This window comes from Xanthomonas citri pv. citri (assembly GCF_000961215.1).
In the GTDB taxonomy this organism is placed as follows: Bacteria; Pseudomonadota; Gammaproteobacteria; order Xanthomonadales; family Xanthomonadaceae; genus Xanthomonas; species Xanthomonas cissicola.
In genome coordinates, this window is record NZ_CP008998.1 from 1 (window position 1) to 57671 (window position 57671).

A 57671-nucleotide genomic window follows, 5' to 3' on the forward strand; every position below is an offset into this window, starting at 1 on the left:
TTTTCTGCGCGCCGCAGCCAGCAACAGATGATCATACTTTGATGGATGCTTGGCCCCGCTGTCTGGAACGTCTCGAAGCCGAATTCCCGCCCGAAGATGTCCACACCTGGTTGAAACCCCTGCAAGCCGAAGATCGCGGCGACAGCATCGTGCTGTACGCTCCGAACGCCTTCATCGTCGACCAGGTGCGCGAACGTTACCTGCCGCGCATTCGCGAATTGCTGGCGTATTTCGTCGGCAATGGCGACGTCGCGCTGGCGGTCGGTTCGCGTCCACGCGCGCCCGAGCCGGCCCCTGCACCCGTGGCCGTGCCGAGCGCGCCGCAGGCTGCACCGATCGTGCCGTTCGCCGGCAACCTGGATTCGCATTACACCTTCGCCAACTTCGTGGAAGGCCGCAGCAACCAGTTGGGCCTGGCGGCCGCGATCCAGGCTGCACAGAAGCCCGGCGACCGTGCACACAACCCGTTGCTGCTGTACGGCAGCACCGGTCTGGGCAAGACCCACCTGATGTTCGCGGCCGGCAATGCGCTGCGTCAGGCCAATCCGGCCGCCAAGGTGATGTATCTGCGTTCGGAGCAGTTCTTCAGCGCGATGATCCGGGCGCTGCAGGACAAGGCGATGGACCAGTTCAAGCGCCAGTTCCAGCAGATCGATGCGCTGCTGATCGACGACATCCAGTTCTTCGCCGGCAAGGACCGCACCCAGGAAGAGTTCTTCCACACCTTCAACGCGCTGTTCGATGGCCGCCAACAGATCATCCTGACCTGCGACCGCTACCCGCGCGAGGTCGAAGGCCTGGAGCCGCGGCTGAAGTCGCGCCTGGCCTGGGGCCTGTCGGTGGCGATCGACCCGCCGGACTTCGAGACCCGCGCGGCCATCGTGCTGGCCAAGGCGCGCGAGCGCGGCGCCGAAATTCCCGACGACGTGGCATTCCTGATCGCCAAGAAGATGCGCTCCAACGTGCGCGACCTTGAAGGCGCGCTCAACACGCTGGTGGCGCGTGCCAACTTCACCGGGCGCTCGATCACGGTGGAATTTGCCCAGGAGACGCTGCGCGACCTGCTGCGCGCCCAGCAACAGGCGATCGGCATTCCCAATATCCAGAAGACTGTGGCCGATTACTACGGCTTGCAAATGAAGGATCTGCTGTCCAAGCGGCGCACCCGCTCGCTGGCGCGCCCGCGCCAGGTGGCGATGGCGCTGGCCAAGGAACTCACCGAGCACAGCCTGCCGGAGATCGGCGATGCCTTCGCTGGCCGCGACCACACCACCGTGCTGCATGCGTGCCGTCAGATCCGCACGTTGATGGAGGCCGACGGCAAGCTCCGCGAGGACTGGGAAAAGCTGATTCGCAAGCTCAGCGAGTAAGCCATCGGCTGCCATCGGGTCCAGGCTGGAAAAAAGCGTGGAAACGTTGGGGTCAAATGCGGGAGAATCTGTGGATAACGTTGCGCCGCAGTCGGGCTCGAAAACTATCCACAGGTTCTCCGACCAGCTCAGGCGCACTAGTCCAACGCGTTTCAGGTGCTGAAATGTCTTTGGAAACAAACAGTTATGGTGGTTATCCGCTGAAAACGGCCCTACCATCACCACCAAGCTTTTGATTTATTCCATATCTTTTAAAGCATAGGGGCACGGAACCACATGCGTTTTACACTGCAGCGCGAAGCCTTCCTCAAACCATTGGCACAAGTGGTCAATGTGGTCGAACGCCGTCAAACCCTGCCCGTCCTGGCCAACTTGCTGGTACAGGTCAAGGATGGACAGGTCTCGTTGACCGGCACCGACCTGGAAGTGGAAATGATCTCGCGCACGCTGGTGGAGGACGCGCAGGACGGCGAAACCACGATTCCGGCGCGCAAGCTGTTCGACATCCTGCGCGCCCTGCCCGACGGCAGCCGCGTCACCATTTCGCAGACCGGCGACAAGGTCACTGTGCAAGCCGGGCGGAGCCGCTTCACCCTGGCGACGTTGCCTTCCAACGATTTTCCGTCTGTGGACGAAGTCGAAGCGACCGAACGCGTCGTGGTGCCCGAAGCCGGGCTCAAGGAGCTGATCGAGCGCACCGCGTTCGCCATGGCCCAGCAGGACGTGCGCTATTACCTCAATGGCCTGTTGTTCGACCTGCGCGACGGCTTGCTGCGCTGCGTGGCTACCGACGGCCATCGTCTGGCGCTATGTGAGATGGAGCTGGAGAAAGCCGGTGGCGCCAAGCGCCAGATCATCGTGCCGCGCAAGGGCGTGACCGAGCTGCAGCGTTTGCTGGAAGGCGCCGATCGCGAGGTCGAGCTGGAAGTGGGCCGCAGCCATATCCGCGTCAAGCGCGGTGATGTGACCTTTACCTCGAAGCTGATCGACGGGCGGTTCCCGGACTACGAGGCAGTGATTCCGATCGGCGCCGATCGCGAGGTCAAGGTGGATCGTGAAGCGCTGCGCGCGTCGCTACAGCGTGCGGCCATCCTGTCCAACGAGAAGTACCGCGGTGTCCGTGTGGAAGTGTCGCCGGGTCAGCTGAAGATCAGCGCGCATAACCCCGAGCAGGAGGAGGCGCAGGAAGAGATCGAGGCCGATACCAAGGTCGACGATCTGGCCATTGGCTTCAACGTCAACTATTTGCTCGACGCGCTGTCGGCATTGCGCGATGAGCACGTGGTGATCCAGCTGCGTGATGCCAATTCGTCTGCATTGGTGCGTGAGGCCAGCAGCGAGAAGTCGCGTCATGTGGTGATGCCGTTGCGTCTCTGATATCTCGTTCCACGTGGAACACGGAAGCCCGGCAGATGCCGGGCTTTTTGTTTGCGCTGTTTCGTAGCTTGCTATGTGCAGGGAGCTGTTGCGGCCAGGTCGCCTGTGGAGACCACACGCGGGTAGGCTGAGCGACTGCAATCGCGCACGACTTGCAGCGATAAAGCCCTTGGCGCAGTCATCGCGGCTGTGCGTCCGTTTGATCGACCAAACGCGCCCCGGCTCCTTGCCACTCGGGTTTTGTGTGTTCGCTAGACACCGGCATCAGCGGCGAGACCGGTCCACGTCGAGCGCCAAGTTCTCCGGTGACGGCCGGCGACCGAGCTTCACGCGAGCCAACGTCAGGACATGATTCACCGCGGCTCCCGCGCGCGTGGGGCCATCGTGGAACTTGTGCCATAGGCGCGCATCGCTGCGTCACGCGGCTGCAGTGTTCCAAAAGCTCGGACGGGGTTGGCAACTTGCGAATCAATTAGGCCCGGCAGTCTCGACCTGGCCGGAGCCGATCGGGTTCATTGGCCCGGTCTTCGATCCTAGATCTTGCTCGATTCCAGACGCAGCAAAAGCGAGCGGAGAAAAATACATCGACTCCAACTAGCAAGTTGAGTTCGTAAAGCGTTACCCAGGTTGAAACTGAATTGGTTCAGGATTCAAACTCGGTCAACCGGGTTGCTGTCCTGCATGTCGGCTAGCCACGGTCCACGTGTTCGGTTCCCTGGTGTTTTTGAGTTATACACATCGCAATTGGCTTTTAAATCTATAAATAACTTAAGAGCTTTGTGGTGATGGTAGGGCCAGATTTTGCGCAAAAACACGTTAAGTGATTGTTTTTAAAGGAAATTTAGGGGCCGAAACCCTGTGTTTACCGCCCTGTTTTCTCACAAACAAGCTGTGGATAAGCGAAAGCACCTCCACAGGCCCTATTTTTATCCACATGTTATCCCCTGCCTGTCCGGTCATTCCTGGCGGCCATGTCTGCACGGTTTCATGCCGATCCCGTATCCTTCGAACCGACCGGCATGCCGGATTACAGCCCAGAGCACACCGATCGATGCATGTAGTGCGGTTGTCCATTCATCGGCTTCGTCGGTTTCAAACCGTCGAGCTTCATCCCTCCAGTGCCTTGAATCTGCTGACCGGCGACAACGGCGCGGGCAAGACCAGCGTGCTCGAAGCGCTACACCTGATGGCTTACGGCCGCAGCTTCCGCGGGCGCGTCCGCGACGGCCTGATCCAACAAGGCGCCAACGACCTCGAAGTGTTCGTGGAGTGGAAAGAAGGCGGCGGCGCTGCGGTCGAGCGGACGCGTCGGGCTGGCTTGCGTCATAGCGGGCAGGAATGGACAGGGCGCCTGGACGGGGAAGACGTGGCGCAGCTTGGCTCTCTTTGCGCTGCGCTGGCAGTGGTGACGTTCGAGCCCGGCAGCCACGTATTGATCAGTGGCGGTGGTGAACCCCGCCGCCGTTTTCTGGATTGGGGCCTGTTCCACGTGGAACCCGATTTTCTAACCTTGTGGCGCCGCTATGCGCGAGCCCTCAAACAACGCAATGCGTTGCTGAAACAGGGCGCGCAGCCACGCATGCTGGACGCATGGGACAACGAACTCGCCGAATCCGGCGAAACCCTGACGTCCCGGCGCATGCGCTACCTGGAACGCCTGCAGGACCGGCTGGTTCCCGTGGCAGATGCCATCGCGCCGGCGCTGGGACTGTCTGCGCTGACGTTCGCCCCAGGCTGGAAGCGCCACGAGGTCTCGCTGGCAGACGCCCTCCTGCTTGCGCGTGAGCGTGATCGCCAGAACGGCTATACCTCGCAAGGCCCGCACCGCGCAGATTGGATGCCCAGCTTCCACGCACTCCCGGGCAAGGACGCGCTTTCCCGGGGACAGGCCAAGCTCACGGCCCTTGCCTGTCTGCTCGCACAGGCCGAGGACTTCGCCTTCGAACGCGGCGAATGGCCGGTCATCGCGCTGGACGATCTGGGCTCGGAGCTGGACCGGCATCATCAGGGGCGCGTGCTGCAGCGGCTCGCTTCCGCGCCGGCGCAGGTGCTCATCACCGCAACCGAGACCCCACCGGGCCTTGCAGACGCAGCTGCACTATTGCAGCAGTTCCACGTGGAACACGGCCAGATTGCGCGACAGGCAACGGTCAACTGAGCCGCGACGGCCGGCACGGGCCGACTGGTATAATTCGTCCGCTATCCCCCTTTTCCCACGGCGCGGAGCGGTCATCGCTGCCTTCGCCCGTGTTGTGGAGCCAACGGCACGCGCATGACCGACGAACAAAACACCCCGCCAACACCCAACGGCACCTACGACTCCAGCAAGATCACCGTGCTGCGTGGCCTGGAAGCCGTCCGCAAGCGTCCCGGCATGTATATCGGCGACGTCCATGACGGCACCGGCCTGCATCACATGGTGTTCGAGGTGGTCGACAACTCGGTCGACGAAGCCCTTGCCGGGCATGCCGACGACATCGTGGTAAAAATCCTGGCCGATGGCTCGGTGGCGGTCTCCGACAACGGGCGCGGCGTGCCGGTCGACATCCACAAGGAAGAAGGCGTGTCGGCGGCCGAGGTGATCCTCACCGTGCTCCACGCCGGCGGCAAGTTCGACGACAACAGCTACAAGGTCTCCGGCGGCCTGCACGGCGTTGGCGTCTCGGTGGTCAACGCGTTGTCAGAGCACCTGTGGCTGGATATCTGGCGCGACGGCTTCCACTACCAGCAGGAATACGCGCTGGGCGAGCCGCAGTACCCGCTCAAGCAGCTGGAAGCCTCGACCAAGCGCGGTACCACGCTGCGCTTCAAGCCGTCCGTGGCCATCTTCAGCGACGTCGAGTTCCATTACGACATCCTGGCGCGGCGCCTGCGCGAGCTGTCCTTCCTCAATTCTGGCGTCAAGATCACCTTGATCGACGAGCGCGGCGAAGGCCGTCGCGACGATTTCCATTACGAAGGCGGCATCCGCAGCTTCGTGGAGCATCTGGCGCAGCTGAAGTCGCCGCTGCACCCGAATGTGATCTCGGTGACCGGCGAGCACAACGGCATCATGGTGGACGTGGCCCTGCAATGGACCGACGCCTACCAGGAAACCATGTACTGCTTCACCAACAACATCCCGCAGAAGGACGGCGGCACCCACCTGGCCGGCTTCCGTGCGGCGCTGACGCGCGTGCTCAGCACCTACATCGAACAGAACGGCATCGCCAAGCAGGCCAAGGTCGCGCTGACCGGCGACGACATGCGCGAAGGCATGATCGCGGTGCTTTCGGTCAAGGTGCCCGACCCCAGCTTCTCTTCGCAGACCAAGGAAAAGCTGGTCAGTTCGGATGTGCGCCCGGCGGTGGAAAACGCCTTCGGTGCGCGCCTGCAGGAGTTCCTGCAGGAGAACCCGAACGAAGCCAAGGCCATCACCGGCAAGATCGTCGATGCCGCGCGTGCGCGCGAAGCGGCGCGCAAGGCGCGCGACCTCACCCGCCGCAAGGGTGCGCTGGACATCGCAGGCCTGCCCGGCAAGCTGGCCGACTGCCAGGAAAAGGATCCGGCACTGTCGGAACTGTTCATCGTCGAGGGTGACTCGGCAGGTGGCTCGGCCAAGCAGGGCCGCAACCGCAAGAACCAGGCGGTGCTGCCGCTGCGCGGCAAGATCCTCAACGTGGAACGCGCCCGCTTCGACCGCATGCTGGCCTCCGACCAGGTCGGCACGCTGATCACCGCGCTCGGTACCGGCATCGGCCGCGACGAGTACAACCCGGACAAGCTGCGCTACCACCGCATCATCCTGATGACCGACGCCGACGTCGACGGCTCGCACATCCGCACCCTGCTGCTGACCTTCTTCTACCGGCAGATGCCGGAGTTGATCGAGCGCGGCTACATCTACATCGGCCTGCCGCCGCTGTACAAGCTCAAGCAGGGCAAGAGCGAGCTGTATCTGAAGGACGACGCGGCGCTCAACGCCTACCTGGCCAGCAATGCGGTCGAAGGTGCGGCGCTGATTCCGGCCACCGACGAGCCACCGATCACCGGCGAAGCGCTGGAGAAATTGTTGATGCTGTTCACCAGCGCCAACGAAGCGATCGCGCGCAACGCCCACCGCTACGACCCGGCCCTGCTCACCGCGCTGATCGACCTGCCGCCACTGGATGTGGAAAAACTGCAGGCCGAAGGCGACCAGCATCCGACTTTGGATGCGCTGCAGGCCGTGCTCAATCGCGGCACCCTGGGCACCGCGCGCTATCAGTTGCGCTTCGACCCGGGCAGCGACAACGCGCCTGCCACGTTGGTGGCCATCCGCCGCCACATGGGCGAAGAGTTCACCCAGGTGCTGCCGATGGGGGCCTTCGAAAGCGGCGAGCTGCGCCCGCTGCGTGAGGTGTCGCTGGCCCTGCACGACCTGGTGCGCGAAGGCGCCCAGATCGTCCGCGGCAACAAGAGCCACCCGATCACCAGCTTCGCGCAGGCCCATGCCTGGTTGCTGGACGAGGCCAAGAAGGGCCGCCAGGTGCAGCGCTTCAAGGGCCTGGGCGAAATGAATGCCGAGCAGCTATGGGAAACCACGGTCAACCCCGACACGCGTCGCCTGTTGCAGGTGCGCATCGAGGACGCGGTGGCCGCCGACCAGATCTTCAGCACCTTGATGGGCGATGTGGTCGAACCACGCCGCGACTTCATCGAGGACAACGCGCTGAAGGTGTCCAACCTGGATATCTGAGTCACCAGCACCGGCCGGTACGTCGCAACCGCGGCGTGCCGGCCGGTGCGGTGCTCGCAGGACGACGATGCGCACCGATCTTCCACCGCCCCTGGCACCACGCACGGTTGCCGGCAAGCCGCCGCTGCTGCCCGTGCTCGTGGGTTTCTGGGTCGACGTGCTTATCGCTGGCGGCCTGCTGTTGACCCTCAGCGTGGCCGGCTTTGCATTGTGGGGCGCGGTGCGTGGCTTCGGCCAGGTACAGGCGGCCAAGGCGCAGGGGCTGACCCCCTCGCCCACCGAGGTCATGGCCGCCATTGGCCAACCCGGTGTCATGGTGCAGCTGCTCACCGCGCTGGTCAGCACGGCCACGCCGGCGCTGCTGTTGTACTACTGGCGTCGCCGCGCCACCCCTGCCGAACAAACCGCTTCACGGGCTGCCGCGCGCCGCGCCTCCACCTGGGGCTGGACCGCGCTGATCGCCGCCGCCGTGTTCCTGCTGAGCAATCTGGTCAGCGTGGCGGCTTCGGCGTTGGGCATCAAGCCGGTGCCCACCAACCTGCCGTTGATGAAAGAAGCGCTCCAGCAATGGCCGCTGGCACTGACGCTGTTTGCGGTGATCATCGCGCCGGCTTACGAGGAACTGCTGTTCCGTCGCGTGCTGTTCGGGCGTCTGCTCGCTGCCGCCCGCCCGTGGCTGGGCATCGTGCTGAGCGGAGCGATTTTCGCGCTGGTGCACGAAGTACCCGGCATCAGTGGTAACGGCCCGGCCGCGATCGCGCAGCTGTGGCTGGTGTACGGCAGCATGGGCGCGGCGTTCGCATGGCTGTACTGGCGTACCGGCACGTTGTGGGCCCCGATTGCCGCGCACGGCATCAACAATGCCACAGCCCTGGCAGCGCTGTACTTTTTCGGGCTTGGCTGAGCCCCAAAAGCGGTCTCTTGCGAGAACCCAGCCGCAGCGGCGCGGCGCTTGGGCATCAAATGGATCCGCACACGTGGACAGCCGATCGCTCCGGCCCGGCACGCGTTATCGGCCGCGCGGAACCGTTTGACGAAAAGTTAAGACGAGCCTGCCAAAATGCCTCCATGGTTCTAGGGGGATCGAATGAAAGCTAGGCTGTTGATCGTTGTTGCCGTGCTTGCACTGACGGCGTGTGCCACCACAACTTCGCCAACCGGCCGCCGACAGGTGGTGGGCGGCGTATCGCAACAGCAGTTGGACCAGTTGGGCGCGCAATCCTTCGCGCAGACCAAGGCCAAGGAAAAAGTCAGTACCGACGGCAAGCAGAACGCCTACGTGCAGTGCGTGGTCAACGCACTGGTGGCGCAACTGCCGCCGCAATGGCGCGAAACCAAGTGGGAAACCGCGCTGTTCGTGGACAACGAAGCCAATGCCTTCGCCCTTCCTGGCGGCAAGGTCGGCGTCAACACCGGCATCTTTACCGTCGCCAAGACGCAGGATCAGCTCGCCGCCGTGCTCGGGCATGAAATCGGCCATGTCATTTCGCGCCATCACGAAGAGCGCATTACCCGTCAGCTCGGCGCGCAGACGGGCCTGGGCATCATCGGCGCGCTCGCCGGTGCCGCCTATGGCGACGGGGCGGCCAGCGCAGTCAATCAGGTCGGCGGTATGACCGCCCAGACAGTATTCCTGCTGCCGGGCTCGCGTACCCAGGAAAGCGAAGCCGATGTGGTCGGCCAACGTCTGATGGCCCAGGCCGGATTCGATCCGGCGCAGGCGGTGACGCTATGGCAGAACATGATGGCCGCCAGCGGCAATCGCCAACCGCAGTGGCTGTCGACCCACCCCGATCCTGCCAACCGCATCCGCGAACTGCAGGCCGATGTTGCCCAGCTCGAGCCGGTGTACCAGCAGGCCAAGCAGAGCGGACGCGCACCGCGTTGTGGCTAGAGCCACTGACGACAACCGCGCGGCTGCCGTCAACCCGTACGAACACCGATTCCCTACAACGCATGCCTGCCTACTCTGGGATCGCAGGCGCAACCACGCCGGTCACGGCCTGTTAGCGACGCTAAGACAGCTGTTCCCCGCTTCTGATTGCCGCAACACAACATGGAAACCGTTTTCGGGAACTGAGACTTTCTGCTAAGTTTGCCGGCTCAGATTTTTCGTACAGCGCCCATTCCGCTTTTCGTACCGCCCGACGGCGGATCGTCCGAGGTGAAACATGAAACTGCTCAACCGCAAGCAAGCCCTGTTGTCCCTGTTCATCGCCGCGTCGCTGGGTGGGGCTGTCGTCACCGATGCGGTCGCGCAGTCGGACCGTTCCTCCGAACGGGCCAGCCGTAAATCCAAGAGCGGCAAGGCCGAGGAGCTGTACCCGCAGTCGACCCGCCAGGCACCGACGATCAAGCCGTCCTCGAAGTTGAGCAGCAAGCTGCAGAAGCTGATCGAAACCTTCAACAAGGGCGAGGACTACCAAGGCGTGCGCACCCAGGCCGATGAGATCCTGGCCAACAGCGCGGCGAACGACGCCGACAAGGCGCTGGCGGCCCAGCTGGCCGCGCAGGCTGCCTACAACCTGGACGACACCGCCGGTGCCAAGAAGTACCTGCAGCAGGCCATCGGCCTGAACGCGCTGGACAACAACGGCCATTTCCAGTCGATGCTGATGCTGGCGCAGTTGCAGATGCAGGACGACCAGCAGGCCGAGGGTCTGGCCACGCTGGACAAGTATCTGGAGGAGAGCAAGTCGCAACGTCCGGAAGATCTGATCCTCAAGGGCCAGGCGCTGTACCAGACCGAACGCTACAAGGAAGCCATCCCGGTGTTGAAGCAGGCCATCGCTGCCTCGCCCGAGCCCAAGGACAGCTGGAACCAGCTGCTGATGGCGTCCTACGCCGAAGCTGGCCAGACCGGTGAAGCCGTTGCGGCCGCCGAGGCGCTGGCCGCCAAGACGCCCAACGACAAAAAGGCCCAGCTCAACCTGGCCAACATGTACATGCAGGCCGACCAGATGGACAAGGCCGCAGGCGTGATGGACAAGCTGCGTGCCTCCGGTCAGTTGACCGAAGAAAAGGAATACAAGCAGTTGTATTCCATCTACGCCAACACCGAGAACAAAGAAAAGGACGTCATCGCCGTCATCAATGAGGGTATGCAAAAAGGCATCCTCAAGCCTGATTATCAGACATACCTTGCCCTGGCCCAGTCGTATTACTACAGCGACGATGTACCGAAGGCGATCGAAAACTGGCAGAAGGCCGCACCGCTTTCCAAGGATGGCGAGACCTACTTGAATCTGGCCAAGGTGCTGCATTCGGAAGGTCGCATCCCGGAGGCCAAGCAGGCCGCACAGCAGGCGATCGCCAAGGGTGTTAAAAAACCCGAAGACGCCAAGAAGATCATCAACCTGAAGTAAAAAAAGAAAATAAACCCCCGAAATCCCTGTGTTTTTAGTGGTTACAGGCCTCGGGATTGGTATAAGCTTGGGAGTTCCTGCGGTGTCAAAGCCGTCCGAAAACCTGGGGATCATCACCGTGATCCGGGCCCCCACTGAAAGAGCCATTGGCGCATGACGGAACAACTCGTTATCCACAGGCATGACTACGATGCCGGGAACCAGGGTCTGAGCTGGGCCCGCATTATCGGCATTGCTTTTGTAATTGCTTTGCACCTCACTGCACTGATGATGTTGCTGATCCCTGCAGTGGCGCCGAAGGCTCCGGCAGAGAAGGAGCGCACCACCATGGTCACCTTGGTGGATGCACCGCCTCCTCCCCCGCCGCCGCCGCCGCCGCCGCCGCCGGAAGACAAGCCGCCGCCGCCGGTCAAGAATCTGTCGCCGCCGAAGCCGTCACCGGTTCCGCCGCCGCCGGAAGCTCCGGTGGTCGACGTTCCCGAACCGCGTCCGAGCGATATCGTCACGCCGCCGAGCCCGCCGAGCCCGCCGGCTCCGCCGAGCGACATTGGCGCCAGCGTCGATATCTCGTCCAAGAACATGAACCCGCCGAAGTACCCGCCGGCTGCATTCCGTGCCGGTGTCCAAGGTGAGGTCATCCTGATCGTGGATGTGGATGCCAGCGGCAACGTGACCAACGTGTCGGTCGAAAAGTCCAGCCGCAACCGCGACCTTGACCGTGCCGCGATGGACGCAGCACGCAAGTGGAAGTTCAACGCCTCCACTGTCAACGGGCAGAAAGCCGCCGGACGTGTCCGCGTCCCGGTCAACTTTGCTCTGAACTGATCCCACGGGCCGGCCACGGTCGGCCCAGGATCCTGTCTTCCTTTCGCTCCACCCTTCATCACCACACACAACAAAGGTAAGCGTCATGCTGCAGGAATTCTTTATCGCCGCCGCTGCAGGGGGCTCCAATCCGTCGGCCGCTCTGTCGCAGATGGGCTTCGAGCACTTGATCACCGAAATGACTTCCAGCCCCGGCGACTTCGCCGTGTCCTGGGTCGTGTTGATCACCCTGATCGCCATGTCCGCTGCCTCCTGGTACTGGACTGTCATCAACATCTTCCGCGCCACCCGCCTGAAGAGCGCGGCTGACCGCGTCACCACCGCGTTCTGGGATGCCCCGAATGCACAGGACGCCATCCGCGCCATGGAAGAACAGCCGGCTTCCGAGCCGTTCTCCAAGATCGCACTGGACGCAGCCCAGGCTGCTGCGCACCACCAGCGCGCCGAAGGCAGCACCGGTGGCCTGGGCGAGAGCCTGAGCCGTTCGGAGTTCGTCGACCGCGCCCTGCGTCAGGCCGTGACCCGCGAAAGCACCAAGCTGCAGTCGGGCATGACCTTGCTGGCCACCGTCGGTGCGACCGCGCCGTTCGTCGGTCTGCTCGGCACCGTGTGGGGCATCTACGGCGCGCTGATCAAGATCGGTGCAACCGGTTCGGCCTCCATCGACGCCGTTGCCGGCCCGGTGGGTGAAGCGCTGATCATGACCGCGATCGGCCTGTTCGTCGCGATCCCGGCCGTGTTCGCGTTCAACTTCTTCTCCAAGGTCAACAGCTCGGTGATCGCCAAGTTCGATACCTTCGCCCACGACCTGCACGACTTCTTCGCCACCGGTTCGCGCGTTCGCTAATCCGGTCGTCAAGAACGCCTTCGCAACGATTTAGACGGAGCCCGTTATGGCCTTCAGTAGTGGAAACAGCGGTGGCCCGATGGCCGACATCAACGTGACGCCCCTCGTGGACGTGATGTTGGTGCTGCTGATCATCTTCATCATTACGGCACCGCTGATGTCCCATAAGGTCAAGGTGGAGCTGCCAGAGGCCAACTTGATCCAGAAGGAAGATGCGGAGAAACGTGCCGCGCCGATCACTCTGGCCGTCAAGGAAGATGGGTCGCTGTACTGGAACGACGAGCCGATTTCCAAGGAAGCCCTGGAGTCGCGCCTGTCCACCGCCGCACAGCAGACCCCGCAGCCGCCGCTCAACCTGCGTGGCGACCGCACGACCAAGATGCGTACGATCAACGAGATCACCAAGATCGCGCAGGGTCAGGGCATGCTGGACGTCGGTTTCGTTGCAACCAAAGTGAAGGGGCAGTAAGCCATGGCATTTAGTACTGGTGGAAGCCGTGGGCCGATGGCCGACATCAACGTCACGCCCCTGGTGGACGTGATGCTGGTGCTGCTGATCATCTTCATCGTCACCGCGCCGATCATGACCTACCCGATCGCCGTGGATCTGCCGCAGCGGGTGCTCAACCCGCCACCGCAGACGACCGAACCGCCGCCGCCGATCGAGTTGCGTATCGACGCCAGCAACCAGGTGTTCTGGAACAACAGCCCGACTCCGGTCGATGTGTTGCAACAGAAGATGGAAGAAGTGGTGCAGGCCGATCCGACCAATCAGCCGGAACTGCGCATCGATGCAAATCCGGATGCGGAGTACGAGGTGATGGCCAAGGTGCTGGCCGCTGCGAAGAACTCGCAGATGAAGAAAATCGGCTTCATGCAGCAGTAAACGTATCTGCAAGACCGCAACACAACAGTCATGACGCGACTGCAACGCCACCGGAAACGGTGGCGTTTTTTTTATGTGTTAGGTGGGTGATCGTGCCTGCAGACATGCCTGCGATCCAACGAGCGTGAGTGCGGTACGAAGCAACAAAGCGGCCATTGCTGTGAAAGACTGTCGATCAATGCCACCGCAGCATCCATTTACGCGAACGTAGTTGTCGCCAACCCAGGCATCGATCATCGATGCCGACGTTACCGCATGAACTTAAGCGCTAACGTGGCCGCTACGCAGAATGTCGACATACGCGCGCACGCTTGCATCCAAACCCTGATACAGGGCTTCGCTGATCAAGGCGTGGCCGATGGAGACTTCCAGCACACCCGGCACAGCGGCGAGAAAATCGCCCAGGTTGGCTTGCGACAAATCGTGCCCGGCATTGATGCCCAGGCCTGCGGCACTGGCACGCTGCGCGGCGTTGGCGAACAGCGCCAAGGCGGTATCGGCCTGGCCGCTGGCATGCGCGTGGGCATACGGGCCGGTGTACAGCTCGATACGGTCCGCACCGAGCGTGGCCGCGCGGGCGATGTCCGGGTTACCTGCATCGACGAACAGGCTGACACGGCTGCCCAGCCGCTTGAACGCTGTGATCAGCTCGGCGAGTTGGACGGTGTCCTGCGCAAAATCGAAACCGTGATCGGACGTCAGTTGTCCATCGCCATCCGGTACCAGGGTGACCTGCTCGGGGCGCGTGGCACGACATAACTGCAGCAGACCCGGATAATCGCCGCGCGGCGGCGCAAACGGGTTGCCTTCGATATTGAATTCGACTCCGTGCTCGCGTGTCAGCGCGCTCAGCGCCAGCACATCATCGGCGCGGATATGCCGCTGGTCCGGGCGCGGATGCACGGTGATGCCGTGCGCGCCGGCGGCAATACAGGCGCGTGCGGCCTGCACCACATCCGGGTCGGCGCCGCCGCGCGAGTTGCGCAGGACTGCGATCTTGTTGACGTTGACGCTGAGCTGGGTGGTCATGCGGCGATCAGGCCTGCGGCTCGCTGTCGCGTGCGGCGGCCAGGGCAGCCGACTTGCGTGCTTCTGCCAGCTCGCGCAGGCGGCGCAGCTCGGCCGGGTCGATCATGCTGCTGGTATCGCGTTGGGTGTCGCCCATGCGCGAGGCGAACCAACCGCGCGTCCACAGCAGCAGCAGCAGCAACGCCACCAGCAGCGAGGCCACCAGCAACCACACGTGCGGCGTACTGAAGGCCAGCACCAGCGCACCCAGTGCCATAAGCAGAAACAGCCAGTGCATGACGAGCTCCCCGTTGAGTGGCGGCAGTGTAGCGCCGCGCCCGGCGCGGTTCCACGTGGGCACCGCACCGTTGGTCAGAGCAGCGGCGACAGCAGCCGGGCAAACGCTTCGGGCAGGCGCGAGCGCCATAACGGCCGGTGTCGCGCGAATTGCACTTCCTGCGCCTGTTGCAGATCGGTGCCGATCAGCCCGGCCATCTCTGCCGCCACGGCCTGGTCGCGGAACAGCATCGACAGCTCGAAATTCAGCCGGAAGCTGCGGCTGTCGAAATTGGCGCTGCCGACGATGCAGACATCGTCGTCGGCCAGCAGCGCCTTGGTGTGCAGCATGCGCGGCCCGTACTCGTAGATGCGGACACCGGCTTCCAGCAGCTCGTCGAAATACGAGCGTGCCGCGTAGGTGACCAGGCGCGAATCGCTGACCCGCGGCACCAACAGGCGCACGTCCAGCCCGCCGAGCGCGGCCGAGGTCAGCGCCATACGCGCCGCCTCGCCGGGCACGAAGTATGGAGTCACCAGCCACACGCGGTGCTTGGCTTCATGGATGGCGGCGACCATCAGACGGTGGATCGCTTCCCACGACGAATCCGGACCCGACACCAGCACCTGCGCATCGACCGTGCCTTGCGCGCGGGTGGGCATATCGTCGGGCCATAGCTGCTGGCCGTGGAAAGCTGCGCGGCCCTGGCTGGTGGCATAGAGCCAATCCTCCAGGAACACCAGCTGCAGACTGCGCACTACATGGCCTTGCAGGCGCACGTGCAGATCGCGATACGCCTGCTTGCGCACCTGCTCGTTCTCGTCGTCGGTGACGTTGATGCCACCGGTGAAACCGATGCGGCCATCGATGACGATCACCTTGCGGTGGGTGCGCAGGTTCAACCACGGCCGCTTGAATGGCTTGAGCAACTGCGAGGGGTGGAACCAGGCGGTTTCCACCCCGGCCTCGCGCAGCGTGCGCAAGGCGCGTCGGGTCATTGCCGATGAGCCGATCGCATCCATCAGCAGCCGCACCTTGACCCCGGCACGGGCACGTTCCATCAGCGCAGCGCAGATCGCGGTGCCGCTGTGGTCGGGCTGGAAGATGTAGTACTCCAGATGGATATGGTCGCGTGCGCCCCGGATCGCTTCGATGATGGCGGCGTACGTGGCAGCGCCATCCACCAGCCAGTGCACTTCGGTGGCGCTGCTGGGCGCTAGCCCGGTGGTGGACTGGGCGATCTTGGCCAGCTCGGTGCAATCGGCATCCGGCGGGCAGACGCTGCTGTAGCTCTCCATGCCCGAGCGCGAGCGCCCGCGCCGCAGCCGCTGCCGTTTGACCTTTTGCGGCCCGAGCCAGTAGTAGATCAGCAGCCCCAGGTACGGCAGCGCCGCCAGCGACAACACCCAGCTCAGCGTGGCCACCGGTTCGCGCTTCTGCAGCACGATCCAGCCGGCGATCCATAGCAGGTACAGCACATAGGCGGCGAGGAGGAGCGCTTCGAGGTGGGGAATGGTGGCCAGCCACTCCCACGCGCCCTGTGCAAGTGCGAGCATGCGCGGATTCTAAGAGCCGCTGCAGCGGTCTGACGGGCGCCTGGACTGCCGCAGTGCTGCTCGAGCTCCGATGATCGCGCGTGATTGTTCGCAGGGTGCTCGGACATCACAACAATCTAATGTGATCAAGCTCGACCTTCGCAAATGACGCCTGGATTGAGGTTTGACGGTAGCCATGAAGGCAGTGACACTCGTGCAGCAGGGGATCGAAACGGAGCTTTTGACGATGAAGATGATCGCAATGTTCAGCAGCTTGGTGCTCTTAGGATTTGTCGGAAAAGCCACTGCAAATGACATTCACTTCTGCGATTCGTGCACGCAGACTTAGCGAGGAGTACTAGCAACTCAGCTGACCTCCGGTCTTGGCCAAGTCTACATCGGTGATCGCACTACAGGCGTTCCATACCTCTACACAGTCAATACTGTAAACGGCCCCGTCTCGGTGGCACCACCCGGGATTCAAGAGCAGCCCGTGTCTCAAGCGGATGCCGACCAATTCGCGATCTACTCGTCGGTGTATCGGAGCTATGGAAATATCGGCACGCTCAACGTAAAGATCGACTTGGCGAATGGAACTGTTGCACCGAGCTCGGTCAGCAGAATGGTTGAGGTGGCGTCCGACGAGTCGTCTGCCTTTGCTAGCGCCTTCGACGTACGCCGGGAAGGTGCGACCCGTCAACAAGTCATCCAGTGGCTTGAAAAAAACGACTGGCAAGTGCCCAATACAGGCGAAAATTTCATCTTCTTCATCCAACAGGTTCTCTCCAACGCCTATAAATGGAGGAGTTCGGAGGACTACAGCATCCGTATTGATACCACTTTCAACGACAAGAGCAGAGCGATTTTCGCCTATGATTCCGCAAAGCGCGCCATTGTTTACGTTGAAGCCTACGATTCGGCGGGCAATCTCATTGGGACGTCCAGCAGTGAGCCGATCAATGTCGATTACAGTTCCTACGAAAGCCCGGGCGCAGCATCTCGGCCCGACTACCAGCGCGGCATAGACTGGCTCACGTCAAGTGGTGCAGCCACCATCTCTGGAGGCACAGTGACGGTAGGTAGTGGCACTGTCCTTGTCGGCGATGTGGTCCAAGTCAAGTAATGAGGACCTTCCGCATCAGGGGGCGCAGGTTAGGCCTGCGCTTTCGTGAAACAGTTCTGCTTGCGGGCACGTTGGCTTGCTCGGTGCTCTTTGTGGCGACTCAACGCCAGATCGGACTGCTGTGCTATGCAGTAGCTCCCATTCTGCTTTTAGCGTTTTTTGTGCTGCAAGCAGATTTGGTGTGGCGTGGACATAAGACCGCAGGGGCGGCCTTCATCATGGCTGTTGCTGCTTGGCTGACGTTTTCAGTCCTCGCCACCTATGCCTTCTCTGGCTTGGTGCACACCCACAATTTTTTGGGCACCTGGCTTAAAGCGCTTCTGGGAGCAGGCTTCTTTGCCGTTCTCTTTTCTCTGTCAGTGCTGCTCGCTAGGAAACGATCGGTGAGCCTCTATTGGTATTTGGCTGGAAGCCTGGCGGTCGTGATCGCAGTGGCAGCAGTTCATCCGGAAAACTCCGGCGACATCACAGTTAACTGCGAAAGAGGCAGCTGTGCTGCTGGCATCATCGCCTTTTGGCCCGGTGCTTTCCAGGCTGCGGATGGCAAGCGACCTATCTCCGTTGTCCTTCCTCATTCCGGCGGCGATTGACAGTAAGCAATCCTGGTTGATCGGCCCAACATTGCAAATACACGTAGCCTAACGATTGGATGTGCACTGCTACTTCGGATCCAGGGTTTCAACGTGGCGAGGTGTCATTGAACCCGCGACCTCGGAATACCCGCCTATCTCCGCATAACGACAGGAGACACTGCGATTCTTAGCCGGAGTCGAACTAGCATCGCAAACCGCATAGAAAAATTAGAAAAGATTAAGCTGCGGCGTGTCCGGTCTGGGTGGACGGAAGTGCGTGGTATCGAGTCTGGGCAATCGCCCGAATCCAAGGCGCCGATACGCGATGGAAAAACGCTGCGCGATCAGTTCTGCAAACGGGCCTTCGCCGACCATGCGCTTGCCGAAGCGGCTGTCGTAGTCCTTGCCGCCGCGCATCTGCTGGACCAGGCTCATGACATGCTTGGCACGATCCGGATAGTGCAACTCGAGCCACTCGCGCCATAACTGGGTGAGTTCGTGCGGCAGGCGCAGCAACACGTAGCCGGCCGAACGTGCGCCGTGGGCTGCGGCCGCGTCCAGAATGCGCTCCAGTTCCTTGTCGTTGATCATCGGGATGACCGGAGCGACCAGCACGCCTACCGGTACGCCGGCAGCGTGTAGCGCCTGCATGGCGCGCAGTCGCGCATGCGGCGCGGCGGCGCGCGGCTCCATCTTCGCCGCAAGCCGATTGTCGAGCGTGGTGACCGAGAAATACACCGACACCAGGTTGTGCTGCGCCATCTCGGCCAGCACATCGATGTCGCGTTCGATCAACGCCGCCTTGGTCACGAAGCTGACCGGGTGACGGGCCTCCGCAAGCACTTCCAGGCATTGCCGGGAGATGCGCAGACGCCGCTCGGCGGGCTGGTAGGCGTCGGTATTGATCCCCAACGCGATCGGCGAGCACTGGTAGGACGGGCGTGCGATCTCCGCGCGCAGCAGCGCGGCCGCATTCGGCTTGGCGAAGATCCGCGTTTCGAAATCCAGCCCCGGCGACAGATCCAGATACGCGTGCGAGGGTCTGGCAAAGCAGTACACGCAGCCGTGCTCACATCCCCGGTACGGGTTCACCGACTGCGAGAACCCGATGTCGGGCGAGTTGTTGCGGCTGATGATGCTGCGTGCGATTTCCTCGGCCACCACGGTCTTGGGGCGCATGGCGGTCTTGCCATCGGCATCGAGCGCGCCCCAGCCATCGTCTATCTCGACGGCGGTGGTGACCGAGAAGCGACCGGGCACGTAGGCGGTGGTGCCGCGCCCCTTGATGACCGTGCGCGAGCTGCGGACATCCCGCTCCGCTGCCGCACTCGCGCTGGGGAAAGAGTTCTTCTGCATACCGTTAGTATTATTACTAACGATGCGCGGTGCAAGCGACATGTACTGGTCCGAGGAGCGAGCACAAGCGTTGCGATGCGGTGCGCAGTCGCAACTGGGGGAATGGAGAATCGGGAATCGGTAAAGCAACAGCAGCAGCAGCAGCAGAAAGCGTCGCCGTTGCGATTCCCCATTCCCGATTCCCTATTCCCCGCCGTAAAGCGCCTGCGCCGATTGAAACAGGATCCAGCTGGTGGCGATGAACTTGTCGCCGCCGACCGGGCGGTTGCCGCGGTGAGTATGAGTGAAGGCGGTGGGGGCGATCAGCAGACTGCCGGTGCGTGGGCGCGCCTTGCGTTGCTGGAACAGGAATTCGGTTTCGCCTTGCGCGAAGTCGTCGTTGAGATACAGCGTCCACAGCAGATGCCGATGCAGCGTGTCGGCATTGGCATCGCGCGGATACAGCTCGCAATGCCAGTATGGGTAGCCGCCCTGGTCGGCGGTGTACCACTGCAGATTGATCGCGCCCGGGCGCAGGCAGGTGCGTGCCAGATCGCCCAGCGCCTGGTCGCTCATCTGCACGATGTCCTCGGCCACCAGGCGATGCGGTCTGCCATCGGCAGTGGTGACCTGCAGCATCAGCGGTGAAATCAACGCCTGCGGATACTGCCGCAGATAGGTGAGCACGCCCTCGAATACGGCCTGTTGCAGGCGGTTTTCCACTTCGGCCCATTCGGCCATCCCACTGATGCGCAGGTCGCGGCTGTGTTTGAGGTCGGGAAAGACGCCGCCACCGATGCGGCCGGGATGCAGCTGCTGGCTCTGGCGCATGCGCTGCACGATGGCCACGCAATCTTCGTGCGCGATGGCGTTATCGGTGATCTGGATGAAGTCGGGTTGGCTCATGCGCCTGACCATAGCAATCTGTCGCGCCGGTTGCAGCGTTCGCCATGCATTGCGCAGGCTGGATCGGTACGCGACGTTGTTGGCATCCCAGTACGCGGCTAGGTGGCGACACCGCGCAGGGGGGTGAAGCGCTGCGCTGAGGCGATGCGTCCTGCCTGCTTCGCTTGTTGCGTGTGATGGCTGCCCATGTCGTGTGTGGAGCGTGCAAGGCAACAAAGAAAAACCCCGCCGAAGCGGGGTTTTTGGACACTCAACGCGTGCTGCGGCGATCAGAACTTGTAGTTGATCGACGCGGCCAGCACGTCGCCCTTCACGTCGTAGCTGCCGGCAAGACGGTCGCCCGTGGCGCTGCGGGTGTCGCTGGTCGGGTCGCTGGTGAACAGGTGGGTGTAGCCGAAGTTGTACTCGGTCTGCGCCGACGGACGCCAGCTCATACCCAGCGAAACCCACTTGCGGCTCGCGTCCGGCACGCGCACGTCGCGGTGTTCGGCCGTGGTCGGGGTTTGGTCGTACGCCAGGCCGCCGCGCAGGGTCACCGTATCGCTCAGGCGGTAGTCGGCACCGATCGAGGCGAAGGTGGTGTCGCGGTAGGAGAAGTCCAGCACGCTGTCGGGCTGGTTGGAAGCGAAGTCCACGGTCACCTGGTCGAACTTGCTCCAGGCGGTGCGGGTGACGTCGGCCATGATCGACCACTGCTCGTTCACGTTATGCGTGAAGCTGGCGGTGGCGCTGGCCGGCAGCTTGACGGTGGCGCGGCCCTTGGTATTCACGAAGGTACCCGGTGCGGCCACGCTCAGCACGGCGGCAGCACTGCCCGGCACGGTGAAGTCGGCGGTGCCGTCGGTGATCTTGTGTTCCACCTGCGAGCGGTAGCTGAAGCCGATGTGGGTGTTCTCATCGATGCTGAACAAGCCGCCCAGGGTGAAGCCCACTTCGGTGCTGTCGCCCTTGATGCGCGAGTAGCCATCGGCGCTGCCCGGCGCGAAGCCCGGCACGCGGCGCGCAGCCAGCACGCTGCCGAAATCCACCGCGTTGGCCAGGTCGATATCCAGACGCTCGGCGAACACCGAGGCACCGAAGGACACGTACGGGTTCACGTCATAGGAGAACGCGACGTTGAAGTCGATCGCCTGCAGCTCGGTCTTGGTGCCGTGGTAGCGGCCGACCCAGTCGCGGTCGTATTCGGTCTTGAAGCCGAACGGCACGGTCAGCGAGGTGCCCAGGTGCATGTTGTCGTTCTCGCCGAACGGCACGTGGAAGTACATCGCCGGGACCGGCGCGATCATGCCGGCGTCGCCGCCGTTGCCGCCGGACACCGGCGCGCCGTTGGCGTAGGCCGCGGTGTCGGGCTGGAACTTGGCCGAGAAGCTGATGGCGCTGACGTCGGCCTGGAACAGGCGGCCGTCCAGCTGGCGCATGCCGGCCGGGTTGGTGGCGATGATGGAGGCATCATCCGGGGCGCTGCCCGAACCTGCGAATGCGCGGCCAAGGCCCTTGGCGCTGTTTTCCTTCAGCTGGAACGCGGCGCCGTGCGCCTGACCAACGGCCAGCACGCCAGCGATACCGACGGCCAAGAGGGTGGCGCGGCTGAGAGTGGAAGCGGTAGACATAAGTTGTAGCTCTCCGGATAAGGACTGCAATGGTCGGTTCAGCGCCCGCGTCCAGCACCAATCCAGTGCCCGGAGCGCGCCGGAGACCCCCCCCCGACATACGACGCCGTACGCAGTATACCCATGACGATTAACCGAACAATAACAAGGCCTGTGCTGAACGCGCCGTCAGGTTAGGGCTGGGTTCAGCAGCGTGGACCGGCTATTGTCCCCGTCCGATGTTCGTCTCTCTTCCTTCCCGCAAGAAACCCACCCCGCGCTGGGCGGTGCCGTTGCTGTTCGCCACGGTGTGGTTGGCGTATTTGTGGTCGATCAGCCGGCCGGGCGAGGCGCGCAATACGTTGTGGCTGGACTGGGGCGCCCTGTCCAGCGGCGTCTCCAATCTGGGCGACTGGTGGGCCACCTTGCGCGACGGCAGCGTGCTGCGCCTGTTCACGGCCCTGTTCCTGCACGCCGACTGGTCGCATCTGCTCGGCAACCTGGTGTTCCTGCTGATCTTCGGGCTGCCGGCCGAACGTATCCTGGGCCCGTGGCGGTTGTTGCTGCTGTTTCTGGTTGGCGGCGCGGCCTCCAACCTGGCGGCGATCTTTGCCATCGGCACGCCGGACCGGGTGATCATCGGCGCCTCGGGTGCGGTGTCGGCGTTGATCGGCACGTACCTGGCGCTGTTTCCGGGCGCCAAGCTGGGCGTGGTCCTGCCGCTGGGCGTGTTTCTGGAATTCATCCGGGTGCCGGCGCCGCTGTTGATCGGCGCCTGGGCACTGCTGCAGGTGGTGTTCGCCTACATCGGCCCGGCGTTCGGCATGGTGGCGTGGTCGGCGCATATCGCCGGCTTCGTGTTCGGCATCGTGTACGGCCTGTATGTGCGCGCGGCGATCGCGCGGCGGCTGCGCAAGCGCCACGGCTTCTGAGGCGCGCAGCGCACCGGCTGTACCCGCAGGCCGCAACCCGGGCGTGGCCCAGTTACCGGCACGATGCCGCGCATGTCGCTGTCCAGGCGCGCGCCTATAATCGTGGGCATGTCCAAGTCTCTGTACAAAGTCACCTTCCTCAATCATGGCAAGGTGTACGAGCTCTACGCGCGTGAGGTCACCGGCAGCCATCTGTGGGGCTTCAACCAGATCGGCGAGCTGGTGTTCGACGTGCACGACGGGCTGGTGGTGGACCCCACCGAAGAACGCCTGCGCGAGGAATTCGGCAATACCAGGACCTTGCACCTGCCGATGCAGAGCATCGTGCGGATCGAAGAAGTCGAGAAAAAGGGCCAGTCGGTGATTCGCGATGCCACCACCGGCGACAAGGTGGTCACCCCGTTCCCCTCGCCGATCAAGCCACGCTGATGCGCATTGTGGTGCCCGACGACTACCAGGGCGCCGTTGCGCAGCTGCCCTGCCTGCAGCAACTGCAGGACCACCAGGTGCAGGTGCTGGGCGCGTTGGATGCGGAGCTCGATGCGCGCGCCGCATGCCTGGCCGACGCCGACGCGTTGGTGTTGATCCGCGAACGCACGCGGGTGGATGCGGCGCTGCTGCAACGGCTGCCACGGCTGAAACTGATCAGCCAGACCGGGCGCGTGGGTGCGCATGTGGATGTTGCGGCGTGCACTGCGTTGGGTGTGGCGGTGGCCGAAGGCGTCGGCTCGCCGGTGGCGCCGGCCGAGCTGACCTGGGCGCTGATCCTGTCGGCCAGCCGTCGGCTGACCGACTACCAGCATGCATTGCAACAGGGACGCTGGCAGGCGCTTGGCGATCCCGGCTTGGGCCGCGTGCTGCATGGGCGCACGTTGGGGATCTGGAGTTACGGGCGAATCGGCCAACGCGTGGCCGGCTTTGGGCGCGCCTTCGGCATGCAGGTGGTGGTGTGGGGCGGCGAGGCGTCCTGTGCGCAGGCAGCGCGCGATGGGTTCGCGGTTGCGGGCAGTCGCGAGGACCTGTTCGAACGCAGCGACGTGCTGTCGCTGCATCGGCGTCTGACTGCGCAGACACGGCATGACGTCACCGCCCAGGATCTGGCGCGCATGCGCGCCGACGCGTTGCTGGTCAACACCAGCCGCGCCGAGTTGATTGCGCCTGGCGCCTTGCTCGCTGCGTTGGACGCGGGCCGGCCGGCGCAGGCCGCGCTGGATGTGTTCGAGCACGAGCCGGTGCTGGACCCGCGCGATCCGCTGCTGCGGCATGCGCGCGTGCTGGCGACACCGCATCTGGGATACGTGGAGCGCGACAGCTACGCGCTGTATTTCGATGCGGCGTTCGACAATGTGCTGGCGTTCGCGGCGGGCACACCGCGCAACCTGGTCAATCCCGAGGTGTTGGCAACAACGCAGCGGGTGTGATTCCCCGCTGGGTCAGCGCGGTCTTGAAGCAGCCAGCAAGCCGCGCGCGCTGCTGCCAGGTCAGCGAGGCCCGAGGCTCGGTGTGGCATGTACCACTCCTCCACCGATTCCTGTGTGCCGACCGGACCTACGTCACGACGCCGCGCGCAGGTCTGTTGCCCACGCTTAGTTGACCGGCTCGGCAGGCTTGTCCGTCGGCGTCGTCGGCTGCACCGGTTCGGCTGGCGCTGGGGGTGTAGTGGCCGGCTTGGCCTTGCCTGCCGGTTCGGCCGACCTGGGCTTGTCCGTGGTCGCCGGGCGCGCTGCGGCGGGCTTGGGCTCGGCACCGGTCTTATTGGCGGCCTTCGCCTTCTGCGCGGCCTGCGCCTTGGCTTTGCGTGCAGCCTGCGCCTTGGCGGCGGCGCCGGGTTGCTTGAGTTCGGCCAAGGCTTCGGTGATCGGGCCGTCGCCCGGCAGCACGTCGCCGGCGCTGTAGCCCTCCTCGCCTTCGTCGTCGCCGCGCAGGTGGCCCGGCAAGGTGGCTTCGCTGTAGTCGGTCAGGCTGGCCGGCACATCGGCATCGCCCGGCTGCGGTTCGGGGGTGAGCAGCACGTCCGGCACGATGCCGCTGGCCTGGATCGACTTGCCGCTGGGCGTGTAATAGCGCGCGGTGGTGAGCTTGACCGAGTCGCCGTTGTCCAGCGGCAGCACGGTCTGCACCGAGCCCTTGCCGAAGGTGCGGCTGCCGATGATGCGTGCGCGCTTGTTGTCGCGCAGCGCGCCGGCCAGCACCTCCGAGGCACTGGCCGAGCCGGCGTCCACCAGCACCACCACCGGTGCGCCATTGAGCAGATCACCCGGAGTGGCGTCGAACTTGGCATCGCTGATGGAGATGCGCCCGCGCGTGCTGACGATATTGCCCTTGTCCAGCAGATCGTCGGCCACCTGCACCGCCGAGGTCAGCAGACCGCCGGGGTTGCTGCGCAGATCCAGCACCAGGCCGCGCAACTTGCCGCCGGCCTGCAGCTGCTTGAGGTTCTTCTGGAAGTCGGCGCCGGTGTCGGCCTGGAAGGTGCTGATGCGGATGTAGCCAAAGCCCGGCTCCAGCAGCTTGCTGCGCACGCTGGCCACGCGGATGGTTTCGCGCTGCAGGGTCACATCGAACGGCTTGGGCATCTTGTCGCGCATGATGGTCAACACGACCTTGCTGCCGGATTCGCCACGCAGCGGCTCCATGGCCTTGCTGGCATCGATCGGCTTGCCGTCGATGGCCACGATCACATCGCCGGCGCGGATGCCGGCGCGCGCGGCCGGGGTGTCGTCGATCGGCGCGATCACCTTGAGGGTGTTGTCCTGCTGCTGCAGCAATTCCACGCCGATGCCGTCGTAGGCGCCGGTGGCCTGTTCGTCGAAGGCTTCGGCATCTTCCTTGTCGAAATAGGTGCTGTGCGGGTCCAGGTCCGAGAGCAGGCCACGCACGGCGGCGTGCATCAGCTTCTTGTCTTCGACCGGGTCGACGTAGGCCTGCTTGACCGCGTTGTACACCGCCACGAAACGGCGGATCTCATCCAGCGGCACCTTGGAAACAGCGGCTTCATTGGCTTCCGGATCGTCCGCGCTGGCCTGGGCGGCGGCGGGGCCGGCCTTCTGCGCCCAACCAGGCGACGCGAACAGGGCCAGCGACAGGGCAACGGACAGGACGGCTACGCGCATGAAGCACTCCGACAAAGAGATAAGGCGCCCCGCAGCGCGGAGCTGACCGGATTATGCGCGAAGCAGCGGTAAATCCGCGTTGAATCGCGGGCGGTGCGCGGCGCTCAGCGGCGTTGCAGCCAGCTCGATGGATCCACCGGCTGCCCGTTGCGACGCAATTCGAAGTACAGCGCCGGCACGCCCTGCCCGCCCGAACTGCCGACCTTGGCCACCGCGTCGCCACGTTTGATCGTTGCGCCGGCATCGCGCAGCAAGGTGTCGTTATGCGCGTACAGGCTCATGTAGCCGTTGCCGTGGTCCACGATCAGGATCATGCCGTAGCCGGTCATCCAGTCGGAAAACACCACCGTGCCATCGGCCACTGCAGTCACGGTGGTGCCCTTGGGCGCGCCGATCAGCACGCCCTTGCTGGTGTGGCCATCGGGCAAGGTGGCATTGAAGCGCGCCAGCAGATTGCCCGCCACCGGCCAGCTGAGCCCACCGACCTTGGGGGCCGGTGCGTTGGCGACTACCTTGGATGGCGTCTTGCCGGGGCGATCGGAACGCTCGGTTTTGCTGCGCTTGGCCTGTGCGGCGGCTTCGGCGGCGGCGCGTCTGGCGGCAGCGCGCCGTTCGGCTTCGGCCTTGGCGGCGGCCGCGCGCAGATTGGCGAGCAGTTGTTCCAGCGCCTTGGCGTCCTGGCCGATTGCCTTTTCGCGCTCGGCGCGCTGTTTGTAGCGATCGTCCAGCTGCGCGACGGTGGCCGCCTGTTGCGAGCGATCCTTCTGCAACGTGGCCGCCTGCGCTTTTTGCTGCGCACGCGCGGCATCCAGCGCCTGGCGCCGGGTGGCGATGTCCTGTTCCACTGTCGCCAGGGCATCCAGTTGCGTGGTCAAGGCGTGGATGCGCTGCGCGCGTGCGTTTTGCACATAGCGGTGATCGGCCAGCATACGCGTGGCATCGCCCACCGTGTCCTGCGACAGCAGCACCTTCAGCGGTGCATTGCGGCCCACCTGATCGGCGGCGCGCAATAACGCCGCCAGCTGCGCGCGCTGGTTCTGCAGGCCGCGCTGCAATTGCGCGCGTTCCTGCTGCAGGGTGGACAGATGCTGTTCCTGCGCGCGCATCGCCGCTTCGGTCTCGCTCAATGCACGTGCGGTCTTGGCCACTTTCTCGTCGGCCTGGCGCAACTGTTGCGCGGCGGTGCCGCGCTTGCCTTCCAGTTCGCGTCGATCGGCGCTGATGGTCTTGAGCTCATCGCGCAGCTGCTGCAATTTGCGCTCGGTCTCGCGCTGGCTCTGCGCGCTTGCGCCCATGCTGCCCAGCAAGGTGCAGGCCAGCACGCCCACCGCCAGCCACATCCGTCCACGGCCGGTGGCAGGAGCGAGCGGCAGGCGCGGCAGCGGTGCGGGCGAAGGGGGCAACGAAAGATCCAGTGACTTCAGGCAGGTGCGCGATTGTAGCCAAGCATGATGTGATCGCCGCCACGCCCCAGACAACCGCCGCCGCGCGAGGTTCAGCATGAAGCCCCAAATTCTTCTCCTGGCACTGTCCCTGGCCTGCACGAGCGCCTGGGCCGACGAGGACGTCAGCAAGGTCAACGGCAAGATCAGCGCAGATGCCGGCAAGACCTATGGCGCCCTGGAAACGGTCAACGGCTCCATCGAGATCGGTGCCGGTGCGCAAACCAAGAACGTGGAAACCGTCAACGGCGGCATCCGCATCGGCGACAACGCGCGTACCGGTGGCGTGGAAACGGTCAACGGCTCGATCACGCTGGGCCAGAAAGTGACGGTGTCCGGCGGGCTGGAAACGGTCAATGGCAGCATCCTCGCCGAGCGCGGCAGCCAGATCAGTGGCGGCGTGGAAACGGTCAACGGCAGCATCGGGCTGGTGGGAACCGAGCTCGGCAAGGGCATCGAGACGGTCAATGGCGACATCACTGTCGGGGTGGGCTCGCATGTGCGCGGCGGCATCGAAGTGAGCAAGCCGAGCTTCGGTTTTTCGTTCCAGCCCTCGCGCAAGCCGCGTGTGGTGATCGGCCCGGATGCAGTGGTCGATGGGCCGTTGCACTTCGAGCGCGAGGTCAACCTGTACGTGCACCGCAGCGCCAAGATCGGCGCGGTGAGCGGCGCCACCGCGCGCAGCTTCGACAGCGACGTCGCGCCGAAGGACTGACCGACGCAACACGCACCTGCCGGTGCGTGCGCCGGATCCAGGGCACCTGCTCCAGGCGCCCTGCCCGGCCCGCCATGCGACTGCAGCGCACGCAGCGACGCGCTCACCTCGCCATGCGGCGCAGGCTCTAAGATCGGGATTCCGCCGCACGAGGAGTTCCGATGCCCCGCAAGATCCTGTTGTGCCTGGCCGCGACGCTGGCCCTGGCCGGCTGCAAACGCGAACCCGCCGATGCGCCCAGCGCGCCTGCCGCGCAGACGCCGACCGATAGCGCGCCCAGCGCACCGGTCAGCCGCCACACCTTCTCCCCGGACATGACCACTGGCGACTTCGCCGAACTGGTCAAGACGCTGGCGTCGGACGACTTCGAAGGCCGCGGCCCGGGGACGCCCGGCGAAGAAAAGACCGTGACCTACATTCGCGACCAGATGCAGCGCATCGGGCTGCAGCCCGGCAATGGCGACAGCTGGTTCCAGGAGGTGCCGATGGTGGAAACCACCGCCGATGCATCCACCGCCCCCAGCCTGCGCAGCGGCGAGCAGACCCGCACCCTCGCCTTCGGCACCGACATCGTGGTCGGCACCCGCACCGGGCAAGCCGAGGTCAAGCTGGACAACAGCGAGCTGGTGTTCGTCGGTTACGGCGTGGATGCGCCCGAGCAGCAGTGGAACGACTACGCCGGCCAGGAATGGAAGGGCAAGACGGTGGTGATGTTCGTCAACGACCCGGGCTTCCACACCGACGATGCCAAGTTGTTCGACGGCAAGCGCATGACCTACTACGGGCGCTGGACCTACAAGTTCGAAGAAGCCGCGCGCAAGGGCGCGGCTGCGGCGTTGATCGTGCACGACACGCCCGGTGCCAGCTATGGCTGGGACGTGGTGAAAAATTCTTGGTCCGGCCCGCAATACGACTTGCCGGCCAAGGACGACCCCGACCCGCGCCTGCCGGTGCAGGGCTGGATCAGCGCCGAGACCGCCAGGCAATTGTTCGCCAATGCCGGACTGGACCTGACGCAGGCCTACAAGGACGCCAGCAAGCGCGGCTTCAAGCCGGTGCCCTTGAAGGCCAGCTGGTCGGTCGACCTCAAGAGCACGATCGCGGCGAAGACCTCGCGCAATGTGGTCGGCGTGCTGCCGGGCACCAGCCACGCCGACGAGGCGGTGCTGTACATGGCGCATTGGGACCACCTGGGCAAGCATCCGGGTGAACGCGGCGACAACATCTACAACGGCGCGGTGGACAACGCCACCGGCGTGGCCGGCATCCTGGAAATCGCCGACGCATTCGCCCATCAAGACCCCAAGCCGACGCGCTCGGTGGTGTTCCTGGCGGTGACGCTGGAAGAATCCGGCCTGCTGGGTTCCAAATACTACGTGGCCAACCCGAGCTTCCCGCTGGACAAGATCGCGGCGGTGATCAATCTGGATGCGATGTCGGTGGCCGGGCGCGCCCGCGATGTCACCGTGGTGGGGATGGGCAGCTCGGAGCTGGAGGACATCCTCAAGCCGATCGCCGCGATGCAGGGGCGCACCCTGCACGCGGAAGCCACCCCGCAAAGCGGCTCGTATTTCCGTTCGGATCACTTCAACTTCGCCAAGGCCGGCGTGCCGGCGTTGTATGCCGATGGCGGCGAAGACCTGCGCGAGGGCGGCACTGCCGCCGGACGTGCCGCGGCCGAGGACTACGGACGCCATCGTTATCACGCGCCTGGCGACGAATACGACGCCGCCACCTGGAAGCTCGATGGCACCATCGAAGATCTGCAGGTGGTCTATGGCGTGGGCAAGGAGGTCGCTGCTGGCGAACGTTGGCCCAACTGGTACCCCGGCAACCCGTTCAAGGCCGCGCGCGATCGCATGATGGCCGGCAGGCCTGGCACAAGTGCGGCGAGCGCGCAGCCGGCCGACGCCACCAGTAGGGCTACGCAGACGAACATGGCCAAGCCCCCACGCTGAGGCTTGCCGATCCACTGCTGCCACACGGTGTAGCAGCAACGCACCAGCACACCAGCACTCCGGTTCGCGCCACCATCGGTGAGAATCTTCTGTTACGCAAAAGGCCTCCCATCGGAGGCCTTTTGCGTTGCTGTGTCATGTCAGGCATCTGGCCCATCGCCAGGCAACATCGCTGAGCTGCGATCTTGCGCGATCAGTGGCTTGCTGCACTGACGCTACATGTCGGCCTAAGGCGCGGCAGCGTGGCCATGCTGCGTGCGTCCTCTGCGATGCTCGATCTGCCCGAGCCGCCTGGCAGGCCAACGTGACGTGCGCCAACTCAATCGTTCTCCACGCTCACCACGTGGCCGTCTTCCGGATCCACGTGCAGTTCGACCTTCTGCCCGTTGCGCTTGGCATCGGCCTTCCACAGGCCATCGTTGAACTTGAGGTCGTGCACATCGGCATAGCCGCCGGTGGACAGCGATGCGCGCACGTCGGCTTCGCTGAGCTTGGAGGTGGTCTGGTCGCCATAGACGCGGCCGGTCACCGGGTCGATGTGCACGTCCACATCCTTGCCGTCGCCGCTACGCGCATCCGCGGTCCAGACGCCGTGCTCGAACTTGAGGTCGTGCACCTTGGTGTAGCCCTTTGCGGTGAGCATGCTGGTGACCTCACCGGAGGTGAGCGCCTTGGCCGGCTTGTCGGCCGCTTGTGCCAACGCGCCCTGCGACACCAAGGCTAGGACGCCGATCAGTGCGGTCTTCATCAATCGCTGTGTCATGGGAATGCTCCTGCAGTGAAGTGCGCTCATGCTGGAGGGCGGCTTATCGCCATCAGGTGAAAGGCCGCAAGCGGCCGCGACGAAAGTTCAGTAAGCTGAAATGCGCAGGTGCCAGTTCACCTGCGCTACACGCGTTGTTTACATCGAAACGGCTGTTGCGGCCGAGCACGCAGCAACATGGCTATCCACGATGGAATCGCAGTAATCGGCGTGTGCATCCCATCGTGCCAACGCCGTTTGCCCGCGCGCTGCGTGCGTAAAACAAAGCCGCCTTACGGCGGCTTGTCTGGCATCAGCGTGCCGTGCGTGCAACGGATGTGCTTGTTGCGGAGGTCGATGCAGCGGAAGTGCGCGCCGCGGCAGCAGCGACCGGTGCACGCGTGGCGAGTGTGGCCTGCGGCGACAGGATCGCCATCTGCGGCTTGTCGGTGCCGTCCTTGTTGGGGTGCACGCTGTAAGCGTAGCTGAGGTTCCACCACGAACCGGCCGCCCACCAGGTCCAACCCAGCCACACATCTGCATTGGTTTCCATGTACGCCAACATGCCTTGCAGCGCCTGGTTGCACACCGCATTGTTGGCGGTGCCGAATTCGGCCAGAAAGCCGCGCTTGCGGTTGGTGCGCAGCCACTGCGTGAAGTTGCGCAGGCGCTCGGCGCCAATGGTGCTGCTGACACAGGTGCTGCTGGTGCCGCTGGAATCGGCATCCAGATACTGATGCACTTCGAAGGCGTAGCGATCGAGCGGGTCGTAGATGGACGTCAGCGCGGTGGCGTTGGAGTAGCCATCGTTCGTGGTGGAATACCAACTATGCGCGCCGGTCCACAATGCGCCGGGCACCAGAATCAGGTTATTGGCACCGGTCCTGCGGATGGCATCGATGGCGGCCTGCGCTGCGCCGGCCCAGTCGCTGGCCGAAATATTGTTGGGCTCATTCATCAGCCCGAACATCACCGCGTTGTCGCTGTTGAACGCCAGTGCGAGACGACGCCATAGATCGGTAAACGTGGCCACCGGTACTTCCGGGCTGCCGATCTTGTAGCCGTAATACTTGGCGTAGTTATGGATATCGATGACCAGATACATGCCGGCTGCCTTGGCGCGTGCCACGGCCTGTTGCAGCAACGCGAGTTGGGCCGGATCCAGCTCGCCGCTCGCGGTGGGCTGCAGCCGTTCCCACAGGATCGGCAGGCGGATGGTATTCATGCCGACACCGGCGAAATAGGTGTAATCGCTGGCCGCTGCGTACATATAGTCCTTGTTGAGGACTCCGGGCTTTTTGGAAGATGCGAATTCGGCACCGGACAGATTGACGCCGGCATAGGTGAGCGCGCGCGTCTGCGCGTGGGCCAACGGCAGGCTGCCAAACACGATGAAAAGCAGCGTGGAGCGCAGTAGCGCGCGCAACGAAAAACAGACAGCAGACATGACACAACTCCTCAGACGGGGGGAGATGCAGCTAAGTGCATGCGCGTTGCGCGCGATGCGCTGCATCGGTCTGAATCAATGCATCAGCCGTGCCCAATTGCCGGGTGTGGCCAATGGAACGCCAATATGCGAACTGCATCGCAGTCACACTCTGCAAGGCGCATTTTCGAGATTGATAGGCCGCACAAAAGCGCGCGATATCGCGAAGTGTTCGCGCAACTGCGGCGTGCGTGTCCGCGCTGTCGATTTTGCGTCGTATGGAAGCGTCTGCCGTCAGTGGCATGACGTCATGTCTATGACGCTATGCCGCATTTAAAGCGCCGCCCAGGGAGCGTGCATAGGCTGCATCGATCTTTCCCCTGAAAGTACGAGGAAAAAGCGGCCCAATAGCGGAATGCTCAGTCCAGTAGAAAGCGCGCGCTCACGACCGGATAGAAGAGTGATGTGTGGTGACGATTGCTTGGCCGCGCCCGCACTCGCCTTGACTAGCGCGGTCGTTGCGGAACAACAGCTGAAACACCGGCGTGCAGCCATCAGGCTGGCGCGGCAGGCGCGTGGCATGGACCACGCGGACGTTGTGGTTTCTGCGCCATCCACGTCCACCTGACGACTGCTCGCTAGGCGTGTTGGTCGCGCTTAATCGGTAATCCGGCGCGCACGTGGGCTCAATATCGACATCTGCGGCTTGTCGCGCCCTTGCGCATCCGGTTGCACGTTGAACGGATACGCCCCACTCCACCATGCGCCTGCCGCCCACCAGGACCAGCCCATCCACACATCGCTGTTGGATTCCATGTAGCCCAACATGCCGTTGAGCGCGAGATTGCAGGTGACCGTATTGCCGGTGCCGAATTCGGCGAGAAACCCGCGTTTTTTGTTCAGACGCAGCCACTCGGTGAAGCTGCGCAGCCGTTCGACCCCGACCGTGGCGCTGACGCAACCACCGCTGGTGCCGCTGGAATCGGCATCCAAATATTGATGCGCTTCGATGGCATAACGATTGAGCGGGTCGCGAATGGATGCCATCGCCACTGCATTGGATTGCCCGGCCACCGTGGAGTACCAGCTATGCGCGCCTGTCCACAACGCACCCGGTACCAGAATCAGATTGGTGGCGCCGGTTTTACGAATGGTGTCGATGGACGCCTGCGCGGCCGTCGCCCACGCTTGCGGATCGATGTCGTAAGGCTCATTCATCAGCCCGAAGATCACGGCGTTGTCGCTCTTGAAGGCGATCGCCAGCCGTCGCCATAGATCGTTGAAGGTGCTGATCGGCACTTTCGTGCTGCCGATGGTGTGGCCGTAATACTTGGCGTAGTTGTGCACATCCACGATCACGTACATTTTGGCCGCCTTGGCGTTGGCGACCGCCTGCCGGATCAACGCCAGCTGGGCCGGGTCCAGCTCGCCCCCCGCCCTTGGCTGCAGACGTTCCCACAGGATCGGCAGGCGCACGGTGTTCATGTGCTTGCCGGCGAAGTAGGCGTATTCATCGGCCGCCGGATAACGGTAGTCGATGTTGAGCACGCCGGGCTTTTGCGAGGATTTGATCTCGGCGCCAGAAAGATTGACGCCTGCATACTTCAGGCCGGTGGCGCTTTGCGCCTGCGCGAGGGGCATGGCGGCCAGCAATAGGAAAGACAGCGCGCGGCAACGCAGCCGGCGCGTATGCGTGGTGAGGGATTTCATGGGGGAACTCCTGAGACTTCTGCGTGCGAGAGACCTGTGCAAGGACGACGTGCCGAGACGGGTATGAGCTCGTTCGATGTACGACAGCAACGCGTCCATCACCAGACTAGGCGTATACGCCCGCACAAACTACGGCTGAGAGGGATCAATCGGCCAAGCTGTGCAGTGACACGCAGTTCTTGTGTTAGAGCGCGCACGCATGGCCCGAACGCACCGCACCGTTTGCGCACGCTTCAAACCAGTGGCACACCATGACCTGCGCCATGGCGTGCTGCGCATCGCAGGCGAATGCAGCTGCGTTGCGTGCAAAGCCTCTGCGCTGAAGCGCTTATCTGTTCATCGCGATGGACTGCCTGATCGGCAATGCTGTCGTCGGGCAGTGCCAGCCACAGCGGCAGACAAAGCGCAGGTGGCGCGCGCAATCGCGGTGGCGCGATACCGGATGAGATCGCTTGCGCGTCGCCCATGCACTGGTGCGAGCGCGTTACGTCAGCGCGTCGTCGAGACGGCCGCTGTGCACCGCAGCTTGCACAAGTGCAGGGAAGACATGGCAAGCGCTCGATGCCGGGCTGTCGCACGCCATCGAAGAGCGCACATCGGCAATCGGAAGCGTTTGAGCTGGCGCGGGATTGCTTCTGCCTTCTGCGCCGCCCACGGCGAGCTAGCGGCGGCCTGCTCTTCTCCGAAGCAGCCTGTCCTCCAACGCGGTGCACCGCAATGGACATAAAAAAGGTGGCCGCAACACTGGTTGCGACCACCTTCTGCCTGCGCCGCTGCTTACTTGCCGGCGCGGCGTGCGTACTTGCTCAGGATCGCCATCTGCGGCTTGTCGCTGCCGTCCTTGCCCGGTTGCACGGTGAAGGGATAGTCCGGCTTCCACCACGCGCCCGCCGCCCACCAGGTCCAGCCCAGCCACACGTCGCTGTTCTTTTCCATGTAGGTCAGCATGCCTTCCAGCGCCTTGTCGCAGACCGGATTGTTGGCCGTGGCGAATTCGCCCAGGAAGCCCTTCTGCTTGTTCTCGCGCAGCCACGAGGTGAAGCCCTGCAGCTTTTCTTGGCCTACCGAATCGCTGGTGCATACCGGCTTGGTGCCGCTGTAGTCCTTATCCAGGTATTGATGCGCTTCGAAGGCAAGGTTGTTACCCGGGTCCTTGAGGATTTCCAGCGCCTTTGCGTTGGAGACGCCGTAGCTGGTGCTGCGCCAGCTGTGTGCGCCGGTGTAGGCGGTGCCCGGCACCAGGATCAGATTCTTCGCGCCGGTCTTGCGGATCGCAGTGATCGTCCCCTGCGCGGCATTGGCCCAGTCGGGCGCGGAAATGCCATTGGGCTCGTTCATCAGCCCGAAGATCACCGCCTTGTCGTCCTTGAACTCCAGCGCCAGCCGGCGCCACAGATCGGCCAACGCGCCGGCCGGCACGTCGCTGGTGCCGATGCGCTTGCCGCTGTACGTGGCATAGTTGTGCAGATCCAGGATCAGGTATTGCTTGTTGGCCTTGGCTGCCTCGAGCGACTTCTTGATCAGCCCCAATTGGGCCTGGTCCAGCGGGCCATTGAGCTCGGGCTGCACGCGTTCCCACAGGAACGGCAATCGGATCGTATTCATGCCCTTGCCGGCGAAATAGCTGAAGTCCGAGGCGGCAGGATAGGTGTAGTCCTTGAACAAGGTGCCGGGTTTCTTGCGCGAGTTGAACTCGGCACCGGACAGATTGACGCCAACATACTTCAGGCCGGCGGTTTCCCTCCTGGGGCCGGGCGGCTCCTTGGCCTGGGCCAACGGACCGGCGGCGAGCAAGGTCAACGCGAGCGCGGCGATGCGCAGGCGGGGAAAGTACGGTGGAGTGCGGAACATGGAAGTCTCCTTCGGCATCGACGTGGGCAGCCGCGGGGGAGGGCACGGCCAGCGCAGATGGTGCAGCGCCATCTGCTGCTGCGTGAGCCTATGAGCTCGCACGTTAGCGCGCCATTCACGCGCAAGGTCTGGATTTGACCGCCTGCGAACACGCGCAAGGCGCATCATGCCGCTGCGCTCGCGTTCGCAAGAGACCAGGTAAGACGCACTGTCGCAGGAGTGCGACATCTGCGCGTTTTAAGCTAGCGATCCTTCTTTTCCGTTGTTGGCGCAGCTTGCCGACGACGCAACACCCCGGAGTTTTCCCATGAGCACAGCCCACGCCTACGCTGCCCAGGCCGCCGATCAACCACTTGCCCCATTCGTGTTCGAACGCCGTGCGCCCGGCCCCAACGACGTGCAGATCGACATCGCCTACTGTGGCGTGTGTCACTCGGACCTGCATACCGCACGCAACGAATGGCACAACACGCTGTACCCCTCGGTGCCCGGCCACGAGATCGTCGGCCGCGTCACGGCGGTGGGCAATGCGGTCACCGGCTTCAAGGTCGGCGACCTGGCCGGTGTTGGCTGCATGGTCGACAGCTGCCGCAGCTGCGCCTCCTGCCAGGAAGGCGAAGAACAGTATTGCGAAGCCGGCTTCACCGGCACCTACAACGGGCCGATGTTCGGCGGCGGCGAGAACACCTACGGCGGCTATTCCGACCATATCGTGGTCGACCAGAAGTACGTGCTGCGCATCACCCACAGCGACAACCTGGCCGCGGTGGCACCGCTGCTGTGCGCCGGCATCACCACCTATTCGCCGCTGGCGCACTGGAAGGTAGGCCCGGGCCAGAAGGTGGGCGTGGTCGGTCTCGGCGGCCTGGGCCATATGGCGGTGAAGATCGCCAAGGCGATGGGCGCTACCGTGGTGCTGTTCACCACCTCCGAAAGCAAGCGCGCCGATGCGCTGCGCCTGGGCGCCAGCGAAGTGGTGATTTCCAAGGACGAAGCGCAGATGGCCGCGCAGTACAACACCCTGGATTTCATCCTCAACACCGTGGCCGCGCCGCATAACCTGGACCCGTTCCTCAACGCGCTCAAGCGCGATGGCGCCATTGTGCTGGTCGGCGTGCCCGAGCAGTCGCACCCGTCGCCGGCGGTGTTCAACCTGGTGATGAAGCGCCGCACGCTGGCCGGTTCGCTGATCGGCGGCATCCGCCAGACCCAGGAAATGCTGGATTTCTGCGCCAAGCACAACATCGTCTCGGACATCGAAACCATCCGCGCCGACCAGATCAACGAGGCCTACGAGCGCATGCTCAAGAGCGACGTGAAGTACCGCTTCGTGATCGATATGGCGACCTTGGATCAGGCGGCTTGATCAAGATTGCATCAAATGTATGAAATGCCACCGCTTGCGTTGTTGTTAGACGCAGGCGGTGGCGCGCGGCAGTTTGTTACCAGCGCAGCTTGATGCGCTTACGGCCAAAGCCTAATGGCGAGTTCTTCACGATCAACGAGGTCTCCCATAAGAGCACCAAACTCTCGCGAGGACTCGCCGTCCGGCATCCACTTGGTGCCGATGTACCGTGCCGAGTCGGCATCAATCTGTCGCCACTCGAGTCTGCTAAGTGATCCGCTTTTTTCTTGCCAGGGGCCTCGATAGTCATCGCCGTTGAATACGACCAAACAATCCACATCCTGCGGCTGTGCTATTTGCGCTATTGCAGCGCGAATAAATGCTTCTGAGCCGAATACAATCAGATCCGTATCCGATTGGTGAGTTGCACGATCGTTAGCGCGAGATCCGATTAGCCAGATCGAGTCTGGCGACGGTTGCAAGGAAGTCAGAGGGAAATGAGCGCTACGGCCTGCTCTGGTACCTGCAATCTCATATCTTGTGCACCCACGACGGCTACGCCGCAGCCGGCTCCTTGACCTGCGCTTTGACCCCGAGCAGCTGCACGATGCTTCCCGCCGCATCGCGGCCTTCGGCTACTGCGGTCACCACCAGATCGGCGCCGCGCACGCAGTCGCCGCCGGCGAACAGGCGCGGGTTGGTGGTCTGGTAGGGCAGGCGGCCGTTGCCGTCGGACGGGGCGACGATGCGGCCATTGCTGCCGGCGTCCACGCCTTGCGAGGCCAACCAGTCGGGCAGGGTAGGCGAGAAGCCGAAGGCGATGATCACCACGTCCGCTTCCAGCAGCGATTCGCTGCCTTCCACCGGCACCGCATTGCGGCGGCCGCTGGCGTCGGGTTCGCCCAGCTTGGTTTCCACTACGGTCACGCCGATGGCTTCGTCGTCGGCGCCGGATTCGATCGACAGCGGTTGGCGGTTGAACAGGAAGCGCACGCCTTCTTCGCGTGCGTTGGCAACCTCGCGTGCCGAGCCGGGCATGCTGGCTTCGTCGCGGCGATACGCGCAGGTGACCTTGGCTGCGCCCAGACGAATGGCGCTGCGCACGCAGTCCATGCCGGTGTCGCCACCGCCCAGCACCACCACGCGCTTGCCGGTGAGGTCGGGCAGGGCGAGCTGGTCTTCCCAGCCAGCGATCGGCCGGCCGTGCGGGTCGTTGCCGCTGACGATGCGGCTGTTCTGCACCAGGAACGGCAGGGCCGGCAGCACGTTCTTCAGGTCCTGCCCGGGCAGGCCGCCGTCGGTGTAGCGATACGCGCCGGTCCCTAAGAACACTGCGTCGTATTCGCCCAGCAACTGCTCGATGCTGACGTCGCGGCCGACCTCCACGCCCAGGCGGAACTGCACGCCCATGCCTTCGAGGATCTCGCGGCGCTTGCCGATCACCGATTTGTCCAGCTTGAAGCTGGGGATGCCGAACTGCAGCAGGCCGCCGATCTGCTCATAGCGGTCGTACACCACCGCTTCGATACCGGCGCGCGCCAGGCGGTCCGCACACGCCAGGCCGGCCGGGCCGGCGCCGATCACCGCCACACGGTGGCCGCTGGCCTGCACGTTGCCCAGGTCCGGGCGCCAGCCCATCTTGAAGGCGGTGTCGACGATGTATTTCTCCACCGCGCCGATGGTGACCGCGCCGAATTCTTCCAGCGTGCAGCTGCCTTCGCACAGGCGGTCCTGCGGACACACCCGCCCGCACACTTCCGGCAGCGGGTTGGTCGAATGGCACAACGCGGCGGCCTCGATGATGCGGTCTTCCTGCACCAGCTGCAGCCATTGCGGGATGGCGTTGTGCACCGGGCATTTCCAGCTGCAATACGGATTACCGCAGTCCAGGCAACGGCCGGCCTGGTATTGCGCGTCGGCCTTGTCGAACCTGCCGTACAACTCGCCCCAGTCGCCGGACGTGCGCAGTTCCACCGGAATGCGCGTGGGCATGGTCCGGGGCAGGTCGAGGAATTGGAAGGCTTGTTTGCGGCTCATAAAGAAATCCGTAGCTGATTCGCTTCTCCCGCGTGCGGGAGAAGGTGCCCCGAAGGGGCGGATGAGGGGGGCAGGCCGCTGCCCTCACCCCCAGCCCCTCTCGCGCGGGCGGGAGAGGGGAGCAAGACTCACGCGGCGCGCCGCAGCGACTCCGTCAGCGACTCGATGCTGGCGGCCTTGGGTTTGACCAGCCAGAACTTGCCGATGTAGTCGCGGAATTCGTCCAGGATCTGCTGCGCCCAGATGCTGCCGGTGAGTTCGCGATGCCGGCTGATCAAGGTGTGCAGGTGCTGGCGATGGTTCTCGAAACCTTCGGCCGAGACGCGGTGGATGTCGATCAACTCGTGGTTGTAGCGGTCCACGAAGTCGCGCTCGATATCCAGCACGTAGGCCAGCCCGCCGGTGAAGCCGGCGCCGAAGTTCAGGCCGACCTTGCCCAGCACCAGCACCACCCCGTCGGTCATGTATTCGCAGCAGTGGTCGCCAGCGCCTTCCACCACCGCCAGTGCGCCGGAGTTGCGCACCGCAAAGCGCTCGCCGGCGCGGCCGGCGGCGAACAGCTCGCCGCCGGTGGCGCCGTACAGGCAGGTGTTGCCGACGATCGGCGTGTTGCGTGCCTCGAAGCGCGCGCCGCGTGGCGGACGCACCACCAGGCGGCCGCCGGCCATGCCCTTGCCGACGTAGTCGTTGGCTTCGCCTTCCAGTTCCAGCTGCAGGCCACCGGCGTTGAACGCGCCAAAGCTCTGCCCGGCAGTGCCGCGGAAGCGCAAGTTCAGTGGCGCATCGCTCATGCCGTGGTTGCCGTGCGCCCGCGCAATCGCGCCGGACAGGCGCGCGCCGATCGAGCGGTCGGTGTTGTGGATCAGGAAGCGATGGTCGCCGCCACTCTTGTTGGCGATCGCATCGGCCAGCAAGCCGTCCATCTGCGTAGCCAGGCTGTCTGGCGATTCGTACAGGCGCTGGGCGGCGCAGTGGCTGCCGTCGTACTGCGCATGGGTGAGCAGGCGCGAGAGGTCGACCTTGACGCCCGGGCGCGGCGAGATGTCCAGCTGTTCCAGCAGGTCGGTGCGGCCGACGATCTCGTCCAGCGAGCGCACGCCCAGATACGACAGCCACTGGCGCACCTCTTCGGCCAGCAGGCGGAAGAAGTGCTCCACCCGTTCCGGCAGGCCGGTGAAATAGCCGGCGCGCAGGCGCTCGTCCTGGGTGGCCACGCCGGTGGCGCAGTTGTTGAGGTGGCAGATGCGCAGGTATTTGCAGCCCAGCACGATCATCGGCGCGGTGCCGAAGCCGAAACTGTCGGCACCGAGCAGCGCGGCCTTGACCACGTCCAGGCCGGTCTTCAGGCCGCCATCGGTCTGCAGGATGGTGCGCTCGCGCAGGTCGTTGGCCACCAATGCCTGGTGCGACTCGGCCACGCCCAGTTCCCACGGCACGCCGGCATAGCGGATCGAGCTGACCGGGCTGGCACCGGTGCCGCCGTCATGGCCGGACACGGTGATCAGATCGGCGCCAGCCTTGACCACGCCGGCGGCAATCGTGCCGACGCCGGCATGCGCCACCAGCTTCACCGACACCAGCGCGGTCGGGTTGACCTGCTTGAGGTCGTAGATCAGCTGGGCCAGGTCTTCGATCGAATAGATGTCGTGATGCGGTGGCGGGCTGATCAGGCCGATGCCGGGCTTGGCGTAGCGCAGCCGGGCGATCAGCTCGTTGACCTTGTGGCCGGGCAGCTGGCCGCCTTCGCCGGGCTTGGCGCCCTGGGCGACCTTGATCTGCAGCACTTCGGCGTTGACCAGATATTCGGGAGTCACGCCGAAGCGGCCGGAGGCCACCTGCTTGATCTTGGAGCGCTTCTCGGTGCCATAGCGGGCCGGGTCTTCGCCGCCTTCGCCGGAATTGCTGCGCCCGCCCAGGCGGTTCATCGCGATCGCCAGCGCTTCGTGCGCTTCCGGCGACAACGCGCCCAGGCTGATGGCGGCGCTGTCGAACCGCCGCAGGACGTCCTCGGCCGGTGCCACGTCATCTAGCGGAGTGGGGGTGTCGGCGCGCTTGAGCTGCACCAGGTCGCGCAGCGTGGAGGCCGGGCGCGCATGCACCGCGTCCACGTATTTCTGCCAGTCGCCGGCATCGCCGGTACGGGTGGCACGCTGCAGCGTCATGACCACGTCGGGGTTGTACATGTGGTACTCGCCGCCGTGCACGTACTTGAGCAGGCCGCCCACCTCCGGCTTGAGCTGGTCGTTCCAGGCACGCACGGTCAGCTCGCGCGCCTCGGTGTCCAGCCGCGCCAGGTCCACGCCGCCGATCCGCGCCGGGGTGTCGGCAAAGCACAGGTCCACCACGTCCGGGTCCAGCCCGACGATCTCGAACAGCTGCGCGCCGCGGTAGCTGGCGATGGTGCAGATGCCCATCTTGGAGATGATCTTGGACAGGCCCTTGTAGATGCCCTTGCGGTAGCGGCGGCCGATCTGCGACTGCTCACCGCCCTTGCTCAGCTGCAGGATGCCGCGCCGGCCCAGGTCGAACAGGGTCTGGTAGGCCAGGTACGGGTACACCGCGGTGGCGCCGACGCCGAGCAGGCAGGCCATGTGGTGCGGGTCGCGCGCGGTGCCGGTCTCGATGATCAGGTTGACGTCGCAGCGCAGGCCCACCTTGCACAGGTGGTGATGCACCGCGCCGGTGGCCAGCAGCGCATGCGCCATCGGCCGGTCCGGCACCGGGTAGCGGTCGGACAGCAGCAGCATCACCGCACCGGCGCGCGCTGCGGCTTCCACCTCCTGGCAGATGCGTTCCAGCCCGGCCTTGAGGCCTTCTTCCAGGCTATAGGACAGGTCGATCAGGCGGTTGCGCTCGACGTACTGCTCCATCTTCAGCAGCTGGCGCAGTTTGCGCTGGCTGAGCACCGGCGAATTGAGGATGACGTGGTTCACCGTCTCCGCACCGGCATGGAAGATGTTGGTCTCCCTGCCGAGCTGGGTGGTCAGCGACATCGCGATGCCTTCGCGCAGCGGGTCGATCGGCGGGTTGGTGACCTGCGCGAACGCCTGGCGGAAGTAGTCGTACAACGGCCGGGTCTGGCGGCTGAGCACCGCCATCGGGGTGTCGTCGCCCATCGAGCCGGTGGCTTCCTGCTCGGTTTCTGCCAGCGGGCGCAGCACCTGTTCCACTTCCTCGGTGCTGAGCTGGAACAGCTTGTGATAGCTGCGCAGGGTCTGCTCGCTGAAGGGCTCCTCCACCAGCGAGGGGTCGATCAATTCGGTCTGCAGATAGGTCACGCCCTGCTGCAGCCATTGCTTGTACGGGGCGCGCGCACGGTTGATGCGGTCGATGGCATCGGAATCGAGCAGGTCGCCGCGCTTGAGGTCGATCGCCATCATCTCGCCCGGGCCCAGCTTGCCCTTGCGGGTGATGCGCTCGGCCGGCAGCTCCCACACGCCGGCTTCGGATGCCACCAGGAAGTGGCGGTCGGAGGTCAGCATCCAGCGCGCCGGGCGCAGGCCGTTGCGGTCGAGCATGCAGGCCGCGTAGCGGCTGTCGCAGGCGACGATGCCGGCCGGGCCGTCCCACGGTTCGGTGTTGAGGCCGTAGAACTCGTAGAACGCGGCCAGATCGGCGTCCTTGAACTCCAGCGATTGGGTGGCCGGCGGCACCAGGATGCGCAACGCCTGCAGCAGGTCCATGCCACCGGCGATCAGCAACTCCAGCATGTTGTCCAGGCTCTGCGAATCGGAGCCGTGCATGGAGATCACCGGATCGAACTGCGCGATGTCGAAGCGCGGGGTCTGCCATACCTTGCTGCGCGCCTGCGCCCAGCGCCGGTTGCCTTCGATGGTGTTGATTTCCCCGTTGTGCGCGAGCAGCCGGAACGGATGCGCCAGCGGCCAGCGCGGCAGCGTGTTGGTGGAAAAACGCTGGTGGAAGACAATTGCGCTGGAGGACAGATCGCTGCGCTGCAGGTCCGGGTAGAACGTGCTCAGCTTGTCCGGCAGCACCATGCCCTTGTAGCTGATGCCGTTGGGCGAGAGGGTGGTGACGTAGAAATGTTCGACCGCATGCAGCGCCTGCTCGGCGCGCCGGCGTGCCAGGAACAGCGCCAGGGTGAAGCCGTCTTCGGTCTGTTCGGCACCGGCATCGACAAAGACCTGTTCCATGCGCGGCAAGGTATCGCGTGCCAGCTGGCCGCACACGCTGTCATCGGTGGGCACCACGCGCCAGCCGCGGAAGTGCACGCCGGCGTTGTGCAGCTGCGCTTCCAGTTCGGCCCGACATCGCGCAGCATCGGCTTCGTCCAGCGGCAGGAACACCACACCGGCTGCGTAGCGCGTGCCCAGGGTGATGCCGGCATCGCGCGCCAGCCCGCGCAAGAACGCATCGGGTTTGCGAATCAGCAGGCCGCAGCCATCGCCAGTGAGCCCGTCGGCGGCGACACCGCCGCGGTGGGTCATGCGCGAGAGCGCCGCAATCGCGGTATCCACCAGCGCGCGGGAAGGTTGGTCGTCCAACTGGGCGACCATGCCAAAACCACAGGCGTCGCGCTCGTCGCGCACGCTGTTGTAGAGACCGTCGTCGTTGAGCCCTTGGCGAGTGCGGGGGGCCATGTCTGCCTCTTTGCGATCTTAGGAGAGCGGCGACGACGTTGCAGCGCTCGATCCGTGGAGCGTTCGAAGAGGTCACCGGATGATCGACTAGACCACAGTTGATGCGGTGCCGCAATATACCGTTACAGCTGCAACGAGAAACACTGCAATCCCTTGTGCCAGAAGGCTTGGCGCCGGTCTTGCGACAGGCGCCAACGCCGTCTCAGCCGCAGCGCACCGAGCTGATCACGTTCTTGGCGTCCACTTCCAGATTGAGCCGTTCGCCATTGAATTCCATGGTGGTCATCTGGCCGGGCTTGAGCACACGCACCGACTTGGCGCCGGCGTCGCTGCGTGCCTGTTCGCCCACCGCATCGGTCAACGGCTGGCCCACCAGCGATTGCACCTGGGTGGCATCGCAGCTGCCGATCGGCGGCGCTTCCGGCGCTGCATCCGGCGCGGGCGCAGAGGCTTGTTCGGCCGCGTGCTGGGCCTTGGCGGTGACGGCTTCCTGCTCATCGGGTTGCGGTTTGTTGCAGGCAGTCAATGCAGTCAGCACAACCAGGGTGCAAGCCAGGCGGGCAATAGGCAGGACAGCGCGCATCGATGACTCCAGCAAAGGGGGACGCGCAAGCATAAGCACAAAGTCACGCGACGGGCATGGCTTGCGCACACGGCGTTGTCGCTGCGTTGACGCAGCCTAGTCTTGCTGCACCCAACAATCGCGGCCAGTCCTTCGACCTGTGCGCAATGAAAGCAAAACGTGTTCTTCGCAATGCCACAGTGGCCGCCAGTACCGCCGGCAAGCTCGCGGCGGTCGCCACCGGCGCGGCTGTCGCCACAGCCGCCGTGGCAAGCGCGGCAGCGGTGGCGCAGGCCAAGGCGACCGCGCGAGCGGCCGGGCTGACCTATGTCAACGATCAACAGCCCGGCATCAGCCGCCGCAAGGCCGGCAAGAGCTTCAGTTACCGCGATGCCGACGGGCAACGCATTGCCGATGCCGAGACCTTGCAGCGCATCCGTTCGCTGGCGATTCCGCCGGCCTATACCGAAGTGTGGATCTGCGCCAAGCCCAATGGCCATCTGCAGGCCACCGGGCGCGATGCGCGGCGGCGCAAGCAATACCGCTATCACGCCGATTGGGCGCTCGTGCGTGGCGAAGGCAAGTTCGAACGCGTGATCGCCTTCGGCACCGCGCTGCCCAAACTGCGGCGGCGGTTGCGTCGCGATCTGCTGCTGCCGGGATTTCCACGCGAAAAGGTGTTGGCGATCGTGGTGGCGTTGCTGGCCGACACCCTGGTGCGCGTCGGCAATGCCGAATACGCGCGCAGCAATCGTTCGTACGGACTGACCACACTGCGCAACCGGCACATGGAATTTCTGAAAGGCGGACGCGCGCGGCTGAAGTTCCGCGGCAAGAGCGGCCAGGACCACGATATCGAAGTGGACGACAAGCAGCTGGTCAAACTGATCCGGCAATGCCAGCAGCTGCCGGGGCAATCGCTGTTCCAGTACCGCGACGACGATGGCCAGTTGCAGCCGGTGGATTCGGGTGAGGTCAACGACTATCTACGCGAGGCGATGGGCGAAGACTTCACCGCCAAGGATTTCCGCACCTGGGGCGGCACCTTGGCTGCATTGCAGCGGCTGGCACGCCTGCCATTGCCCGAGCGTAGCAGCGAACGCGCGTTGACGCAGGTGCAGAACGATGTCATCCGTGAGGTAGCCGATGCCTTGGGCAACACGCCCTCGGTGTGTCGCAAGGCCTACATCGACCCATGCGTCTTCGAAGGCTGGCGTGCGGGCCAGCTGCAGGCCATGGCCACCGGTGTGCGTGGCGAGCGCCAGTGGGAAGCGGCCACGCTGAGGTTCTTGAGCGCTTCGCGTAGCAAGCTCAAGGCACAGGCAAAGCCGGCGTCGAAGCGGAAGTCCGCATAGAAGCGGAATCCGTAGAATTGCCGTCAACGACCACTGCGCTTGCCAGCAGATGAGCGCTGCCGCTGCTCGGTGCGATGTACTGCGCACGCCGCGCTGCCGGCGGTCCACGCCCGCCGGCGATCGCTCGATATCGTTGTCAGTCAATGCAACGGCAGACCCGGGAGCCGGAAATCCGCAATGCTTTCCCGAATCCCGAGTCGCAACAATCAACCGCAATAGATCGCCGTGATGCTGTTGTTCGGGCCGGTTTCGATGGTGAGCTGATCGCCGCCGCTTTCGCTGGCGCCCTGGGCCGGATCGGCCAGGCCGCTGGCGGTGGTGCCACCGGTTGCGCGCTCGCCGCGACGGACGATGACCGTCTGGCTGTCGCTATCCACGCGCGCACGTTCGATGGTCTGCGCGGCTGCCGCCAGACCTACCGCACCACGCACCTTGTCGCTATGGCACTGGCCGGAGATGGCGCCATCGATGGGCTGTATCTGCGCGACCTGGTTGGAGGCACAGGCCGACAACAACGCAGCGGCAGCGAGTGGGGCGAGGATACGGATCATCGGGAATCTCCAGGGCAAGAATGCCGCAAGCGTGAAGGTGGCGTTGTCGGGATGGCATGAAGATGCTGCGCCACAGCCTTTCAGAAACAGACATCGCCGCTAGTTGGCGGCGCTCGTCTGCGCGCCGGGGTACGCTGCACAACGCTGGCGCACAGGCATTGGCTTGCGATGCCAGCGCCTCCGGGCAGCGCGCCGCCCCGCACTGCGCTGGCGCCGACAGCTGGGCGTGCAGCGGCCGCACCCAACCAGGCCACCCTGACGGTGGCAGGTCTCGGGCAGCCGGCGCAGATCCGCATTGACCGCTGGGGCGTGGCGCACCTCTATGCAAAGACCGACAACGACGCGTTCTTCGTGCAAGGCTTCAATGTGGCGCGCGACCGCTTGGTTCAGCTGGATCTGCTGCGTCGCAAAGGCCTGGGCCACCTGTCGGAAGCGTTCGGGCCAACCTATGTGGCGCAGGATCGTGCCGCGCGGCTGTTTCTGTATCAGCACCGCATTGCCGTGGTCGGAGAATCCCAAAGCCGGCTTCATCACCACGTCCAACGAAATGAATCTGCCCCGCGACGATCCGGTTGCGCAGCGCAAACTCGGTTTCGAGTGGGCCAACGACGCACGCCATGCGCGCATCATCCAGGTGCTTTCGCAGCTGCCCAAGCCAAGGTTGGAGGATTCGGAAAAGTTGCAGAACGATCAGGTCTCGTTGCCCGCGCAGCGCCTGGTCGCGTTGCTGCAACCGCTGCAGTCGCACGACCCTGACACCAGCGCCGCGCTCGCGTTGCTGCGTCCCTGGAATGGCGACGCCAGCGCCGCGTCTGCCGCAGCCGCGCTGGAGGAAGTCTGGTTCAGTCGCTATCTCGGCGATGCCTACAAGGCGTTGCGATTGCGCCCATCGGAAGCCGCCAGCTTCGGCGCGCCGGATGCTGCGGCCATGCTGGATGCGCTGGAACATCCCGGCGCGGCGTTCGGCGCCACTCCGGCCGCACGCCGCGACCAACTGCTGCTGGAGTCGTTGCGCAACGCGTATCACGCATTGGGCTCCCTGCAAGGCCCCGATACCAGGCAGTGGCAGTGGGGCAACTTGCATACCAACAAGATCGCGCATGCGATGAGCGCGGTGGCCGGTGCCGACCGCGCCTTGCTCGATGTCGGCCCGTTTGCCAAGGGCGGTAGCCCGTACACGCCCAATCAATCCAGCTACGACCCTGCCGACTTTCGCCAGACCATCGGCCCGTCCGCACGCCTGATCATCGACCTGAGCAACTGGGACAACGCGCGCGCCATGAATTTCCCAGGCCAGTCCGGCGACCCGGCCAGCCCGCACTATCGCGACCTCGCACCGCTCTGGCTAAACGGCAGCTACTTCCCGCTGCTGTATACGCGCGCTGCGGTGGATGCGGCAACCGAACAGATCTTCGACCTGGTGCCGGCGCAGTAGCGCAACGTCGAGTGACCCGAGGCAACGCACATTGCGCAGCAAGTACCAAAACGTCTCCGCGCTTGCTGCACCGCATGCAATCACGCTTTCGCGGTCGCCTCGCGCACGAAGTCTTCATAGGTGCGTAGCGGACGGCCCAAGATGGCCTTCAATTTGGCTACCGTGCCCTCGGCTGCATGCATGCCGAAGCGCTGGATGCCGCCCATCATCAGGCGCATGTCGTAGGCCAGCCAGGGCGGACCGTACTTCGCCAGCTGTGCTTCGAAGGCCGCCACGTCATCGCCGGCGTAGGCAATCTCGCGGCCAAGTGCTGCGCTCCAGACCTTGGCAACGTCTGTGCCGGTCAGCGCACGTGGGCCAACCAGTTCCAGCGTGACACGCGGCAACGGGCCGTCGGCACGGTCGCGGCGCAGCAGCTCGACCACGGCAATATCGGCAATGTCGCGTGCATCGATCATTGCGATGCCCTGCGCGCCGATCGGCATCGGGTAAACGTCGTAGTCGGTGATCGTCTGCTGCACCATGCCTTCGTTCTGCATGAAATACGCAGGACGCAGAATCGTGGCCGGAATTTCCAGGCTTTCGATCATGCGCTCGACGGTGTGCTTGCCGGTGAAGTGCGGCACGTTGGTGTAGGTGTCGGCATGGATCACCGACAGGTACACGATGCGCTCGACGCCGGCTTCCTTGGCCAGATTCAAGGCGATCAGCGCCTGCGTCACTTCGTCGGGAGTGACGGCATTCAACAGGAACAGGGTGCGCACCGAGGCCAGCGCGGCACGCATCGACGCAACGTCGGTGAGGTCTGCCACCACTTCGGTGACACCTGCCGGGAAGGGGCGCTTGCCATGCTGGCGGACCAGCGCCTTGACCTGGGCGCCGGCGTCGGCGAGGCCTTGGGTGACGAGGGAACCGACGGTGCCGGTGGCACCGGTGACGAGAATGCTCATGGTCAATCTCCTGCTGTGGATGGAGGGATGGGCGGATCAGCCCGACGCCGGCGTGTGGGGTGATGCGGATGCCGGCATGGTCGGTTCGTTGCGGTAGGGCAACGGTATGTCGTTGCGCCATCAGTACGAAGACGCCAGGATGTAGACGCCCCGTTTCAGATGTGGAACACCATGGACCTCAATGCCCTGATCGATTTCGCGCTGGTGGCTGCAAACCAGGGGCTGGGAAAGGCCAGCCGCGCCAGTGGCAGATCGAAGGCGACCTTGTCGCGGCGGATTACCGAGCTTGAAGAGCAGCTGGGCGTGCGCCTGGTCGAGCGCAGCGCGCGCGGCCTCAAGCTCACCGAGGCGGGGCAGCAGTTGATGGCCCGCACCGAAGTGCCGCTGAGCGAAGTGGCCGAAGCGATGACGGCCGCACGCGAGGGGCTTTCGACACCGCGAGGGCGCTTACGTGTCGCGTCCCCGGTGTTGTTCTCGCAACTGGCGATGGGACGCATCGGCGCGGACTTCTGTGCGGCTTATCCCGAGATCACGCTCGAGGTGGTGGCCGAGGACCGCACGGTCGATCTGGTGGAAGAACAGTTCGATGTCGCCATCCGCATCAACCCACGTCCGGACAGCAGCCTGGTCGGGCGCTGCTTCGCCAAGGACCGGCTGGTGGTGGTGGCCGCACCGTCTATCGCGATGCCGTCGGGTGATGCAATGCATCCGGTGCCGGGCGTGGTGATGTCGAGTTTCCAGCCCACCACCTGGGTGCTGGATGATGGGCGCCTGGCGTTGGAGCCGGTCCCGCGGATGCAGTTTTCCTCGTTCCTGATGGTGCGCGATGCGGTCATCGCCGGTGGCGGCGTCGCATTGATTCCGCAGTCGATTGCGTGGGAGCAGCTGGCACGCGGAGAATTGCTGCAGTGGGGCACCATCTCCGGCGTGGAGCCGGCGTTGTGGGTATTGCATACCTCCAGGCGCCTGGCAGCGCCGAAAGTGCGTGCCTTCGTGGATTTCATCTGCGCCCGCTATCCGGACATGTCGCTGGTGTTGAAGGGGTAGGGCGATAGCGATCCTTACGATCGCCGATGAAGTATCGACAAATCCAGGCGGCAGCACGGGTGTGGAGCGAGGCCATCTGCCACTACGTGGCCGCGATACATTGCGGGGCCGCGATCGTTCGGCCCGGTCCCGACGATGAACTGATGACTGCCGTTTTCGCTGGCGCCCTGGGCCGGATCGGCCAGGCTGCCTGACAGCATCGCCTGGCTACGGGCAAGGCCACCGGGCTGCCGGCGTTGTCCGGCAGCCGCACGCATGTCCGAGTGAGCTAGCGCGCCGACATGCGCCGATAAGCACAGACGGCAGGTTGACCGGCTCGCCGTTGTGCAATGCAGCGGATTGCTCCACGCGCGGCCCTGACGTTGGTCGCTGCGCCGGCCGGATGGATTTTTTCCATGACCGACGCGCTCCTTGGGTGAAGATACCGCGCAGCCTGCATGGATGGACGTCGGCGTGGCCACGGAGATCGCTTCGGTCGCCGCGGTCTCCGGCAGCGGGTAGACTGAGCTGGTCGCTACGAGGAGCATGGAATGGGCCGATGCCCGTCGTTATATCCAGGTATCGCTAGATGGCCTATGCCACAGCGCTCCCCGGGCAGCCGCGCTGACGCCTGCCGCCGGCCCTGATCGCCGCCACTCGCCTTGCACATCATTCTGGCCACCGAGTCGATCCGGCACCCGCTGACCGGCGTTGGACGTTATACGCAGGAACTGGCGGCGCACTTGGCCGCACTGCCGCAGATCGAGTCGTTGCAGTACCTGCATGGGCGACGCCTGCTGCAGCAGCGACCGAGTCCCGGACCGGCTTCGGCCGCGGCATCGTGGATGCGCGATCGTTTTTCGCGTATCGAAGTGGCGACCGATGCCTATCGACGCCTGAGTAATCTGGCCAAGGCGCGTGCCCTGCACGGCCAGCGGCCGGCGCTGTTTCATGGCTGCAACTATTACCTGCCTGCGTATGACGGTCCCAGCGTCGCGACCTTCCACGACATTTCGATCTATCGCTGGCCGCAATGCCACCGCGCCGACCGGGTGCGCTACATGCGCAAGGAGTTGGCACTAGCGGTGCAACGCGCGCAATTGATCCTGACCGTCTCGGATTTTTCGCGGCGGGAGATCGCCGCGCACTTTGCCTTGCCGCTGGAGCGCATTCGTGCGATCCCGCTGGCGGCGGATGCTGCGTTCCGGCCGCATGCCCAGGCCGAACTTGCAGCGCCGTTGCAGGCGTTGGGCCTGCAGACCGATGCGTATTGTCTGTGCGTGAGTACCATCGAACCACGGAAGAACATCGATGTTCTGTTGACGGCGTATGCAGCCTTGCCCGCCGCAGTGCGTGCACGCTACCCGTTGGTGATCGCTGGCCACAGCGGCTGGTCCAGCGAGGCATTGCATGCGCGCATGCGTAGTGCAGAACAGGCCGGTTGGCTGCGCTATCTTGGCTACGTCCCACAAGACGGCCTGCCTGCGTTGGTGGCCGGTGCCCGCCTGTTCGTGTTTCCCTCGTTTTACGAAGGATTCGGCCTGCCGGTGCTGGAGGCCATGGCGAGCGGTACGCCGGTGATTTGCGCATCGGCGTCGTCATTACCGGAAGTGGCCGCCGATGCGGCAATGCTGTTCGATCCTGCCGACGTCAGTGCGTTGACTCTGGCGCTGGCACGAGGCATCGACGATTCGGACTGGCGTGAGGCCGCGCGTCAGACAGGCTTGCAGCGCGCAGCGCAGTTCAGTTGGCAGCGTTGCGCTGTGGCGACGGCTGACGCGTACCGCGACGTGTTGGCCGCTTGAGTCTTACCTCCTCGCCGCTACGGGTGCTGCAGGTCTACAAGACCAGCTTGCCGGAGACCATGGGTGGCACCGAACAAGTGGTGCGCACGCTTGCCACGCAGTCGCATCAGCATGCTGTGGAGAGCGAGGTGGTGACCCTCTGCGCCGATGGGCGTTTGGCGGGCATCAGCGTACAGGGGCCCTATACGCTGCATCGCTTTCGACGCGACTTCGAAGTGGCGTCGATGCCGGTGTCGCTTCGCTTGCTGCGCCAGTTCGCAGCCCTGGCCCGCCGCTTCGATCTGATCCATTATCATTTTCCGTGGCCGTTCATGGATGTGTTGCACCTGGCAGGCGCAGCTCGAACGCCGTCGGTGCTGACGTATCACTCCGACATCGTGCGGCAACGTCGTTGGCTGCGCCTGTATCGACCGCTGCAACAGCGCTTTCTCGAGCGCGTCGACCATATCGTCGCGACATCGCCGAATTACCGCGCCACCAGTCCGGTCCTGGCCAACTTTCAAACCAAGTTAAGCGTGATACCGATCGGACTGGATCCTTCCAGTCACTACACGCCGGATGCCGAGCGCGCACGGGCCTGGCGCACCCGATTGGGCCCGCGGTTTTTCCTATTCGTCGGTGTCCTGCGCTATTACAAGGGTCTGCAGTATCTGCTGCAGGCCGTCCGCGACACGCAGATCCCGGTGGCCATCGTTGGTGACGGACCAGAGGGCGCGCGCTTGCGCCAGCAGGCGCGGCAGCTCGGCCTGAGCCACGTGCACTTTTTGGGCGTGCTGGACGATGCCGATAAGCACGCCTTGCTGTCGCTGTGCGATGGGCTGGTGTTTCCATCGCATCTGCGCTCGGAAGCGTTCGGCATTACGTTGCTGGAGGCGGCGATGCATGCCAAACCCATGATCTCGTGTGAAATCGGCACCGGGACCAGCTTTGTGAACGTGGCGGGACAGACCGGCCTGGTGGTGGCACCGGCAGATCCGGTGGCCTTATGCGATGCAATGCGCTATCTATGGAACCATCCGCAGGTGGCCGACGCATTGGGGCAGGAGGCGTTGCGCCGTTACCGGCAGTACTTCACCGGCGCAGCGATGGTGCGTTCCTACGCCGCGCTGTATCGCCAGGTGCACAGTGCCGCTGGCGGAGCTGCCACTCTTGGAGAAAAGCAGGGATGAAGGGAGAGGGATGCTGATCGACCCATTCGCAGGCGTGCCGGTCCACCTCCGCGCTGCGGTCGACGAATGAGCGCGCTCGATCCACTGCTGCCGCGTGTCGCCATCGCGCCCAGGCGCTCCGGCGATCTGCTTGGGTCGGTTGCCGGTCTGGCGAAGATCGCCGACATGGGCGTCGTGGTCGGCAGCGGCTTGCTTGCCTATGCCATGCGGGTCGGTCGACCTGCGTGGCCGGAGGCGCCCCGCTATGCCGACGCGCTGCTCGCCGCCGCAGCACTTACGCTACTGGTGTTCGGGCGCCTCTCGCTCTACCGGCAACGGCCGCACCTGGCAGCGACGATGGTGGCCGGGCGCGTGTTGACCGGGTGGGCAATCGTGCTGAGCGTGTTGATGTCGATCGGCTTTCTGAGCGCAACCGGTGCGGGATTCTCGCGGCTGTGGTTTCTGTACTGGGCTGGATGCGGCGGTGCCGGTCTGCTCTGCGTGCGGTCTGCAATGAAGGGGGCGCTTGCCTGGCTGCATCGACACGGTATCGGGCGCCGGCGCATCGCGCTACTCGGGCCACCCGAACGCAGCGACGCGTTGGTGGCAAGCGTCCAGCAGCACCCATGTGCGGGGGTCGAACTAGTGCAGGTGCCATCCGAACTGGCGCTTGGTGGCACGGCCGGGCTGTCCTGCTGGCTGGAAGCTCGGCACGTCGGCGAAGTGTGGGTGACATGGCCGATGCGCGAAGAGGCCCAACTTCGCTCCAGCATCGCGCAACTGGATGCCTGCTGCGTGGACGCCTGCTGGATTCCGGACCTGTTCGCATTTCGCCCGGGGGAGTCCTGCCTGGAGGAGATGACCGGCCTGCCGATGGTGGCATTGTCTGTGCGCCCGCTGACGGGCCTGTCGCGCGTGCTGAAGGAGGCGACCGAGCGTGTGCTGGCTTGCGCCATCGTGCTAGCGAGCGCACCGCTCATGCTGGCCCTGGCCGCGGGCGTCAAGCTCTCCGGTCCTGGACCGGTGTTATTCCGGCAGATACGGCAGGGTTGGGATGGCCGCCCGTTCGAATTGTGGAAGTTCCGCAGCATGCAGGTCCACGATGCGGCGACCGCCGCACCGCAGACCAGCCGCGGGGATCAACGAGTCACGCGCTTCGGCGCCTTCCTGCGACGCACCAGCCTGGACGAATTGCCGCAATTCCTCAACGTGCTTCAGGGGCACATGGCCATCGTCGGGCCGCGCCCGCATGCGCTGGCGCACAACGCTCAATATCAGGAATTGGTGCCGAACTACCTGCAACGCCAGCGGGTCAAGCCGGGCATCACCGGCTGGGCGCAGGTCAATGGCCTGCGCGGCGAGACCGATACGCTGGAAAAGATGCGCAGCCGCGTTCAACACGATCTCGCTTACATCCAGCATTGGTCGCTTTGGCTGGATATGAGCATCATCGCGCAGACCTGCGTGATCGTGCTGTTCGACCGCGACGCCTACTGAACTCGGATCCGGAAGTCCCATGCACATCACTTATGTCCTCGGTACCCGCCCGGAAATCATCAAGCTGGCATCGCTGATCGCGGCCAGTCTGCGCGATGGACTGAACTTTTCGATCGTCCATACCAATCAGCATTACGACGAGGCGATGGACCGGGTGTTCTTCGACGAGTTGGGTCTGCCCCCGGCCGATTACAATCTCGGCGTGGGTTCGGCGCCGCATGGCGTGCAGATCGGACGCATGTTGTGCGGCATCGAGCCGGTGCTTGCGACGTTGCAGCCGGATGTGGTGGTGGTGCAGGGCGACACCAACAGCGCCTTGGCAGGCGCCATGGCCGCCAGCAAGCTGGAGATCGCCGTTGCCCATGTCGAGGCGGGCCTGCGCAGCCGCGACCGCAGCATGCCTGAAGAAGTCAATCGCGTGCTGATCGATCACCTGTCCGACTACCTGTTCTGTCCCACCGCACTGCAGGCGCAGATCCTGCGCGATGAAGGCCTGACCGGCGCCCGCATCCGCATCACCGGCAACACTGTCGCCGACGCGACCCTGGCGCATGCCCAGACCGCACTGCGCCGCTCGACCATCCTGCAACGGCTTGGCCTGCGCGAAGGCGGCTATCACTTGCTTACCTGCCATCGCCGTTCAAATACCGAAGATCCCGCGCATTTCGCGGCGCTGATGCAGGCCGTCACCTCGATCTCCGAGGATCAGGGGTTGCCGCTGGTCTTTCCGATGCACCCGCGCCTGGATGCGCTGGGGAGCGTGGCGGCCGCGCGGCATCGCGTGCTGCGGGCGATCGGTCCGGTCGGTTACCTGGACATGCTGGCGCTCCAGCAAGGCGCGGCCTTGATCATGACCGACAGTGGCGGCATCCAGGAAGAAGCCTGCATCCTGCAGCGCAAATGCCTGGTGCTGCGTACCAACACCGAGCGGCCGGAGACCCTGCAGATCGGCGGGGCGGAACTCCCCCACGGCCTGGACCAGGACGCCCTGCGGAGTGCCGCCGATCGCCTGCTGGCGCGTTCGGTGGCATGGCGCAATCCCTTTGGCGATGGCCATGCGTTTCGCTGCATCCTGGACACGCTCCTGGCGCGGGACGAACACCCCAGCGCGTCGCGTCCGCGCCTGCAGCACGCGTAGGCGGCGCGTAGCGAAGGTCTCAGCGCGCAGGCGCGCGATGGCATGGCTGGTTCTAGACGCGACGCAGAGCCGAGCGCTGGGACGGCCTCATGACATCCCGGATTTCGGTGCGCCGTTGAGCTCAACGTGGTGGGCGTACAGCAGCGCCACCGCCAGGGCCGCATGCAGGGAAAAGGGATAGAACAGCGGATAGAAATCGAACACGTTCAAGCCCAGCAGGAACAGCAGCCAGATCAGCGCCCAGCCACGTTCGGCAGGGTTGCGCAGCAACGGCGCCCAGAGCGCCCAAAGCATGCACACGCAGGCGAGCAGCCCGCACAGCCCGGTTTCCGACAACACCGCCAGCAGGCCGTTGTGTGCGTGCAGCTCGCCGCGATCGAAGCGACCGCCGGTGTAATCGGGCACCAGAAACTGGAAGACACCGGCGCCGAGCCCGAACCAGGGGTGGCTGCGCCATGCCTCGATCGCGCCCGACCACAGGTAGGTGCGCCCCAACGAGAACGCGGTCAGCGGGCTTTCGTGCACTGCGCTGGTCATCTCCGCGTAGCGCTGCCAAAGCACGAAGCCAGCAACGGCCAGCAGGCCGAGCGCGGCGGCCCAGACCGTGCGGCGGCGAGGACGTTCGCCAGCGCGGCGCGACCACGCCCACCAGAGGATCAACCCGGCCACCGGCAGCAACGGGTTACGTACTTCACTCAGCGCCAGCGCGCCGATTGCAGCCAGCACGGCCGCCGCCAGTTGCGCGCGCCCGACCGCGTGCCGCTGATACAACTGGATCGTGAGCAACCCGACGATGACGGCAGTTGCGGCCAGCAATGCGGGATGGTCGTACATGCCCGACACCCGAGGCAGGTACTTGAAGCTGCCCTGCGCATGGAAGGCCAACGACCACTCCAATGCCGGCGGCCACTGCAGCCGTACCGCCATACCCAACGCAAGATTGATCCACACCGCGATCAACGCCGCCAGCGCCGCCGCGCGCGGCCACTGCGGCCACGCCACCGCCAGATTCAACAAGGCCCATAGCCACAGCAAGGCAGTGGCATAACGCACGGCGTACTTGAATGCCAAGGCCGAGTGGTCGGACGCCAGCACCGACGCTGCCAGCGCAGTCATACACAGCAGGATCGACAGCAATGGCCAGCGCAGGCATGCCGGAACGCCGTGCCGCCATAACGCCCATGCACTCAGGCCAAGCGCAACGCCGCGGATGGCCATCGATCCTAGCGACAGACCGACCCCGAAGTAGCGGCCGGTCAACACCACTTGCTGCAGACAGAACAGCAGGTAGAGGCCCAGGCACACGGCCACCAGCCCGGTCTGCGCAGGCTGGCGCGCAGGCGCGCCAGCGGTCATGTGGGCCAGGTCGTCAGCGCCCGCGCGCGGTAGCGTCGGCTGAGGCGGGCGCGCAGCAACAGCAGCAGATACGCCGCATTGGTGCGCAGATAGCGCCAGGCCAGCCGGCGCGGTTCCAGCGCCAGCCGAAACAGCCACTCCATCCCACAGCGCTGCATCAGCCGCGGCGCACGCGGCAGCATGCCCGACAGCACATCGAACGAACCGCCCACGCCCATCGCCACCGGCACGCCCAGGGTTTGCCAGTGTTTCTCCAGCAGCAGTTCCTTCTTCGGCGAACTGATGCCGATGAAGAGATAGCGTGCACCCGACTGGCGAATTGCCGCGATCACCGCGTCCTCCTCGGCGTCGCTGAAATAGCCATCGCGCATGCCGGCAATGTGCAGACCGGGCCAGTGCGTGCACAGGCGTTCTGCCGCGGCCGCGACCACCGCCGGGCGCGCACCGAGCAGATAGACCCCTGCACCGCTGCGGGCGGCCTGGCCGCACATGTCCTGCATCAGGTCGATGCCGGCCCTGCGCGGCGGCACGTCCACTCCGAACCAACGCACGCCCAGGCTGATGCCGGCGCCATCGATGTGCACCACTTCGGCCTGTTCCAGCGCCTGGCGCAGCTGGGCGCGCGCATCGATCAGTTTGGCGACGTTCAAGCCCTCCACCCGGATCGGCGCGCCGCCCTCGGCGGCGTGCTGCGCACGCAAGAGAATCTGCTCCGGGGGGAGGAGGTCCAACGGACATCCGAGAAAGGACAGGCGAGCCGGCGATGTGGTCAAGTTGCGGGTTCCTTTACGACCTGAGCATCGTACAGTGCCAGCACCTGCGCTCGCAGGCCCTCCCAGGTGAAATCTGCCCGGACACGCGCGATGCGTTCCGGCCCAATTCGCTGCTGTCGTTGCACGCGAATGCATCCCGCCAACGCGGCGCTGTCGCCGAGCCGGTGCAAGGCCGCCTGCAGGCCGATCTGGGCCAGGATCGAGCGATTGCCGGGAATGTCGCTGGCAACCACCGGACACCCATGCAGCAGCATTTCGATCAAGACGGTCGGCATGCCCTCGACGGCCGATGGCAGCACGAAGACATCGGCCTGTGCCGCCATCGCTGCAACCTCGGCATCGCTGACGAAGCCATGGAAGTGCACGCGTGCAGCGACCCCCAATGCCACGGCGCAGGCTTCCAGGCGTGCCCGATCCGGGCCACGTCCGACCACGTGCAACACGGCTGCGTCCATGTTCGGCTGGGTAAGG

General features: G+C 64.5%; 47 protein-coding genes, 1 other RNA gene and 3 pseudogenes (1 of these 51 running past the window's edge). 29 read left to right on the forward strand and 22 right to left on the reverse strand.

Annotated elements, in window-relative coordinates; genetic code table 11:
• Positions 1–41 precede the first annotated feature (41 nt).
• The 11 genes from dnaA to AMD14_RS00540 all read left to right on the forward strand — a co-directional run bounded on the left by dnaA (position 42) and on the right by AMD14_RS00540 (position 13387).
• Entirely contained in the window at positions 42–1370 is a 1329-nt protein-coding gene (gene dnaA, locus AMD14_RS00490; protein ID WP_011050021.1) for a chromosomal replication initiator protein DnaA, read from the forward strand.
• 276 nt (positions 1371–1646) lie between these two features.
• Positions 1647–2747, forward strand: a complete 1101-nt coding sequence (gene dnaN / locus AMD14_RS00495; protein WP_005912436.1) for a DNA polymerase III subunit beta — start codon at positions 1647–1649, stop codon at positions 2745–2747.
• Between the two features lie 1051 nt (positions 2748–3798).
• Positions 3799–4905 (forward strand): DNA replication/repair protein RecF, encoded by a 1107-nt coding sequence (recF, locus tag AMD14_RS00500; RefSeq protein WP_003482213.1) that lies wholly within the window; start codon positions 3799–3801, stop codon positions 4903–4905.
• A gap of 114 nt (positions 4906–5019) precedes the next feature.
• Positions 5020–7464, forward strand: a complete 2445-nt coding sequence (gyrB, locus tag AMD14_RS00505; RefSeq protein ID WP_003482212.1) for a DNA topoisomerase (ATP-hydrolyzing) subunit B — start codon at positions 5020–5022, stop codon at positions 7462–7464.
• 67 nt (positions 7465–7531) lie between these two features.
• Entirely contained in the window at positions 7532–8368 is an 837-nt protein-coding gene (locus AMD14_RS00510) for a CPBP family intramembrane glutamic endopeptidase (protein WP_003482209.1), read from the forward strand.
• Between the two features lie 183 nt (positions 8369–8551).
• Positions 8552–9358 carry a M48 family metallopeptidase gene (locus AMD14_RS00515; RefSeq protein WP_005912440.1) on the forward strand — a complete coding sequence of 269 codons (807 nt, stop codon included), beginning with the start codon at positions 8552–8554 and terminating at the stop codon, positions 9356–9358.
• Between the two features lie 277 nt (positions 9359–9635).
• Positions 9636–10829 carry a tetratricopeptide repeat protein gene (locus AMD14_RS00520; protein WP_005912441.1) on the forward strand — a complete coding sequence of 398 codons (1194 nt, stop codon included), beginning with the start codon at positions 9636–9638 and terminating at the stop codon, positions 10827–10829.
• A 153-nt stretch (positions 10830–10982) separates the two neighbouring features.
• Positions 10983–11654: an energy transducer TonB gene (locus AMD14_RS00525; protein ID WP_005912443.1), complete on the forward strand. Its 672-nt coding sequence runs from the start codon at positions 10983–10985 to the stop codon at positions 11652–11654.
• Positions 11655–11739: 85 nt separating this feature from the next.
• Entirely contained in the window at positions 11740–12501 is a 762-nt protein-coding gene (gene exbB / locus AMD14_RS00530; protein ID WP_005912445.1) for a TonB-system energizer ExbB, read from the forward strand.
• A gap of 46 nt (positions 12502–12547) precedes the next feature.
• Positions 12548–12970 (forward strand): ExbD/TolR family protein, encoded by a 423-nt coding sequence (locus tag AMD14_RS00535; RefSeq protein ID WP_005912447.1) that lies wholly within the window; start codon positions 12548–12550, stop codon positions 12968–12970.
• Between the two features lie 3 nt (positions 12971–12973).
• Positions 12974–13387 carry an ExbD/TolR family protein gene (locus tag AMD14_RS00540; RefSeq protein ID WP_005912449.1) on the forward strand — a complete coding sequence of 138 codons (414 nt, stop codon included), beginning with the start codon at positions 12974–12976 and terminating at the stop codon, positions 13385–13387.
• A 261-nt stretch (positions 13388–13648) separates the two neighbouring features.
• Here AMD14_RS00540 and AMD14_RS00545 read toward each other — a convergent pair whose 3' ends face one another.
• From AMD14_RS00545 to cls, 3 genes are all read right to left on the reverse strand, one after another.
• Complete coding sequence (locus tag AMD14_RS00545) at positions 13649–14416, reverse strand: pyridoxine 5'-phosphate synthase (protein ID WP_011050023.1); 768 nt, start codon at positions 14414–14416, stop codon at positions 13649–13651.
• Between the two features lie 7 nt (positions 14417–14423).
• Positions 14424–14693 carry a hypothetical protein gene (locus tag AMD14_RS00550; RefSeq protein WP_005912451.1) on the reverse strand — a complete coding sequence of 90 codons (270 nt, stop codon included), beginning with the start codon at positions 14691–14693 and terminating at the stop codon, positions 14424–14426.
• Positions 14694–14767: 74 nt separating this feature from the next.
• Positions 14768–16228 carry a cardiolipin synthase gene (gene cls, locus AMD14_RS00555; RefSeq protein ID WP_005912453.1) on the reverse strand — a complete coding sequence of 487 codons (1461 nt, stop codon included), beginning with the start codon at positions 16226–16228 and terminating at the stop codon, positions 14768–14770.
• Between the two features lie 472 nt (positions 16229–16700).
• On the opposite strand from cls, the gene AMD14_RS00560 reads away from it, so the two are divergent.
• Both AMD14_RS00560 and AMD14_RS00565 read left to right on the forward strand, forming a co-directional pair.
• The gene (locus AMD14_RS00560) at positions 16701–17330 is read left to right on the forward strand and encodes a hypothetical protein (RefSeq protein ID WP_005927202.1); all 630 of its coding nucleotides are present in this window, start codon (positions 16701–16703) and stop codon (positions 17328–17330) included.
• Complete coding sequence (locus tag AMD14_RS00565) at positions 17330–17920, forward strand: hypothetical protein (protein ID WP_005912457.1); 591 nt, start codon at positions 17330–17332, stop codon at positions 17918–17920. Before AMD14_RS00560 ends, AMD14_RS00565 begins: the two co-directional genes overlap by 1 nt.
• Positions 17921–18130: 210 nt before the next feature.
• Here the strand turns inward: AMD14_RS00565 and AMD14_RS00570 are convergent, their stop codons facing one another.
• From AMD14_RS00570 to AMD14_RS00580, 3 genes are all read right to left on the reverse strand, one after another.
• On the reverse strand, positions 18131–19258 hold the full coding sequence (locus AMD14_RS00570; RefSeq protein ID WP_011050026.1) for a PA0069 family radical SAM protein: 1128 nt from the start codon (positions 19256–19258) through the stop codon (positions 18131–18133).
• A gap of 183 nt (positions 19259–19441) precedes the next feature.
• The gene (locus AMD14_RS00575; RefSeq protein WP_005927217.1) at positions 19442–20143 is read right to left on the reverse strand and encodes a 2OG-Fe(II) oxygenase family protein; all 702 of its coding nucleotides are present in this window, start codon (positions 20141–20143) and stop codon (positions 19442–19444) included.
• Positions 20144–20412: 269 nt separating this feature from the next.
• Positions 20413–21753, reverse strand: a complete 1341-nt coding sequence (locus AMD14_RS00580) for an outer membrane protein transport protein (RefSeq protein WP_015462678.1) — start codon at positions 21751–21753, stop codon at positions 20413–20415.
• Positions 21754–21971: 218 nt separating this feature from the next.
• Between AMD14_RS00580 and AMD14_RS00585 the strand changes: the two genes are divergently transcribed.
• The 3 genes from AMD14_RS00585 to AMD14_RS00595 all read left to right on the forward strand — a co-directional run bounded on the left by AMD14_RS00585 (position 21972) and on the right by AMD14_RS00595 (position 24085).
• Positions 21972–22664, forward strand: coding sequence for a rhomboid family intramembrane serine protease (locus AMD14_RS00585; protein WP_003482177.1), 693 nt, complete (start codon positions 21972–21974; stop codon positions 22662–22664).
• Between the two features lie 108 nt (positions 22665–22772).
• Positions 22773–23093: a DUF1820 family protein gene (locus AMD14_RS00590; protein ID WP_003482171.1), complete on the forward strand. Its 321-nt coding sequence runs from the start codon at positions 22773–22775 to the stop codon at positions 23091–23093.
• Positions 23093–24085 (forward strand): D-2-hydroxyacid dehydrogenase family protein, encoded by a 993-nt coding sequence (locus AMD14_RS00595; protein ID WP_011050028.1) that lies wholly within the window; start codon positions 23093–23095, stop codon positions 24083–24085. Before AMD14_RS00590 ends, AMD14_RS00595 begins: the two co-directional genes overlap by 1 nt.
• 165 nt (positions 24086–24250) lie before the next feature.
• On the opposite strand, the gene AMD14_RS00600 is transcribed toward AMD14_RS00595, so the two are convergent.
• Together AMD14_RS00600 and AMD14_RS00605 are read right to left on the reverse strand one after the other, a co-directional pair.
• The gene (locus AMD14_RS00600) at positions 24251–25777 is read right to left on the reverse strand and encodes a S41 family peptidase (RefSeq protein ID WP_005927226.1); all 1527 of its coding nucleotides are present in this window, start codon (positions 25775–25777) and stop codon (positions 24251–24253) included.
• 104 nt (positions 25778–25881) lie between these two features.
• Entirely contained in the window at positions 25882–27180 is a 1299-nt protein-coding gene (locus tag AMD14_RS00605; protein ID WP_171843829.1) for a murein hydrolase activator EnvC family protein, read from the reverse strand.
• 97 nt (positions 27181–27277) lie between these two features.
• On the opposite strand from AMD14_RS00605, the gene AMD14_RS00610 reads away from it, so the two are divergent.
• Both AMD14_RS00610 and AMD14_RS00615 read left to right on the forward strand, forming a co-directional pair.
• Positions 27278–27934: a DUF4097 family beta strand repeat-containing protein gene (locus AMD14_RS00610; protein ID WP_011050030.1), complete on the forward strand. Its 657-nt coding sequence runs from the start codon at positions 27278–27280 to the stop codon at positions 27932–27934.
• 161 nt (positions 27935–28095) lie between these two features.
• Entirely contained in the window at positions 28096–29892 is a 1797-nt protein-coding gene (locus AMD14_RS00615; protein ID WP_005912472.1) for a M28 family metallopeptidase, read from the forward strand.
• Between the two features lie 319 nt (positions 29893–30211).
• Here the strand turns inward: AMD14_RS00615 and AMD14_RS00620 are convergent, their stop codons facing one another.
• Complete coding sequence (locus AMD14_RS00620; RefSeq protein ID WP_011050031.1) at positions 30212–30655, reverse strand: PepSY domain-containing protein; 444 nt, start codon at positions 30653–30655, stop codon at positions 30212–30214.
• A gap of 292 nt (positions 30656–30947) precedes the next feature.
• On the reverse strand, positions 30948–32081 hold the full coding sequence (locus AMD14_RS00625; RefSeq protein ID WP_015462682.1) for a glycoside hydrolase family 5 protein: 1134 nt from the start codon (positions 32079–32081) through the stop codon (positions 30948–30950).
• A 559-nt stretch (positions 32082–32640) separates the two neighbouring features.
• Between AMD14_RS00625 and AMD14_RS22505 the strand changes: the two genes are divergently transcribed.
• Positions 32641–32713: non-coding RNA, sX9 sRNA (locus tag AMD14_RS22505), on the forward strand.
• Between the two features lie 4 nt (positions 32714–32717).
• Here the strand turns inward: AMD14_RS22505 and AMD14_RS00630 are convergent.
• The 3 genes and pseudogenes from AMD14_RS00630 to AMD14_RS00635 form a co-directional block, all read right to left on the reverse strand.
• A complete protein-coding gene (locus AMD14_RS00630; RefSeq protein WP_011050033.1) occupies positions 32718–33770 on the reverse strand; it encodes a glycoside hydrolase family 5 protein in 1053 nt (350 codons plus the stop codon).
• Between the two features lie 129 nt (positions 33771–33899).
• Positions 33900–34232 (reverse strand): annotated as a pseudogene (locus AMD14_RS25610) (hypothetical protein); the annotation flags it as partial.
• Positions 34233–34547: 315 nt separating this feature from the next.
• Complete coding sequence (locus tag AMD14_RS00635; RefSeq protein WP_011050034.1) at positions 34548–35621, reverse strand: glycoside hydrolase family 5 protein; 1074 nt, start codon at positions 35619–35621, stop codon at positions 34548–34550.
• 307 nt (positions 35622–35928) lie between these two features.
• Here AMD14_RS00635 and AMD14_RS00640 point away from each other — a divergent pair, with 307 nt between their 5' ends.
• Positions 35929–36987 carry an NAD(P)-dependent alcohol dehydrogenase gene (locus AMD14_RS00640; RefSeq protein WP_011050035.1) on the forward strand — a complete coding sequence of 353 codons (1059 nt, stop codon included), beginning with the start codon at positions 35929–35931 and terminating at the stop codon, positions 36985–36987.
• A 98-nt stretch (positions 36988–37085) separates the two neighbouring features.
• On the opposite strand, the gene AMD14_RS25615 is transcribed toward AMD14_RS00640, so the two are convergent.
• The 4 genes from AMD14_RS25615 to AMD14_RS00655 all read right to left on the reverse strand — a co-directional run bounded on the left by AMD14_RS25615 (position 37086) and on the right by AMD14_RS00655 (position 44187).
• Entirely contained in the window at positions 37086–37589 is a 504-nt protein-coding gene (locus AMD14_RS25615; protein WP_108722294.1) for a nucleotidyltransferase domain-containing protein, read from the reverse strand.
• Positions 37522–39003: an FAD-dependent oxidoreductase gene (locus tag AMD14_RS00645; protein WP_011050036.1), complete on the reverse strand. Its 1482-nt coding sequence runs from the start codon at positions 39001–39003 to the stop codon at positions 37522–37524. The genes AMD14_RS25615 and AMD14_RS00645 overlap by 68 nt, the downstream gene beginning before the upstream one ends.
• A gap of 128 nt (positions 39004–39131) precedes the next feature.
• Positions 39132–43604, reverse strand: a complete 4473-nt coding sequence (gene gltB / locus AMD14_RS00650; RefSeq protein ID WP_011050037.1) for a glutamate synthase large subunit — start codon at positions 43602–43604, stop codon at positions 39132–39134.
• Between the two features lie 202 nt (positions 43605–43806).
• Positions 43807–44187, reverse strand: coding sequence for an I78 family peptidase inhibitor (locus AMD14_RS00655; protein WP_003482133.1), 381 nt, complete (start codon positions 44185–44187; stop codon positions 43807–43809).
• A gap of 56 nt (positions 44188–44243) precedes the next feature.
• Here AMD14_RS00655 and AMD14_RS00660 point away from each other — a divergent pair, with 56 nt between their 5' ends.
• Entirely contained in the window at positions 44244–45521 is a 1278-nt protein-coding gene (locus tag AMD14_RS00660; RefSeq protein ID WP_040107544.1) for a DNA topoisomerase IB, read from the forward strand.
• 206 nt (positions 45522–45727) lie between these two features.
• Here AMD14_RS00660 and AMD14_RS00665 read toward each other — a convergent pair whose 3' ends face one another.
• Positions 45728–46072: a hypothetical protein gene (locus AMD14_RS00665; RefSeq protein ID WP_003482129.1), complete on the reverse strand. Its 345-nt coding sequence runs from the start codon at positions 46070–46072 to the stop codon at positions 45728–45730.
• Positions 46073–46240: 168 nt separating this feature from the next.
• On the opposite strand from AMD14_RS00665, the pseudogene AMD14_RS25620 reads away from it, so the two are divergent.
• Positions 46241–46499: pseudogene (locus AMD14_RS25620) on the forward strand (penicillin acylase family protein); the annotation flags it as partial.
• A 51-nt stretch (positions 46500–46550) separates the two neighbouring features.
• A pseudogene (locus tag AMD14_RS00670) lies at positions 46551–47507 on the forward strand (penicillin acylase family protein); the annotation flags it as partial.
• A gap of 80 nt (positions 47508–47587) precedes the next feature.
• Here the strand turns inward: AMD14_RS00670 and AMD14_RS00675 are convergent.
• A complete protein-coding gene (locus tag AMD14_RS00675) occupies positions 47588–48457 on the reverse strand; it encodes an SDR family oxidoreductase (RefSeq protein ID WP_011050041.1) in 870 nt (289 codons plus the stop codon).
• 171 nt (positions 48458–48628) lie between these two features.
• Between AMD14_RS00675 and AMD14_RS00680 the strand changes: the two genes are divergently transcribed.
• From AMD14_RS00680 to wecB, 6 genes are all read left to right on the forward strand, one after another.
• Positions 48629–49504 carry a LysR family transcriptional regulator gene (locus tag AMD14_RS00680; protein ID WP_011050042.1) on the forward strand — a complete coding sequence of 292 codons (876 nt, stop codon included), beginning with the start codon at positions 48629–48631 and terminating at the stop codon, positions 49502–49504.
• A 26-nt stretch (positions 49505–49530) separates the two neighbouring features.
• Entirely contained in the window at positions 49531–49698 is a 168-nt protein-coding gene (locus tag AMD14_RS24475) for a hypothetical protein (protein ID WP_155400516.1), read from the forward strand.
• A 447-nt stretch (positions 49699–50145) separates the two neighbouring features.
• Complete coding sequence (locus AMD14_RS00685) at positions 50146–51288, forward strand: glycosyltransferase family 4 protein (protein ID WP_011050044.1); 1143 nt, start codon at positions 50146–50148, stop codon at positions 51286–51288.
• Complete coding sequence (locus tag AMD14_RS00690; RefSeq protein ID WP_011050045.1) at positions 51285–52457, forward strand: glycosyltransferase; 1173 nt, start codon at positions 51285–51287, stop codon at positions 52455–52457. The genes AMD14_RS00685 and AMD14_RS00690 overlap by 4 nt, the downstream gene beginning before the upstream one ends.
• Before the next feature lie 66 nt (positions 52458–52523).
• Positions 52524–53933, forward strand: coding sequence for an undecaprenyl-phosphate glucose phosphotransferase (locus tag AMD14_RS00695; RefSeq protein WP_011050046.1), 1410 nt, complete (start codon positions 52524–52526; stop codon positions 53931–53933).
• Between the two features lie 19 nt (positions 53934–53952).
• A complete protein-coding gene (wecB, locus tag AMD14_RS00700; RefSeq protein ID WP_003482113.1) occupies positions 53953–55071 on the forward strand; it encodes a non-hydrolyzing UDP-N-acetylglucosamine 2-epimerase in 1119 nt (372 codons plus the stop codon).
• 87 nt (positions 55072–55158) lie between these two features.
• On the opposite strand, the gene AMD14_RS00705 is transcribed toward wecB, so the two are convergent.
• The 3 genes in view from AMD14_RS00705 to AMD14_RS00715 are tightly spaced (at most 38 nt apart) and all read right to left on the reverse strand, a layout consistent with a single transcriptional unit that may run on beyond the window.
• On the reverse strand, positions 55159–56427 hold the full coding sequence (locus tag AMD14_RS00705; protein ID WP_011050047.1) for an O-antigen ligase family protein: 1269 nt from the start codon (positions 56425–56427) through the stop codon (positions 55159–55161).
• Complete coding sequence (locus tag AMD14_RS00710; protein ID WP_199797818.1) at positions 56424–57158, reverse strand: WecB/TagA/CpsF family glycosyltransferase; 735 nt, start codon at positions 57156–57158, stop codon at positions 56424–56426. Before AMD14_RS00710 ends, AMD14_RS00705 begins: the two co-directional genes overlap by 4 nt.
• A gap of 38 nt (positions 57159–57196) precedes the next feature.
• Positions 57197–57671: the 3' end of a glycosyltransferase family 4 protein gene (locus AMD14_RS00715; RefSeq protein WP_005929055.1), read on the reverse strand. The gene runs 605 nt beyond the window's last position; only the last 475 of its 1080 coding nucleotides appear in the window; its start codon lies beyond the right edge, outside the window; the stop codon is at positions 57197–57199.

What these genes read in the sequence shown, in the direction of transcription:
- AMD14_RS00680 (WP_011050042.1), top strand. Translation starts at nt 48,629, where the DNA reads ATGGACCTCAATGCCCTGATCGATTTCGCGCTGGTGGCTGCAAACCAG.
- AMD14_RS00535 (WP_005912447.1), top strand. Translation starts at nt 12,548, where the DNA reads ATGGCCTTCAGTAGTGGAAACAGCGGTGGCCCGATGGCCGACATCAAC.
- exbB (WP_005912445.1), top strand. Translation starts at nt 11,740, where the DNA reads ATGCTGCAGGAATTCTTTATCGCCGCCGCTGCAGGGGGCTCCAATCCG.
- AMD14_RS00675 (WP_011050041.1), bottom strand. Translation starts at nt 48,457, where the DNA reads ATGAGCATTCTCGTCACCGGTGCCACCGGCACCGTCGGTTCCCTCGTC.
- AMD14_RS00620 (WP_011050031.1), bottom strand. Translation starts at nt 30,655, where the DNA reads ATGACACAGCGATTGATGAAGACCGCACTGATCGGCGTCCTAGCCTTG.
- AMD14_RS00510 (WP_003482209.1), top strand. Translation starts at nt 7,532, where the DNA reads ATGCGCACCGATCTTCCACCGCCCCTGGCACCACGCACGGTTGCCGGC.
- gltB (WP_011050037.1), bottom strand. Translation starts at nt 43,604, where the DNA reads ATGGCCCCCCGCACTCGCCAAGGGCTCAACGACGACGGTCTCTACAAC.
- AMD14_RS00665 (WP_003482129.1), bottom strand. Translation starts at nt 46,072, where the DNA reads ATGATCCGTATCCTCGCCCCACTCGCTGCCGCTGCGTTGTTGTCGGCC.
- cls (WP_005912453.1), bottom strand. Translation starts at nt 16,228, where the DNA reads ATGCTCGCACTTGCACAGGGCGCGTGGGAGTGGCTGGCCACCATTCCC.
- AMD14_RS25615 (WP_108722294.1), bottom strand. Translation starts at nt 37,589, where the DNA reads ATGCGGCGGGAAGCATCGTGCAGCTGCTCGGGGTCAAAGCGCAGGTCA.
- AMD14_RS00550 (WP_005912451.1), bottom strand. Translation starts at nt 14,693, where the DNA reads ATGCACTGGCTGTTTCTGCTTATGGCACTGGGTGCGCTGGTGCTGGCC.
- AMD14_RS00565 (WP_005912457.1), top strand. Translation starts at nt 17,330, where the DNA reads ATGAGGACCTTCCGCATCAGGGGGCGCAGGTTAGGCCTGCGCTTTCGT.
- AMD14_RS00705 (WP_011050047.1), bottom strand. Translation starts at nt 56,427, where the DNA reads ATGACCGCTGGCGCGCCTGCGCGCCAGCCTGCGCAGACCGGGCTGGTG.
- AMD14_RS00615 (WP_005912472.1), top strand. Translation starts at nt 28,096, where the DNA reads ATGCCCCGCAAGATCCTGTTGTGCCTGGCCGCGACGCTGGCCCTGGCC.
- AMD14_RS00625 (WP_015462682.1), bottom strand. Translation starts at nt 32,081, where the DNA reads ATGTCTGCTGTCTGTTTTTCGTTGCGCGCGCTACTGCGCTCCACGCTG.
- AMD14_RS00575 (WP_005927217.1), bottom strand. Translation starts at nt 20,143, where the DNA reads ATGAGCCAACCCGACTTCATCCAGATCACCGATAACGCCATCGCGCAC.
- AMD14_RS00525 (WP_005912443.1), top strand. Translation starts at nt 10,983, where the DNA reads ATGACGGAACAACTCGTTATCCACAGGCATGACTACGATGCCGGGAAC.
- AMD14_RS00600 (WP_005927226.1), bottom strand. Translation starts at nt 25,777, where the DNA reads ATGCGCGTAGCCGTCCTGTCCGTTGCCCTGTCGCTGGCCCTGTTCGCG.
- AMD14_RS00595 (WP_011050028.1), top strand. Translation starts at nt 23,093, where the DNA reads ATGCGCATTGTGGTGCCCGACGACTACCAGGGCGCCGTTGCGCAGCTG.
- AMD14_RS00570 (WP_011050026.1), bottom strand. Translation starts at nt 19,258, where the DNA reads ATGCAGAAGAACTCTTTCCCCAGCGCGAGTGCGGCAGCGGAGCGGGAT.
- AMD14_RS00590 (WP_003482171.1), top strand. Translation starts at nt 22,773, where the DNA reads ATGTCCAAGTCTCTGTACAAAGTCACCTTCCTCAATCATGGCAAGGTG.
- AMD14_RS00545 (WP_011050023.1), bottom strand. Translation starts at nt 14,416, where the DNA reads ATGACCACCCAGCTCAGCGTCAACGTCAACAAGATCGCAGTCCTGCGC.
- AMD14_RS00585 (WP_003482177.1), top strand. Translation starts at nt 21,972, where the DNA reads ATGTTCGTCTCTCTTCCTTCCCGCAAGAAACCCACCCCGCGCTGGGCG.
- AMD14_RS24475 (WP_155400516.1), top strand. Translation starts at nt 49,531, where the DNA reads ATGAAGTATCGACAAATCCAGGCGGCAGCACGGGTGTGGAGCGAGGCC.
- AMD14_RS00655 (WP_003482133.1), bottom strand. Translation starts at nt 44,187, where the DNA reads ATGCGCGCTGTCCTGCCTATTGCCCGCCTGGCTTGCACCCTGGTTGTG.
- AMD14_RS00610 (WP_011050030.1), top strand. Translation starts at nt 27,278, where the DNA reads ATGAAGCCCCAAATTCTTCTCCTGGCACTGTCCCTGGCCTGCACGAGC.
- AMD14_RS00640 (WP_011050035.1), top strand. Translation starts at nt 35,929, where the DNA reads ATGAGCACAGCCCACGCCTACGCTGCCCAGGCCGCCGATCAACCACTT.
- AMD14_RS00520 (WP_005912441.1), top strand. Translation starts at nt 9,636, where the DNA reads ATGAAACTGCTCAACCGCAAGCAAGCCCTGTTGTCCCTGTTCATCGCC.
- AMD14_RS00515 (WP_005912440.1), top strand. Translation starts at nt 8,552, where the DNA reads ATGAAAGCTAGGCTGTTGATCGTTGTTGCCGTGCTTGCACTGACGGCG.
- AMD14_RS00540 (WP_005912449.1), top strand. Translation starts at nt 12,974, where the DNA reads ATGGCATTTAGTACTGGTGGAAGCCGTGGGCCGATGGCCGACATCAAC.
- wecB (WP_003482113.1), top strand. Translation starts at nt 53,953, where the DNA reads ATGCACATCACTTATGTCCTCGGTACCCGCCCGGAAATCATCAAGCTG.
- dnaA (WP_011050021.1), top strand. Translation starts at nt 42, where the DNA reads ATGGATGCTTGGCCCCGCTGTCTGGAACGTCTCGAAGCCGAATTCCCG.
- AMD14_RS00645 (WP_011050036.1), bottom strand. Translation starts at nt 39,003, where the DNA reads ATGAGCCGCAAACAAGCCTTCCAATTCCTCGACCTGCCCCGGACCATG.
- AMD14_RS00660 (WP_040107544.1), top strand. Translation starts at nt 44,244, where the DNA reads ATGGCTTGCGCACACGGCGTTGTCGCTGCGTTGACGCAGCCTAGTCTT.
- AMD14_RS00580 (WP_015462678.1), bottom strand. Translation starts at nt 21,753, where the DNA reads ATGTCTACCGCTTCCACTCTCAGCCGCGCCACCCTCTTGGCCGTCGGT.
- AMD14_RS00695 (WP_011050046.1), top strand. Translation starts at nt 52,524, where the DNA reads ATGAGCGCGCTCGATCCACTGCTGCCGCGTGTCGCCATCGCGCCCAGG.
- gyrB (WP_003482212.1), top strand. Translation starts at nt 5,020, where the DNA reads ATGACCGACGAACAAAACACCCCGCCAACACCCAACGGCACCTACGAC.
- dnaN (WP_005912436.1), top strand. Translation starts at nt 1,647, where the DNA reads ATGCGTTTTACACTGCAGCGCGAAGCCTTCCTCAAACCATTGGCACAA.
- AMD14_RS00635 (WP_011050034.1), bottom strand. Translation starts at nt 35,621, where the DNA reads ATGTTCCGCACTCCACCGTACTTTCCCCGCCTGCGCATCGCCGCGCTC.
- AMD14_RS00630 (WP_011050033.1), bottom strand. Translation starts at nt 33,770, where the DNA reads ATGAAATCCCTCACCACGCATACGCGCCGGCTGCGTTGCCGCGCGCTG.
- recF (WP_003482213.1), top strand. Translation starts at nt 3,799, where the DNA reads ATGCATGTAGTGCGGTTGTCCATTCATCGGCTTCGTCGGTTTCAAACC.